General features: G+C 64.7%; 49 protein-coding genes (2 of these 49 only partly in view). 25 read left to right on the forward strand and 24 right to left on the reverse strand.

From position 1 onward, the window contains the following. From F6X62_RS13160 to F6X62_RS13175, 4 genes are all read left to right on the forward strand, one after another. Window positions 1–167: the end of a cytochrome c gene (locus tag F6X62_RS13160; protein ID WP_153773772.1), read on the forward strand. The gene continues 1,177 nt to the left of window position 1, outside the view; 167 of the gene's 1,344 nt are visible here — the last part of the coding sequence; its start codon lies off the left edge, out of view; the stop codon is at window positions 165–167. A 10-nt stretch (window positions 168–177) separates the two neighbouring features. After that, entirely contained in the window at window positions 178–1,200 is a 1,023-nt protein-coding gene (locus F6X62_RS13165; protein WP_153773773.1) for an XdhC family protein, read from the forward strand. A gap of 52 nt (window positions 1,201–1,252) precedes the next feature. Continuing rightward, window positions 1,253–1,849 carry an NTP transferase domain-containing protein gene (locus F6X62_RS13170; protein ID WP_153773774.1) on the forward strand — a complete coding sequence of 199 codons (597 nt, stop codon included), beginning with the start codon at window positions 1,253–1,255 and terminating at the stop codon, window positions 1,847–1,849. 77 nt (window positions 1,850–1,926) lie between these two features. Beyond that, entirely contained in the window at window positions 1,927–2,430 is a 504-nt protein-coding gene (locus F6X62_RS13175) for a GNAT family N-acetyltransferase (RefSeq protein ID WP_141687472.1), read from the forward strand. A 106-nt stretch (window positions 2,431–2,536) separates the two neighbouring features. Here F6X62_RS13175 and F6X62_RS13180 read toward each other — a convergent pair whose 3' ends face one another. From F6X62_RS13180 to F6X62_RS13205, 6 genes are all read right to left on the reverse strand, one after another. Then, the gene (locus tag F6X62_RS13180; protein ID WP_153773775.1) at window positions 2,537–3,727 is read right to left on the reverse strand and encodes a multidrug effflux MFS transporter; all 1,191 of its coding nucleotides are present in this window, start codon (window positions 3,725–3,727) and stop codon (window positions 2,537–2,539) included. A gap of 47 nt (window positions 3,728–3,774) precedes the next feature. Continuing rightward, on the reverse strand, window positions 3,775–4,374 hold the full coding sequence (locus F6X62_RS13185; protein WP_153773776.1) for a thermostable hemolysin: 600 nt from the start codon (window positions 4,372–4,374) through the stop codon (window positions 3,775–3,777). A gap of 15 nt (window positions 4,375–4,389) precedes the next feature. Continuing rightward, window positions 4,390–5,874 carry an AMP-binding protein gene (locus F6X62_RS13190; RefSeq protein WP_153773777.1) on the reverse strand — a complete coding sequence of 495 codons (1,485 nt, stop codon included), beginning with the start codon at window positions 5,872–5,874 and terminating at the stop codon, window positions 4,390–4,392. Further along, window positions 5,871–6,803 carry a TauD/TfdA family dioxygenase gene (locus tag F6X62_RS13195; RefSeq protein ID WP_063545062.1) on the reverse strand — a complete coding sequence of 311 codons (933 nt, stop codon included), beginning with the start codon at window positions 6,801–6,803 and terminating at the stop codon, window positions 5,871–5,873. Before F6X62_RS13195 ends, F6X62_RS13190 begins: the two co-directional genes overlap by 4 nt. 298 nt (window positions 6,804–7,101) lie before the next feature. Next, the gene (locus F6X62_RS13200) at window positions 7,102–8,040 is read right to left on the reverse strand and encodes a LysR family transcriptional regulator (RefSeq protein ID WP_153773778.1); all 939 of its coding nucleotides are present in this window, start codon (window positions 8,038–8,040) and stop codon (window positions 7,102–7,104) included. Between the two features lie 25 nt (window positions 8,041–8,065). Then, window positions 8,066–8,572, reverse strand: coding sequence for a MarR family winged helix-turn-helix transcriptional regulator (locus F6X62_RS13205; RefSeq protein ID WP_063545064.1), 507 nt, complete (start codon window positions 8,570–8,572; stop codon window positions 8,066–8,068). Window positions 8,573–8,695: 123 nt separating this feature from the next. Here F6X62_RS13205 and F6X62_RS13210 point away from each other — a divergent pair, with 123 nt between their 5' ends. The 3 genes from F6X62_RS13210 to F6X62_RS13220 all read left to right on the forward strand — a co-directional run bounded on the left by F6X62_RS13210 (window position 8,696) and on the right by F6X62_RS13220 (window position 12,422). Then, window positions 8,696–9,508, forward strand: coding sequence for an alpha/beta fold hydrolase (locus F6X62_RS13210; RefSeq protein ID WP_054890787.1), 813 nt, complete (start codon window positions 8,696–8,698; stop codon window positions 9,506–9,508). After that, a complete protein-coding gene (locus F6X62_RS13215; protein WP_153773779.1) occupies window positions 9,501–10,667 on the forward strand; it encodes an MFS transporter in 1,167 nt (388 codons plus the stop codon). Before F6X62_RS13210 ends, F6X62_RS13215 begins: the two co-directional genes overlap by 8 nt. A 342-nt stretch (window positions 10,668–11,009) precedes the next feature. Next, on the forward strand, window positions 11,010–12,422 hold the full coding sequence (locus tag F6X62_RS13220) for a cytosine permease (RefSeq protein ID WP_054890789.1): 1,413 nt from the start codon (window positions 11,010–11,012) through the stop codon (window positions 12,420–12,422). Between the two features lie 76 nt (window positions 12,423–12,498). On the opposite strand, the gene F6X62_RS13225 is transcribed toward F6X62_RS13220, so the two are convergent. Then, a complete protein-coding gene (locus tag F6X62_RS13225; protein WP_063545065.1) occupies window positions 12,499–12,792 on the reverse strand; it encodes a DUF1330 domain-containing protein in 294 nt (97 codons plus the stop codon). A 77-nt stretch (window positions 12,793–12,869) separates the two neighbouring features. Between F6X62_RS13225 and ribBA the strand changes: the two genes are divergently transcribed. The 6 genes from ribBA (at window position 12,870) to F6X62_RS13255 (ending at window position 19,914) form a co-directional block, all read left to right on the forward strand. Beyond that, complete coding sequence (gene ribBA / locus F6X62_RS13230; protein ID WP_151924552.1) at window positions 12,870–13,982, forward strand: bifunctional 3,4-dihydroxy-2-butanone-4-phosphate synthase/GTP cyclohydrolase II; 1,113 nt, start codon at window positions 12,870–12,872, stop codon at window positions 13,980–13,982. A 210-nt stretch (window positions 13,983–14,192) separates the two neighbouring features. Further along, a complete protein-coding gene (locus F6X62_RS13235) occupies window positions 14,193–15,218 on the forward strand; it encodes an ABC transporter substrate-binding protein (RefSeq protein ID WP_063545067.1) in 1,026 nt (341 codons plus the stop codon). After that, window positions 15,215–16,132, forward strand: a complete 918-nt coding sequence (locus F6X62_RS13240; RefSeq protein WP_054890793.1) for an ABC transporter permease — start codon at window positions 15,215–15,217, stop codon at window positions 16,130–16,132. The genes F6X62_RS13235 and F6X62_RS13240 overlap by 4 nt, the downstream gene beginning before the upstream one ends. Window positions 16,133–16,138: 6 nt before the next feature. Continuing rightward, window positions 16,139–16,948, forward strand: a complete 810-nt coding sequence (locus tag F6X62_RS13245) for an ABC transporter permease (RefSeq protein ID WP_153773780.1) — start codon at window positions 16,139–16,141, stop codon at window positions 16,946–16,948. 18 nt (window positions 16,949–16,966) lie between these two features. After that, window positions 16,967–18,115, forward strand: a complete 1,149-nt coding sequence (locus F6X62_RS13250) for an ABC transporter ATP-binding protein (protein ID WP_153773781.1) — start codon at window positions 16,967–16,969, stop codon at window positions 18,113–18,115. Between the two features lie 401 nt (window positions 18,116–18,516). Then, a complete protein-coding gene (locus F6X62_RS13255) occupies window positions 18,517–19,914 on the forward strand; it encodes a cytosine permease (protein ID WP_151924795.1) in 1,398 nt (465 codons plus the stop codon). 60 nt (window positions 19,915–19,974) lie between these two features. On the opposite strand, the gene F6X62_RS13260 is transcribed toward F6X62_RS13255, so the two are convergent. Continuing rightward, window positions 19,975–20,742, reverse strand: a complete 768-nt coding sequence (locus tag F6X62_RS13260; RefSeq protein ID WP_081255334.1) for a class II aldolase/adducin family protein — start codon at window positions 20,740–20,742, stop codon at window positions 19,975–19,977. Between the two features lie 141 nt (window positions 20,743–20,883). Between F6X62_RS13260 and F6X62_RS13265 the strand changes: the two genes are divergently transcribed. From F6X62_RS13265 to F6X62_RS13290, 6 genes are all read left to right on the forward strand, one after another. After that, window positions 20,884–22,836, forward strand: a complete 1,953-nt coding sequence (locus F6X62_RS13265) for an FAD-dependent oxidoreductase (protein ID WP_153773782.1) — start codon at window positions 20,884–20,886, stop codon at window positions 22,834–22,836. Between the two features lie 41 nt (window positions 22,837–22,877). Continuing rightward, window positions 22,878–23,480 (forward strand): cupin domain-containing protein, encoded by a 603-nt coding sequence (locus tag F6X62_RS13270; protein ID WP_063545072.1) that lies wholly within the window; start codon window positions 22,878–22,880, stop codon window positions 23,478–23,480. A gap of 84 nt (window positions 23,481–23,564) precedes the next feature. Then, window positions 23,565–24,872 carry a substrate-binding domain-containing protein gene (locus F6X62_RS13275; RefSeq protein ID WP_153773783.1) on the forward strand — a complete coding sequence of 436 codons (1,308 nt, stop codon included), beginning with the start codon at window positions 23,565–23,567 and terminating at the stop codon, window positions 24,870–24,872. A gap of 73 nt (window positions 24,873–24,945) precedes the next feature. Further along, complete coding sequence (locus tag F6X62_RS13280) at window positions 24,946–25,809, forward strand: LysR family transcriptional regulator (RefSeq protein WP_153773784.1); 864 nt, start codon at window positions 24,946–24,948, stop codon at window positions 25,807–25,809. A 117-nt stretch (window positions 25,810–25,926) separates the two neighbouring features. Then, window positions 25,927–26,844 carry an AEC family transporter gene (locus F6X62_RS13285; protein WP_153773785.1) on the forward strand — a complete coding sequence of 306 codons (918 nt, stop codon included), beginning with the start codon at window positions 25,927–25,929 and terminating at the stop codon, window positions 26,842–26,844. Window positions 26,845–26,892: 48 nt separating this feature from the next. Beyond that, window positions 26,893–27,504 (forward strand): cell wall hydrolase, encoded by a 612-nt coding sequence (locus tag F6X62_RS13290; protein ID WP_153773786.1) that lies wholly within the window; start codon window positions 26,893–26,895, stop codon window positions 27,502–27,504. A gap of 15 nt (window positions 27,505–27,519) precedes the next feature. On the opposite strand, the gene F6X62_RS13295 is transcribed toward F6X62_RS13290, so the two are convergent. Then, window positions 27,520–29,688 carry a TonB-dependent siderophore receptor gene (locus tag F6X62_RS13295; RefSeq protein ID WP_153773787.1) on the reverse strand — a complete coding sequence of 723 codons (2,169 nt, stop codon included), beginning with the start codon at window positions 29,686–29,688 and terminating at the stop codon, window positions 27,520–27,522. A 256-nt stretch (window positions 29,689–29,944) separates the two neighbouring features. Here F6X62_RS13295 and F6X62_RS13300 point away from each other — a divergent pair, with 256 nt between their 5' ends. The 3 genes from F6X62_RS13300 to F6X62_RS13310 all read left to right on the forward strand — a co-directional run bounded on the left by F6X62_RS13300 (window position 29,945) and on the right by F6X62_RS13310 (window position 31,978). After that, complete coding sequence (locus tag F6X62_RS13300) at window positions 29,945–30,805, forward strand: CAP domain-containing protein (protein WP_054890805.1); 861 nt, start codon at window positions 29,945–29,947, stop codon at window positions 30,803–30,805. Window positions 30,806–30,914: 109 nt separating this feature from the next. Continuing rightward, complete coding sequence (locus F6X62_RS13305) at window positions 30,915–31,301, forward strand: VOC family protein (RefSeq protein WP_063545077.1); 387 nt, start codon at window positions 30,915–30,917, stop codon at window positions 31,299–31,301. An 89-nt stretch (window positions 31,302–31,390) separates the two neighbouring features. After that, window positions 31,391–31,978 carry a hypothetical protein gene (locus F6X62_RS13310; protein ID WP_054890807.1) on the forward strand — a complete coding sequence of 196 codons (588 nt, stop codon included), beginning with the start codon at window positions 31,391–31,393 and terminating at the stop codon, window positions 31,976–31,978. A 70-nt stretch (window positions 31,979–32,048) separates the two neighbouring features. Here F6X62_RS13310 and xerC read toward each other — a convergent pair whose 3' ends face one another. Next, window positions 32,049–32,963 carry a tyrosine recombinase XerC gene (gene xerC / locus F6X62_RS13315; protein WP_153773788.1) on the reverse strand — a complete coding sequence of 305 codons (915 nt, stop codon included), beginning with the start codon at window positions 32,961–32,963 and terminating at the stop codon, window positions 32,049–32,051. A gap of 167 nt (window positions 32,964–33,130) precedes the next feature. On the opposite strand from xerC, the gene F6X62_RS13320 reads away from it, so the two are divergent. Both F6X62_RS13320 and F6X62_RS13325 read left to right on the forward strand, forming a co-directional pair. Then, window positions 33,131–33,778: a DUF1345 domain-containing protein gene (locus tag F6X62_RS13320; RefSeq protein WP_153773789.1), complete on the forward strand. Its 648-nt coding sequence runs from the start codon at window positions 33,131–33,133 to the stop codon at window positions 33,776–33,778. A gap of 233 nt (window positions 33,779–34,011) precedes the next feature. Beyond that, window positions 34,012–34,272: a DUF1652 domain-containing protein gene (locus tag F6X62_RS13325; protein ID WP_054890810.1), complete on the forward strand. Its 261-nt coding sequence runs from the start codon at window positions 34,012–34,014 to the stop codon at window positions 34,270–34,272. Here F6X62_RS13325 and F6X62_RS13330 read toward each other — a convergent pair. From F6X62_RS13330 to F6X62_RS13390, 13 genes are all read right to left on the reverse strand, one after another. Further along, the gene (locus F6X62_RS13330; RefSeq protein ID WP_153773790.1) at window positions 34,269–36,341 is read right to left on the reverse strand and encodes a bifunctional diguanylate cyclase/phosphodiesterase; all 2,073 of its coding nucleotides are present in this window, start codon (window positions 36,339–36,341) and stop codon (window positions 34,269–34,271) included. The genes F6X62_RS13325 and F6X62_RS13330 overlap by 4 nt on opposite strands. A gap of 175 nt (window positions 36,342–36,516) precedes the next feature. Beyond that, on the reverse strand, window positions 36,517–38,010 hold the full coding sequence (locus F6X62_RS13335) for an efflux transporter outer membrane subunit (protein ID WP_153773791.1): 1,494 nt from the start codon (window positions 38,008–38,010) through the stop codon (window positions 36,517–36,519). After that, window positions 38,007–41,117 (reverse strand): multidrug efflux RND transporter permease subunit, encoded by a 3,111-nt coding sequence (locus F6X62_RS13340; protein WP_054890813.1) that lies wholly within the window; start codon window positions 41,115–41,117, stop codon window positions 38,007–38,009. Before F6X62_RS13340 ends, F6X62_RS13335 begins: the two co-directional genes overlap by 4 nt. Next, on the reverse strand, window positions 41,114–44,212 hold the full coding sequence (locus tag F6X62_RS13345; RefSeq protein WP_153773792.1) for an MdtB/MuxB family multidrug efflux RND transporter permease subunit: 3,099 nt from the start codon (window positions 44,210–44,212) through the stop codon (window positions 41,114–41,116). Before F6X62_RS13345 ends, F6X62_RS13340 begins: the two co-directional genes overlap by 4 nt. Then, window positions 44,209–45,480 carry an MdtA/MuxA family multidrug efflux RND transporter periplasmic adaptor subunit gene (locus tag F6X62_RS13350; RefSeq protein WP_153773793.1) on the reverse strand — a complete coding sequence of 424 codons (1,272 nt, stop codon included), beginning with the start codon at window positions 45,478–45,480 and terminating at the stop codon, window positions 44,209–44,211. Before F6X62_RS13350 ends, F6X62_RS13345 begins: the two co-directional genes overlap by 4 nt. 212 nt (window positions 45,481–45,692) lie before the next feature. Then, window positions 45,693–46,193, reverse strand: a complete 501-nt coding sequence (tpx, locus tag F6X62_RS13355; RefSeq protein WP_054890816.1) for a thiol peroxidase — start codon at window positions 46,191–46,193, stop codon at window positions 45,693–45,695. A gap of 124 nt (window positions 46,194–46,317) precedes the next feature. Further along, complete coding sequence (locus F6X62_RS13360) at window positions 46,318–47,598, reverse strand: serine/threonine transporter (protein WP_054890817.1); 1,281 nt, start codon at window positions 47,596–47,598, stop codon at window positions 46,318–46,320. Window positions 47,599–47,877: 279 nt separating this feature from the next. After that, entirely contained in the window at window positions 47,878–49,077 is a 1,200-nt protein-coding gene (locus tag F6X62_RS13365; RefSeq protein WP_065862743.1) for an amino acid aminotransferase, read from the reverse strand. A gap of 119 nt (window positions 49,078–49,196) precedes the next feature. Continuing rightward, window positions 49,197–50,408, reverse strand: coding sequence for an acyl-CoA dehydrogenase family protein (locus tag F6X62_RS13370; protein WP_153773794.1), 1,212 nt, complete (start codon window positions 50,406–50,408; stop codon window positions 49,197–49,199). 10 nt (window positions 50,409–50,418) lie between these two features. After that, a complete protein-coding gene (locus tag F6X62_RS13375) occupies window positions 50,419–52,128 on the reverse strand; it encodes an ABC transporter ATP-binding protein (RefSeq protein ID WP_153773795.1) in 1,710 nt (569 codons plus the stop codon). Then, window positions 52,125–52,988 carry an ABC transporter permease gene (locus F6X62_RS13380; protein ID WP_112898412.1) on the reverse strand — a complete coding sequence of 288 codons (864 nt, stop codon included), beginning with the start codon at window positions 52,986–52,988 and terminating at the stop codon, window positions 52,125–52,127. The genes F6X62_RS13375 and F6X62_RS13380 overlap by 4 nt, the downstream gene beginning before the upstream one ends. Next, a complete protein-coding gene (locus tag F6X62_RS13385) occupies window positions 52,985–53,968 on the reverse strand; it encodes an ABC transporter permease (RefSeq protein WP_112899571.1) in 984 nt (327 codons plus the stop codon). The genes F6X62_RS13380 and F6X62_RS13385 overlap by 4 nt, the downstream gene beginning before the upstream one ends. Then, window positions 53,965–55,635, reverse strand: coding sequence for an ABC transporter substrate-binding protein (locus F6X62_RS13390; protein ID WP_063545088.1), 1,671 nt, complete (start codon window positions 55,633–55,635; stop codon window positions 53,965–53,967). Before F6X62_RS13390 ends, F6X62_RS13385 begins: the two co-directional genes overlap by 4 nt. 218 nt (window positions 55,636–55,853) lie before the next feature. On the opposite strand from F6X62_RS13390, the gene F6X62_RS13395 reads away from it, so the two are divergent. Further along, window positions 55,854–56,465 carry a LysE family translocator gene (locus F6X62_RS13395; protein WP_054890823.1) on the forward strand — a complete coding sequence of 204 codons (612 nt, stop codon included), beginning with the start codon at window positions 55,854–55,856 and terminating at the stop codon, window positions 56,463–56,465. Between the two features lie 49 nt (window positions 56,466–56,514). Here F6X62_RS13395 and F6X62_RS13400 read toward each other — a convergent pair whose 3' ends face one another. Continuing rightward, window positions 56,515–57,671 carry the 3' portion of a TonB-dependent siderophore receptor gene (locus F6X62_RS13400; RefSeq protein ID WP_153773796.1) on the reverse strand. 1,069 nt of this gene lie beyond the right edge of the window, so only the last 1,157 of its 2,226 coding nucleotides appear in the window; the start codon falls outside the window, past its right edge; it ends in the stop codon at window positions 56,515–56,517.

Genomic DNA, 57,671 nt, shown 5'->3' on the forward strand with positions numbered 1-57,671 from the left:
CCGCGCTGCGTGAGCAGATGTCGGACCAGGAGATCGCCGAAGTGCTGAGCTTCGTCCGTACGACCTGGGGTAATACCGGTGGTGCGGTCGATGCACAGGCGGTGGCCAAGCTGCGTGAACATACCGACCCTGCCAGCAGCAGCCCGATCGTGCTGCATATGCGTTGAAGGAGCGCCCATGGAAAGTATCGACCTGCTGGTCCTGCGTACCGCTCGGGACTGGCTGCAAGCCGGCCACCGCGTGCTACTGGCCACCGTCGCCCGTACCTGGGGCTCATCGCCACGCCCGGTCGGCTCGATGATGGCCTTGCGCAGCGACGGGCGTGTGGTCGGCAGCGTCTCCGGCGGCTGCATCGAAGACGACCTGATCCACCGCTACACCACCGCCTACGGTGGCCCCGGCCTGCCTGACAGCACCCCGCAGCGGGTGCGCTACGGCGTTACCGCCGACGAGGCCCATCGCTTCGGGCTGCCCTGTGGCGGCACGCTTGAGCTGATTCTGGAGTTTTCGCCATCGTGGCAGTCGCTGGCCCAACTGCTTGAGCAGCTCGACAGCGGCCAACTGGTGCGCCGTCAGCTCGACCTGCACAGCGGCGTGGCCACCCTCCTCCCCAGTGCGGCCCCGGAGCAGTTCAGCGTTGATGGCGAGCACATGGCGAGCACCCTGGGTCCAGGTTATCGACTGCTGCTGATCGGCGCGGGTGCCCTGGCCGAATACCTGGCGACCATGGCCCTGTTCAATGGTTTTCGTGTTTCGGTCTGCGACCCTCGGCCCGAGTACATCGACGGCTGGAACGTGGCCGGTGTCGAGTGCCTGGTCGGCATGCCCGACGATGTAGTGCGCGACTTCGCCCCGGACCTGCGCACCTGCATCGTCGCGGTCAGCCACGACCCCAAGCTCGACGACCTGGCCCTGCTCGAAGCGCTGCATGGCCCGGCTTTCTATATCGGTGCCATCGGCTCGCGGCGCAACAGCCAGCAGCGTCGCGCGCGGCTGATCGAACACTTCGGTGAGTCCGATGCCAGCCTTGCGCGTCTGCACGGCCCCATCGGCATCTACATCGGCAGCAAGACCCCAGCCGAAATTGCCGTGAGTGTGATGGCCGAGATCCTCGCCGCCAAGAACGGCGTCGAACTGCCTGGTGCAGTGAACGTCACCAAGGCCAAGCAGGCGCGTGAACAGACACTGCCTGCCACCTGACCCTGCGGTATGCTTACGAGCTTTCCATGCCGCCACACTCGGACAACCCACCATGACCGAACCCCAAGCCAGAGCTCGCTGCGCCGCCTTGGTGCTCGCCGCCGGACGCGGCACGCGCTTTGGCAGCGACAAGCGCAAGGCCGTGCTCGCGGACGGACAGGGCCTACTGGCCAGCACCCTGAAACAGGTACAAGCCTGTTTCGACCCGGTGTATGTGGTGGTGCGCTGCGACGATGATCCGCAAACTCTGGGCATCGATGCGCAAGTCCACATCGTACGCGCCGCACAGGCAGCTGATGGCATGGGAGCGAGCCTCGCGGCCGGCATCACGGCCCTGGCCAGCATCGATGCCCCGGCCGTGGCCGTGCTGCTTGGCGATATGCCGTGGATCGCACCACGCACCTTCGAACACCTGCTCGGTCACCTCGCTGCCGACCGTATCCTCCTGCCGTGCTACCAAGGCCGACGTGGCCATCCGGTCATCTTCGGGCGCCATTTCTGGGCGGCCCTCACCCGCCTGCAAGGTGACCAGGGTGGGCGACCGGTCATCGAAGCCAACCCTCACGCCTGTCTTGTGCTGGATCTCGACGACCCTGGCATCCTGCGCGATATCGATACACCCGCCGATATCCCGCCTGCATCGGCTTGAGTAAAGGCCGACAGGCTTTGATCCTCACGCCCTGGCAGGTACGCTAGCGGGCTTGCCCCCGACCTGGAGCCCCGCCGGTGACCACCACGCTGACCACCTACTACCTAGAAATGACCTCTGCGCACGCCCTGCGCAGCAAGCCTGTTCCCGATGGCCTGACGATCGTCGAGTGCGAAGTCGTCCAACCGCAGCTCAACCGTTTCCTCTACCAACTGGTGGGCAAGGCCTGGGGCTGGAACGACCTGAACAGCTGGAGCGACGAGCAGTGGCTGGCGGTTGTCGGCCAGGACTGCCACCGCACCTGGGTGGCCTACTACCGTGGCGCCATCGCCGGCTACTACGAACTGCACCGCCCCGACGGCGAGAACGCCGAGATCCGCTACTTCGGCCTCGCTCCGCAGTTTCTTGACAAGGGCTTCGGCGGCCCGCTGCTCAGCCAGGCCATCCGCAGCGCCTGGGAGTGGCCCGGCACGCAGCGGGTCTGGGTGCACACCTGCAGCCTCGACCACCCCGCCGCTCTGGCCAACTATCAGGCCCGTGGCCTGCAACTGTACAAGCAAGAGCACGAAGCACTGGGGTGACGGTTGCGCGAGGCCGGCAGCGCTTGCTGCCTATGCCCAGTAGCTGGACCGTCTGCTGGCCCGGCCACTGGATTGATCGGGCGCGCTATACGACTCGTGCAAGCCCCTAGGCCAAGGACGCCTGGCGCGCCACCCGTGCCCCCAGCATCCCGGAAAAAGATATCAGCATCAGTACCGCGAACACCCCGGCGATCGGCAGGTTCGACTCCAACCCGAAGCCGCTGACCGTCGCCGAGGCAATCGAACCGAACACCAGCATCAAGCAGCCCTGCAAGCTCGCAGCCACCCCGGCGCGGTCGGGAAACAGTGCCATCGAGCGGGCCATGGCATTGGAGAAGATAAAGCCCTGGCCGAAGGCGATCAGCATGATGCCAGCAAGAATGTTCACCAGGCTCAAGGTGTCGGCAGCCGCCGCGATGCACAGCACCCCGAGCAGAAACAGCGCCAACCCACTCCACATCAGGGTATCGGGTGAGACGATGCGCACCAGCGCACGGTTGGTCAGCGTGCCGACCAGATAGCAGCACCCCACCCCCAGCGCCGTGGTGCCGAAGTAATGCGCGTCATGGCCGAGCACATCCTGGACGATATGCGGCCCGAACACGTTCCACAGCAAGAATGCGGAAAAGCTCGCGCCGAGTACCACCACCGAAGCACGGAAGCGTCTGTCGGCCAGAATGAACCGATAGCCGACCACTGTCTGCAAGGCGCCGCGGCGGGCACTGGCGGGCAGCGACTCCTTGAGCCCGGCAACGACGAAAGCCAGGACCATGACGGCATAGGCGGCATACAGCACGAAGTTGTAGCGCCAGCCGAAATGCACCTCGATCAGCCCACCGATATAGGGCGCGATGACGGGCCCCAGGCCGAACGCCAGGCTGAGGTAGATAATCGCGACATAGAAGCGCGGGCCTTTGACGACGTCGACCAGCACAGCACGGGCAACGACCTGGCAGGCGCCAATGGCAAAGCCCTGCAGCGCACGCGCCAGCAGGAGCATCTCGATGGACGTCGCGGCGGTGGCCAGCAGGCTGCCGACCACGAACACACCCAGGCCCAGCAGTACGGCAGGTCGCCGCCCGCGCGCGTCGGCCATCACGCCGAAGAACAACTGCCCCAGGGCATAGAACAGCAGCGTGATGGTGATGGTGTTCTGCATCAGCGCAGGCCCCACCCCGAGTTCGCGCCCGATGGACGGCAGGCTCGGCGCATACAGGTCGATGGCGATGCCCCCCAGGCTGTTGACCAGAGGGGCCAGGAAGACGATGAAGTTTTCATAACGCGTGTTGGCGTGCATAGGATCTCCGGCGTGCCGGGCAGCGAAGCGCCCGGCACGCACATGGGTCAGACAGACGCCTGGTGGGCGAACTGCGGTGGCGGGATGGAAGGTGTCGGCGCCTTGAGCCAGGCACTGGGCGAGGACAGGCGCGAAACCAGTACGCGCGGTGCCTGGTCGTAGTAGGTCCCCCAGTTGACACTGGGGTCCTTGACCCGGCGTGAATCGGCCTGGCCCAGGTCGTCGAGGTTGTCGACAATCGCTGCCAGCAGTTGCCGGACCTGCGGCGTCGCGGTCAGCACCACCAGGCCGAAGTTGCGCAGGGCCAGGGTACGGATGACGTTGTCGAGCAGATACTTGCCAGCACCGCTGCCGCTCTGGAACGAGGCGAAAGCGCCGATCTCCGCGATACGCGCACGGTCGATGGCGTAGCGTTCATCCAGCGTTTGGTCCAGGTAGTACTCACTGAACAGTTTGCCGGAGTCGCCGTAGCTGATGCCGGCACAGGCGTAGCCCGGCGCCCCGCCGGTGGAGCCGGTCAGGCAGACGAACAGGTCAGGCTGAGGCACGGGCGTTGCCTCGTAGTGCTTGAGGTAATGACCCCGTACCGCCTCCTGCAGGCAGCGGTAGCCGGGGCGACCCTTGTAGAAATTGCGCACGATGTACATGGGCGACGTCCCGTCCTAGGCGTACAGTTGATCGATGAACCGCGCTTCGATCTCGGCGCGCCGCGGTCGTCCGGTGACCGTGTAGAACTGGTCACGAAACCCTGCGATGTCGCCGACGACCTGGATGCGTCGCACCCGTGCGAAGTCCGCAAGGCGGTGCTCAAGGCGCGCCATCTCGTCCTGCACGCTGGCCGGGCTCGCAGTGCTGAGGATGATGGCGCACGGCTCGTCGCGTCCTTCGCCCATGACGATCATGTCGTCGACCAGCGGGCTCTCCTTGTAGACGTTCTCCACCCACTCAGGCGAAATGTTGCGCGCCGTCGAGAGGATGATCACGTGCTTCTTGCGCCCGGTGATGTACAGGAAACCGTCACGGAACTCGGCGATATCGCCGGTGTGCAGGTAGCCGTCGGACAGGTCGCAGGCCGTGTCGTCGGCGTTGTAGTAACCCGCGCAGAGGGTCGGCGTCTTCACCAGCAACTCGCCGTCGACCAGCTTGGGCTCGATGCCGTCGAGCAGCTTGCCGGCCGAGCCAATGCGCCGCTCTGCAGGCGAGTTCAGCGAGATGATCGAGGAGTTCTCGCTCAGCCCATAGGCCTCGAACACTTGCACACCGCTGGCATCCAGGGCCTGGAGCACCGTTGCCGGGATCTTCGCGCCGCCGGTGATGATGTGCGGATTGGCGGGGCCGAACAGGTCCTCGACACTCGCACCCTGCTCAAGCAGCAGGTTGGCCTCTTCCAGCAGCTTGGGCGGCAGGTAGAGGAAGTTGGGGTGATTGGGTGCGATCAACTCCAGGTAATGACGGGCATTGCCACTGGCCGCGCCGTACTCGGTGACGCCCTCGGGCATCAGGGTCAGGGTGCCACCGGACAGGATCGGAATGAACACACCCAGCACCTGCTCGATCAGCAGGCTCATCGGCACGATCGAGAAGTAGTGCAGCGGCTGCTGCGGCAAGCACTTCATCACGTTGTCGACCAGCAGCCCCACGGCCGCGTCGCGAATCATCACGCCCTTGGGCTTGGAGGTGGTGCCCGAGGTGTGGATCACCGAGACGATACCGGCGGGGATCAGTTCGTCGTCCTGGGCCCAGGGCGTGTCAGTGGACTGGGTCATCAATTGCCGGGGGATGAAGCTCGGCTTGTCCGGCAGGATGCGGTGCAGGCGCCGGGCGGTCGGCTCATCGCTGACGAACACGGCGGCGGCCTTGCCGAGCAGGCTGCCGATCTGATCGTCGGAAAACTCGATGGGCACCGGCAGCAACACACCACCGACCTTCTGGATCGCCAGCAGGGTGTACACCCACTCGTAGCATGAGCGCATCGCGATACCGAACACCTTGCGCTCGCAGTTGCCGACCCGAGCCTGCAGTGCCTGGGCCAGGCGCTCGACGTCATCGCGCAGGCCATGCAGGGTGTAGTCGCGCCCGTGCATTTCGCGGATCACCACGCGGTCAGTGCTGGTGGTCAGGTAGTGCTGCATTTTCTGGCTGATCATTGGCCGTTACCCCCGATGCGGTAGCTCTGGGCACCGAAGATGCGCCGGCTGATATCGTCGAGGCGACGGCGACCGTGCATCACGCGGGTGTTGTCGATGACCACAATGTCGCCCTTCTTCCAGAAGTGGCTGTAGGTATTACGGGCGGTGACTTCCTTGATCTCGTCCCAGATTTCAAGGGCGATCTCCTCGCCGTCGGCCCAGGTGATGCGTGGCGGCTCGTAGTTGACGCTAGGGCCGAGCATCGAATTGCAGAAGGCCTTGCGACCGCTGAAGCAGCTGGTCTCCACCGCGCTGATCACCAACTCGGAGGCAATCAGGTTCTGATCGATGCGGCGGTAGGTCTGGCCGGCCACCTGGTCGTTGACCTGCTGCAAGTGCTCGTCGGTGACGCTGTCGATCGGCAATTGCAGCTCGATGCTCAGGAAGCGCCGCACGTTGTGCCAGGGAATGCGCCGCGCATAACGGATGGCACGGGATTCGAAGCTCTTACGGGTTTTCGGGGAGAGGTCGAACAGCACTCGCTCGCCATCGCACAACGTGGTCTCGGAGCCGACCGACGCCGCTTCCAGGCAGTAGAACCACTGCAGGTCCGGGTTGAACGGCAAATTGCCGTTCTCCCGGTGCAGCCCCATCTCGTGAACGCCTGCTTCGATCTCGGCGGTATTGGCCGTGGCGGCCTTGCGCGCGGGATCGAAGGTGACCCGGGAGGAATGCGCGCTGACGAAATCGTTGAAGTCTTCGAGCGAGTCGCTGAAGTCGCGGTAGATCACCGCGCCGCTATGAGCCAGGTCTTCATAGAGTGCCGCAGTGTCCATCGAGTCGAAGACGCGCAGTCCCGGTTCGACGGCATAGACACATTCGAAGCCGTAGCACGGCGTGGGATGACGATAGAAAGGTAAAGCTTTAGCTTGAGTGTGGGCCAACATCTGACATCTTCCTTGGGAAATGGATTACAGACAGGCAGGCCGTCCGCCGCCTGACGAAAACACGTTAGGGGAAATGTCGTGGGTGCTGGTTTTAAGAAACCTAAAGCCGTGATGAAAAATTAAAAGTGCGGCCGTGCGACGGAACGCACAGGGGGGAGCGTTTGTCGGGGCACGAAACATCGCACCCGAGCAAGCGCTGTCGATAGGCATGGCCTTACGCGAAGAGGCCGCAAAAGGCCCTGTAACCACTGAATGTTCACTCATCCTGAGCGCCTGCAATCCGTGTCAATAACCTGTGTCACCCTGCGCGGAGCAGGTCCCCCGCCACATCCTGGATCAACCTGCGCAAACTGGAGACATCCGTACCCAGCCCTCGATCACGCGACCAGATCATATCCACCGTGAACACCGGAAACCCCATCGGTGGCTGACACACCCTCACCCCCTCGGGGATACGCAGGTGTGGCAGCAAGCGCGCCGGCAAGGCCAAGGTCGAGGGAACGGCGGCCAGGATGTTGACGCAGGCCTGGTAGCCGTTCGCCCGCACCAGCACATTGCGCGTGCGGCCTATTTTCTCCAGCCAGCTATCGACCATGTTCTTCTCCGAGATCCACGGCGTAGGAAAGACATGCGCCGAAGCACAGAACTCATCCAGGCTCATCGCCCCGTCCAGCGCAAGCCCACGCTGGCTGGTCAGGCAGACGAAACCATCGCTGAGCACCGGCTGCCATTGCAGCTCGGGGTGCAGTTGGTGGTAGCTCGGGCCGAAGCCGATGGCCAGGTCGATATCGCCGGAAATCAACCGGTCCACCGGCAAGTCGTGGCTTAGCCGATCGAGGTGCAGGGAGGTATTGGGGTGATTGCTCGACAAGGTCGCCAGTGCCTGGGGCAGAAAGGCCAGCTCGAAGTATTCCGGCGCGCACAGGCGCCAGATCCTCGGGGCAGCGACGCCATCGCCGGAGGGGGCATCCTCGGCGCAGCGGTTGACCGACTCGATCACCACGCGCAGGTAGGGTGCGATCTTTTCCGCCTTGGCGGTTGGCTGCAACAAACCCTGCGAGGAGGCGAACAGGGTGTCGTCGAAACAACCGCGCAGGCGTTTGAGGCAGTAGCTCACCGTGGGCTGGCTGACGTTCATCAGTTCGGCGGTGCGCTTGGCACTGCGATATTCCAGCAAGTTGAGAAACACCACGATGTCTTGCAGGTCCAGCTGCTTCAGATAATTGCTGTGAAGCATGCAGGCCCCTCCTGGGTCATCATGTTCATGGAATGGGATCGACGTCTTCGGGAAGCTTGGCCAGCATCAACTTGAGCATCTGCGCGAGAGCTTCGCGTTCCTCGATCCGCAGCGGAGCGAGGAACTGGTTCTGCAGATCGGTGTGGCTGAAAACTGCTTTCTCGATAGCCGCAAGCCCTGCTGCGGTCAGCGCCACCTTGTAGCTGCGCTTGTCGGCAGGGTCGTGGATCTGCTCGACCATACCCGCCTCCTTGAGGCGGCTCAGACGATTGGTCATCGCACCGGAGGTGATCAACAACGAGTTGTACAACTCGGTCGGGGTCAACTGGTACGGAGCACCGGAGCGGCGCAAGGTCGCCATGACATCGAACTCCCCCTCCTTGAAACCGTACTGCTCGAGCACCGCGCAACGTCGGCGCTCGAGGTGTTTCTGCAGGCGCGCCATGCGCCCGAAGACCTCCATGGACGAAGCATCCACGGAGGGCATCGCCTGCGCCCATTGCGCGACGACGAAATCGACATGATCTTTCATTGGCATAACCGTCCGTTCACCCTGAACTCCCCAAGGGCCACATCCCTGCCGCACCCCGGCACCTTCCAAGTATCTTAACGTTAAGTTATCTTGATATGCACGAGGTATGAATCGGGAGGGAACATGGCGTTCTTCGAACACAACCGAAATCGCTATTACTACTTTGACGCCGGGGCCGGCACCCCCACCCTGCTCCTGCACGGGCTGGGCAACAGTGGCCGCGCCTGGACAGACCAGGTCGGGGCCCTGCTGCGCCTGGGCCATCGCGTCATCGTACCGGACCTGCTCGGCCATGGCGCGTCCAGCAATGCGCCGGAACACATCACGCCTCATCTGCAAGCCCAGGAGCTGATTGCACTGCTGGATCACCTCGGACTGGCCAGCACTCAGCTCATCGGGCTTTCGCTGGGCGGCATGATTGCCCTGGAACTGGCCTGCGCCTACCCCGATGCCGTGGACAAACTGGTGGTGGCCGCGTCCTTCGCCAGCATGAGCAGCACCGCGCGCCATCAACAGCTCGATGAGTGGGCCGAAAACCTTCGCCAGCCGGACGGTTGCCTGAAGCGCTTCAAGACAACATGGCCACAACTGGTCGGCAGTTCCTTCGCCGCCTCCAGCCAGGGGCAGAGCCTTTACCAGGCCTGGCATGCCCAGGCCGCCATGCAGCGGGCGCGCTGCCAGATCCACTGGTGCGAGGGTATGAAAACCTACGACCTGAACGATCGACTGTCACACATCCAGGCGCCCACCCTGGTACTTGGCACCGACGGCGACCGCATCAGTCCACCTGGCGAGGCCGAGGCCATTGCCAGCCGTATTGCTCACGCCCAGCTCATCACTCTTCCAGGCGACGGCCATGTCTTCAACGTTTCCCATGCCCCGGCCTTCAACCGGGCACTCAGTGGTTTCCTGCAGGAGCAACAGCGACATGGGTGATACACCCTCCAAGGCCAGCGTAGTGCTGCTGGCGATTCTGGTCGGCATCAACCTGCGGCCGATCATGGCCTCGGTCGGCCCGCTGCTCGATCTGCTACAGCGCGACCTGGGCCTGAGCAACTTCCAGGGCGGTTTGCTGACCACACTGCCGGTGATGATGATGGGCCTGTTCGCCCTCGCCGGTCCTTGGCTGCTGCGCCTGCTCGGCGAGGTCAAGGGCGTGGCCATCGGCATGACCCTGATTGCTGCGGCCTGCGCGGTACGTACCTATGTCGAGTCGTCCACCGCACTGATCGCCAGCGCTGCCGTAGGGGGCGTCGGCATCGCCGTGATCCAGTCGCTGATGCCTGCATTCATCAAGCGCAACCACCCGCAAAGCGCAGGGATGCTCATGGGGCTGTTCACTACGGGGATCATGGGCGGTGCAGCCATCGCCGCCGCCATTGCTGCTCCCAGCGCGGGCAAGCTGGGCTGGAACCTCACTCTAGGCTATGCCGCCATTCCGGCCATGATCGCGCTGATCGCCTGGCTGCTCGCCGCAGGCAACGTCCATGCCTATCCCACGGCAGCCGGCCTGCCCTGGCGCAGCGGCCGGGCCTGGTTGCTGCTGGTGTTCTTCGGGATTGGAACCGGGGCATACACCTTGGTGCTCGCCTGGCTACCCCCGTTCTACATCGAGCTGGGCTGGACAGCGAAAAGTGCCGGCTACCTGCTCGGTGCGCTGACCATTACCGAGGTCATCGCCGGTTTGCTGGTGTCGGCGCTGATTCACCGTTTCCCGGATCGCCGCCAACCCTTGGCGCTGGTGATCCTGCTGCTGATCGGCGGGCTGGCCTGCCTGATGACGGCGCCGCTGCAACTGACCGCCCTGGCCATCCTGTGCCTGGGTTTGGGCATCGGTGCCTTGTTCCCGCTGTCGCTGATCGTCACCCTCGATCATGCACGCTCACCGGCCGAAGCCGGGTCGCTGCTGGCCTTCGTGCAAGGGGGTGGCTACCTGATTGCAGCCTCGATGCCGGTAGTGGCCGGGCTGGTGCGCGATGAGTTCAGCTCGTTGCACTGGGCCTGGGCAGTCATGAGTGGCGGTGCTGTGTTGTTGCTTGCCTTGAGCGCCCTGCTCCGGCCGCTCAGCCAGCGAACGGTGGTCGCCCAGGCTTGACTCTCCTCCCCTCCGGGGCGCGTTCCAGCGCCCCGAACGTCCTCGCCGATTTTTCCTGACCCGCCCCACCTGCGCGCGCAAGGCACTCTTTTAGTGCAAAGGCGCCGCAACCGCCTCCCACCTACCCCGTCCCATGCGCGCTGCAGCCTGGTGGCACAGCCTTTGCGACGGTCTACCGTGCCCCATTCGCGAACTTAGTTTTTTTAACGTTCATGAGCACATATTTACTAATTTATCCATCTGCGCCCACGCCCCATGATCGCTTCCAACAAGAAAGCGTCGCCTTTTGCCGACGCGCATCCGGGCACCTGTGAAGTGCCCATCCTTGCCTTGGAGTCCGTCATGACCAGCGCAGCCACATCGGCACCTCTCATAGAAAAACACACGATCGGATACGTGCCCCCCGAAGACCGCCATGGAAAGGTAAAGGACTTGTTCACCCTGTGGTTCGGCGGCAACATCGCGCCGCTGCCCATCGTCACCGGCGCCCTGGGCGTGCAGCTGTTCCACCTCAACCTGATCTGGGGCATCGTCGCCATCCTGGTCGGCCATCTGGTCGGCGGTGTGCTGATGGCCCTGCACTCGGCCCAGGGCCCGCAGATGGGCATCCCGCAGATGATCCAGAGCCGCGCCCAGTTCGGCACCCTCGGCGCGCTGCTGGTGGTGGTGATCGCGGGGGTGATGTACATCGGCTTCTTCGCCTCCAATATCGTGCTGGCTGGCAAATCGCTGCACGGCGTGGTCGAAAGCGTGCCGGTGCCGGTAGGCATCGTCATCGGCGCCCTGGGCTCGGGGATCATCGGTATCATCGGCTACCGCTTCATCCACGTGCTCAACCGCATCGGCACCTGGGTGCTGGGCATCGGCATCGTGGTCGGCTTCGGCTACATCTTCACCCATGTGCAGAGCGATGACTTCCTGACCCGCGGCAGCTTCAACATCTCCGGCTGGCTGGCCACCGTGTCGCTGGCGGCGCTGTGGCAGATCGCCTTTGCCCCATACGTGTCGGACTACTCGCGCTACCTGCCAGCCGACGTGAAAGTGTCGTCGACCTTCTGGACCACCTACCTGGGCTCAGCCCTGGGTTCGAGCCTGTCGTTCATCTTCGGCGCAGTCGCCGTGCTGGCGATCCCCGCCGGGATGGACACCATGGACGCCGTGAAGCTGGCCACCGGCGCCATCGGCCCGCTGATGCTGGTGCTGTTCCTGCTCAGCGTGATCAGTCACAACGCGCTCAACCTGTATGGTGCGGTGCTGTCGATCATCACCCTGGTGCAGACCTTCGCCTATCGCTGGATCCCGACCGCCAAGACCCGCGCCGTGCTCTCGCTGATCGTGCTGGCCGCGTGCAGTGTGGTGGCCGTCTTCGCCTCGTCCGACTTCATTGGGCACTTCGTCGACATGGTCTTGGTGCTGCTGGTCGTGCTGGTGCCGTGGACCGCGATCAACCTGATCGACTTCTATGCCATCCACAAGGGCGAGTACGACATCCAGTCGATCTTCAAGGTCGACGGCGGAATCTACGGTCGTTACAACCCGCAGGCGCTGATCGCCTACGCCGTCGGGATCGTGGTGCAGATTCCGTTCATGAACACGCCGCTGTACGTAGGGCCGGTATCGGAACACATCAATGGTGCCGACCTGTCGTGGCTGGTCGGGTTGGCGGTGACCACGCCGCTGTACTGGTGGCTGGCCAGCCGTGACAGCGCCTACCGTCGTCGCCAGGTGGGTGCCAAGCTCGCTGCCGGACATTGATGCATAGCGCTAGCCCTGCATTTGTGCAGGGCTAGCTGGTTTTTGTGCTGCCCTTTCTAGGCTGAATCGGGCGACTCTACGGCTCGAAACCTTCGACGATGATCACCTCGGCTTTGGCCACTCCCTGCCGATGTCGGCACGCCTCCTGATACAGATCAGACCGGTAGCAGGCCAGCGCCTGCTCGTACGAGTCGAATTCGATCACCACGCTGCGCTGCGGTGTCACCCTCCCCTCCATCGCCTCGCTCTTGCCACCCCGGGCCAGAAAGCGCCCGCCAAATGCCACGAACGCCGCCGGCGCACGCTGGGTGTACTGCTGGTACTGCTCCGGGTCGGTAACGTCCACATGGGCGATCCAGTAAGCCTTCATCCGTCGCTCTCCTGTACAGGGTTATTTGTGTATTATGGTATACCATAAAAATCACCTGACCACAGTGAGCGTGCAGCATGGCTTTCAACAGCATCGAAGACCTTCTCGAAGACTACCGCCAGGGCAAGATGGTGCTGCTGGTGGACGACGAAGACCGGGAGAATGAAGGCGACCTGCTGATCGCCGCCGAGCGCTGTGACGCGCAAGCAATCAATTTCATGGCCCGCGAAGCACGCGGCCTGATCTGCCTGACGCTGACCGACGAACACTGCCAACGCCTGGGCCTTGAGCAGATGGTACCGACCAACGGCAGCGTATTCAGCACGGCGTTCACGGTATCGATCGAGGCCGCCAGCGGTGTCACCACAGGTATCTCTGCCGCCGACCGCGCGCGGACCGTGGCCGCCGCCATGGCCGCGGACGCCCGCCCCGAGCACCTGGTCCAGCCTGGCCACATCTTCCCCCTGCGCGCCCGTGAAGGTGGCGTGCTGACCCGTGCCGGACACACCGAAGCCGGTTGCGACCTGGCGCGCCTTGCAGGCTTCGCACCGGCCTCGGTGATCGTCGAAGTGCTCAACGACGACGGCACCATGGCCCGCCGCCCGGACCTGGAGCTGTTCGCCGAGCGCCACGGCATCAAGATCGGCACCATCGCCGACCTCATCCACTATCGCCTGAGCACCGAACAAACGGTCAAGCGCATCGGCGAGCGCGAGCTGCCAACGGTCCACGGCACGTTTCGCCTGGTGACCTTCGAGGACCGTATCGAAGGTGGCGTGCACATGGCCATGGTGATGGGCGACATTCGCCGCGAGCAGCCGACGCTGGTACGCGTGCATGTCATCGATCCGCTGCGCGACCTGGTCGGCGCTGAATATGCAGGCCCTGCCAACTGGACGCTGTGGGCGGCGCTGGAGCGGGTCGCAGCAGAGGGTGCCGGCGTGGTAGTGATCCTCGCCAACCATGAATCCTCCCAGGCCCTGCTCGAACGCGTGCCGCAACTCACCCAGCCACAGCGCCCCTACCAGCGCGGGCAGTCGAAGGTGTACTCGGAGGTGGGTACCGGCGCGCAGATCCTGCAGGACCTGGGCGTGGGCAAACTGCGCCACCTGGGCCCACCGCTCAAGTACGCAGGGCTGGCGGGGTATGAGCTGGAAGTGGTGCAGAGCATTCCATTCGAAGCTCACTGAATCTTGCGTCACCGACAGGATGATTGGTAACACCGAACGCTTGCCAAAAGTTTGGAATACCATAATATGATATCCCGTAGACCTTGAATCTGCCGGCCGCACCTACAATCACACAACGGCCACGAATTACCTGAGATAGCTGCTCCCGAACACAGTTGGCGGGCGCGACAAAAGCCCGCCTCGAATAACAAAAGCAACGAGGGCGTAACCATGCTGTTGAGCAAACGAGTCACCGCTGTGCTGTCCGCAAGCCTGCTGGCACTGGCCTGCCAGGCCACCCAGGCCGCCGACAGCCTCAACTTCGTCAGTTGGGGCGGCACCACCCAGGACGCCCAGAAACAGGCATGGGCCGACCCTTTCAGCAAGGGCAGCAACATCAAGGTCGTACAGGACGGCCCGACCGACTACGGCAAGCTCAAGGCCATGGTCGAAAGCGGCAACGTGCAATGGGATGTGGTCGACGTCGAAGCCGACTTCGCCCTGCGTGCCGCCAGCGAAGGCCTGCTCGAACCCCTCGACTTCTCCACCATCCAGCGTGATCGCATCGACCCGCGCTTCGTCTCCGACCATGGCGTCGGCTCGTTCTTCTTCTCCTTCGTGCTCGGCTACAACGAGGGCAAGCTTGGGGCCAACAAGCCGGTCGACTGGAGCGCGCTGTTCGACACCAAGACCTACCCCGGCAAGCGTGCGCTGTACAAGTGGCCGAGCCCCGGCGTGCTGGAGCTGGCCCTGCTCGCCGACGGCGTACCTGCCGACAAGCTCTACCCGCTGGACCTGGACCGCGCCTTCAAGAAACTCGACACCATCAAGAAAGACATCGTCTGGTGGGGCGGCGGTGCCCAGTCCCAGCAATTGCTGGCCTCCGGTGAAGCCGCGCTCGGGCAGTTCTGGAACGGGCGCGTCTACGCCCTGCAGCAGGATGGTGCCCCGGTGGGCGTGAGCTGGAAGCAGAACCTGGTCATGGCCGACTTCCTGGTCATTCCCAAGGGTGCCAAGAACAAGGACGCGGCCATGAAGTTCCTGGCCAATGCCAGCAGCGCCAAGGGCCAGGCCGACTTCGCCAACCTTACCGCCTACGCCCCGGTGAACCTCGACAGCGTGGCCGAACTCGACAAGAAACTCGCGCCCAACCTGCCAACCGCCTATGCCCAGGACCAGGTCACCCTCGACTTCGCCTACTGGGCCAAGAACGGCCAGGCAATCGCTGCGCGCTGGAATGAGTGGCTGGTCAAATGAAAGTCGCCATCAACGCCCTGCACAATGCCCAAGGTGCCGACCCCGGCACCGGCGCCCCGCGAGCGGCCGTGCGCCGCCCGCCACTGAGCCAGCGCTGGCGTGGCAGTCGCAACCTGCTGCCGGCCCTGTTGTTCCTCGGCCTGTTTTTCTTCGCGCCACTGATCGGCCTGCTGCTGCGTGGGGTGCTGGAGCCGGTGCCTGGGCTGGGCAACTACGAGCAGCTGTTCGCCAACTCAGCCTACGCGCGGGTGCTGTTCAACACCTTCTCGGTGGCGGGTCTGGTGACGGTGATCAGCGTATTGCTGGGCTTTCCGCTGGCCTGGGCGATCACCTTGGTGCCTCGTGGCTGGGGGCGTTGGCTGCTGAACATCGTGCTGCTGTCCATGTGGACCAGCCTGCTGGCCCGCACCTATTCCTGGCTGGTGCTGCTGCAAGGCTCGGGAGTGATCAACAAGCTGCTGATGGCGCTGGGCATCATCGATGCGCCGCTGGAAATGGTGCACAACCTCACCGGTGTAGTGATCGGCATGAGCTACATCATGATCCCGTTCATCGTGCTGCCACTGCAGGCGACCATGCAGGCCATCGACCCGATGGTGCTGCAGGCAGGCTCGATCTGCGGTGCAAGCCCCTGGACCAATTTCTGGAAAGTGTTTATCCCGTTGTGCCGTTCAGGCTTGTTCTCGGGTGCGCTGATGGTGTTCGTGATGTCGCTCGGTTACTACGTCACCCCGGCATTGCTGGGCGGTGCGCAGAACATGATGCTGCCCGAGTTCATCATCCAGCAGGTGCAGTCGTTCCTGAACTGGGGGCTGGCCAGCGCCGCCGCGGCACTGCTGGTGGTGATCACCCTGGTGCTCTTCTACCTGTACCTGAAGCTGCAGCCGGAATCCCCGGTCGGCAATGCGAGGTAATCCTTCATGCTCCTGTCCCCCAACGCCATGGGTCGCCCGCTGCGCACCGGCCTGTACCTGACCACCGGGATCATCGCTGCCTTCCTGCTGCTGCCGGTGGTGTTCATCGTCCTGCTGTCGTTCGGCTCCTCCCAGTGGCTGGTGTTCCCGCCCCCCGGCTGGACCTTCAAATGGTACGACCAGTTCTTCTCCAACCCCGAGTGGATGGACGCCGCGCTGGCCAGCCTCAAGGTGGCTGTGCTGACCACCTTCGCCGCCGTGGCCCTGGGCCTGCCGACCGCCTTCGCTCTGGTGCGCGGGCGCTTTCCTGGGCGCGAACTGCTCTACGGCCTGTTCACCATGCCGATGATCGTGCCGCTGGTGATCATCGCGGTCGCGGTCTACGCGCTGTTCCTGAAGCTGGGCTATACCGGCACGCTGTTCGCCTTCGTGGTCAGCCACGTGATCGTCGCCCTGCCCTTCACCATCATCTCGATCATCAACTCGCTGAAGCTGTTCGACCAGTCGATCGAGGATGCCGCGGTGATCTGCGGCGCCTCGCGGCTGCAGGCGATCGTCAAGGTCACCTTCCCGGCCATCCGCCCGGGCATGATCGCCGGCGGCCTGTTCGCCTTCCTGGTGTCGTGGGATGAGGTCGTGCTCAGCGTGATGATGGCCAGCCCCGACCTGCAGACCTTGCCAGTGAAGATGTGGACCACCCTGCGCCAGGACCTGAGCCCGGTGATCGCCGTCGCCTCGACACTGCTGATCGGCCTGTCGCTGCTGGTCATGTTCATCGCCAGCGCCCTGCGCCGCCGCAACGAAAACAACGCCTGAGTGCCGGAGACAACAATAATGAGTGCAGTCATCAAAGAAGCCGCGCACGGCAAGACCCTGGTCTCCCTGCGCAACCTGAACAAGCACTACGGCGACTTCGCCGCGGTCGACAACATCAGCCTGGATATCCAGGACGGCGAATTCCTCACCTTCCTCGGCTCCAGCGGCTCGGGCAAGTCCACCACCCTGTCGATGCTGGCCGGCTTCGAGACCCCCAGCAGCGGCGAGATCCTGGTCGAAGGCCGCTCGCTGGTGAACGTGCCGCCGCACAAGCGTGACATCGGCATGGTGTTCCAACGCTACTCGCTGTTCCCGCACCTGAGCGTGCGCGACAACATCGCCTTCCCACTGGCCATCCGCAAGCTGGGCAGCGCCGAGATCGCCAAGCGCGTCGACGCCATGCTCAAGCTGGTGCAGTTGGAAACCTTCGCACACCGGCGCCCGGCCCAGCTCTCCGGCGGCCAGCAACAGCGCGTGGCGATCGCCCGAGCGCTGGTGTACGAGCCACGCATCCTGCTGATGGACGAGCCCCTCGGTGCCCTGGACAAGAAACTGCGCGAAGACCTGCAGGACGAGTTGCGTCAGCTGCATCGGCGCCTGGGTATCACCATCGTCTACGTCACCCACGACCAGGAAGAAGCGATGCGCCTGTCCCAGCGCATCGCCATCTTCAGCCACGGCAAGATCGTCGGTCTGGGCAGCGGTTACGACCTCTATCAGAACCCGCCAAACGCGTTCGTCGCCTCGTTCCTGGGCAACTCCAACTTCCTCCGGATCACCGCCAGCAGCCATGGCGCGGCGGCGTTCGAGGGCCAGTCGCTGGCCATTCGCCTGACCTCGGGGTTGGCCGCAGGTCAGGATGCGCTGATCATGGTCCGCCCGGAAAAGGCCCTGGCGCTGAGCGCCGAGCAGGCGACCCGTGAACCGCTGCCGGCAGGCTGGAATGAAGTGAGCGCCAAGGTCGGCGAGGTCTTGTTCCTCGGCGAAAGCCAGACCTGTCACGTGGTGACGGCGGGCGGTACCGAAATGACGGTCAAGGCGCTATCGGCGGCAGGCATGCCGATGCAGCCAGGCGATACGGTCAAGGTACGCTGGGCGGTGGCCGATGCCTGCGTGTACACCGAGTGGGCCGAGAGCGACCTGAGCAAGGCTGCCGGCGCACACTGAGGGGCCTCTTCGCAGCACGCCGCTGTTGGAAATTCTGTCTTGCTCAAAATCTAAAGGTCTAACCCAATCCCTGTGAGAGCGGCGGTTCGCCGCCGCGACTTGTCCCGCGCACACGGGCGTAGCCCGTGCCAGGCAGCGCGGTGTCTTTTTCGCGGGTTAATGACCCGCTTCACTCGTTTCGGCCTCTTCGCCACCTGTTCTACCTTCCATTGCGCTACTGACGCTCGATGCAGATTCAGCATGTCGGGGGCTGCTGCACGGCCCTTTCGCGACACGAGGCCACTCCTACAGAAGTCGATTTCTATGCATTGACCGTCTTGTATATACATGATGATATAAGAGAGAAGTCATTCCTCTGGTTGCCCTTGCCGCCCTACAACAACAAACAAGCGGAGCCCCACATGTCCAGCAAGCCCGTGATCGAGCGGCGCTCGATCGACTACATTCCCGAAGCTGAACGCCATGGACGCGTGTACAGCCAGTTCACCCTGTGGCTGGGAGCCAATCTGCAGATCACCGCCATCGTGACCGGCGCCCTCGCCGTCGTGCTTGGCGGTGATGTGTTCTGGTCATTGATCGGCCTGCTGCTGGGCCAGGTGATCGGCGGAGCGGTCATGGCCTTGCACGCAGCCCAAGGGCCGCGGTTGGGGCTGCCGCAGATGATCTCCAGCCGCGTGCAGTTCGGCGTCTATGGCGCGGCCATCCCGATGGTGCTGGTGTGCCTGATGTACCTGGGGTTCACCGCCACCGGCACGGTACTGTCGGGCCAGGCCATCGGCCAGTTGCTCAGCGTCAGCGACAGCGCCGGCATCCTGATCTTCGCCGGCGTGATCGTGCTGGCCACCCTCGCCGGCTACCGCGTGATCCACTGGATCGGCCGCGTGGCCAGCGTGCTGGGGATCATTGCGTTCGTCTATCTGTTCAGCCGTATCCTGCTGCTCGCCGATATCGGCCAACTGCTGGACAACCGCCACTTCAGCTGGGCCTCGTTCCTGCTGGCGGTATCGCTGGCCGCCTCCTGGCAGATCGCTTTCGGCCCCTACGTCGCCGACTATTCACGCTACCTGCCCAGCAACACCTCCGCGCTGAAGACCTTTCTCGCCGCCGGCCTGGGCTCGGTGATCGGCGCCCAGGCATCGATGATCCTCGGCGTGTTCGCCGCCGCCATTGCCGGCGGCCAGTTCTCGGGGCGTGAAGTGGCCTATATCGTCGGCCTGGGCGGCGCCGGTACCACCGCAGCGCTGCTGTACTTCGCCATCGCCTTCGGCAAGGTGACCATCTCCACCCTCAACAGCTACGGCAGTTTCATGTGCATCGCCACGATCATCAGCGGTTTTCGCGGCAGCCTGCAGATCAGCCGCCTGCAGCGCTTGCTGTTCGTGCTGGGCATCGTGGGTGCAGCGACGCTGGTGGCCCTGCTCGGCCAGCATTCGTTCCTGAGTGCATTCAAGTCGTTCATCCTGTTCCTGCTGACCTTCTTCGTGCCCTGGAGCGCGGTCAACCTGGTGGATTACTACTTCATCACCCGCGAGCGCTACGACATCCCTGCCCTGGCCGATCCCGACGGGCGCTATGGCCGCTGGAACTGGCCCGGCATCATCGTCTACAGCATCGGAGTGCTGATCCAGATGCCCTTCATCGACACCAAGCTGTACACCGGGCCCATGGTTGCGCACCTGGGCGGTGTCGATGTGTCGTGGCTGATCGGGTTGGTGGTGCCTAGCGTGCTGTATTACTGGGTTGCCCGGGGCAAGGCCAAGCACGCACCGGCGCAGCTGATCGAACCCCAGGCACGTTGACCGACGCCAGCGCGGACTTTTGCAGGAGCGGCCTTTCGCGACACAAGGCCGCTCCTGCTGTCAGTCCCGATAATCCGGCGCCACTTTCTCCAGCAACCGCAACAGCGCCCCCCAGGCCAGCCCCATGGCATCCGGGTCCGCCAGCTCACCGGGCTTGAGCGGCCGTGCCGGAGCATTGAACTGCTGCTCGGTATGCGCGCAGACCTCGGGCGATGGCAGCACCACCTTCCCGGCGCTCTGCGCCGCCAACTGAATCTCGCAGGCCTTCTCCAGATAGAACATGCGCAGAAACGCCTCGCCCGCCGTGCGCCCCACCGTCAGCAACCCATGATTGCGCAGGATCATCACCGGCTTGTCGCCGAGGTCGGCGACCAGGCGCTGCTGCTCGTCCATGTCCAGGGCAACGCCTTCATAGTCGTGGTAAGCGACCTTGCCGTAGAACTCCATGGAGATCTGGTTGACCGGTAGCAGCCCGCATTCGAGCGCCGCCACCGCGCACCCGGCGCGGGTGTGGGTGTGCAACACGCACTGGGCATCCTCGCGTGCGCCGTGGATGGCGCTGTGGATGACAAAGCCCGCCGGGTTGACCGGGTACGGCGACGCCTCCACGGCGCGCCCTTGCAAGTCGATCTTCACCAGATTGGACGCGGTGATTTCCTCGAACAGCAGGCCGTAGGGATTGATCAGAAAATGATGCTCGGGGCCGGGTATGCGCACCGAGATGTGCGTGAAGATCAGGTCCGTCATGCGGAAATGGGCAATCAGCCGATAGCAGGCGGCCAGTTCCTCACGCAGGGTACGTTCGCTGGGGTGCATGGTGTCATCCAGGGTTGTTCTTGTGGGACGAGCTTACCCCGGTACGAGGGGATGAGCCGAAGCTAGTCCTGCCAAAGTAAAAAAACAAGTTGATTTTTTACTGAAGGTACACTTCCATGAAAAAAACAAGAACGCACGTTGGAGCCCGTACGCATGTCGACTGCCTTCGCTCACCTGTTCGAACCCTTGCAGATCCGTGGCAAACGCCTGAAGAACCGCATCATGTCCAGTGGCCATGACACCTGTCTGCCCACCGACAACCTGGTCAACGACAAGCTCGTCGCCTATCAACGCGCCCGCGCCGAGGGCGGCGCCGGCCTGATCGTGCTGCAGGTCGCCGGGGTGCACGACAGTGCGCGCTACACCTCCCACGTGCTGATGGCCACCGACGATGCCTGCATCGACGGCTACCGGCGCATCGCCCAGGCCTGTCATGCACACGGCACCGTGGTGTTGTCGCAGTTGTTCCATCCCGGCCGGGAGATCATGGAATCGGCCGATGGCTTGCTGGCGGTGGCCTACTCGGCCTCGGCGGTGCCGAACGAGCGCTTTCGCGTGATGCCGCGCGCCCTGGAGCAGCCGATGATCGACGAAATCGTCCAGGGCTACGCCAGTGCAGCCCGGCGCCTGCACCAGGCCGGGCTGGATGGCGTCGAGGTGGTGGCCAGCCATGGTTACCTGCCCGCGCAGTTTCTCAACCCACGCGTCAACCGCCGCACCGATGGCTACAACGGCAACCTCGAAGCCCGCCTGCGTTTTCTGCGCGAAGTGCTGGCGGCAGTGCGTGCAGCCACTGACGAACAGTTCATCGTCGGCCTGCGCATCAGCGCCGACGAACGCGACAGCGAAGGGCTGAGCGAAGACGAATCACTGGCGGCCGCCATCGCGGTGCAGAACCAGGTCGATTACCTGCACATCGTCGCCGGCACCTCGGCCACCCTGGGTGGCGCGGTGCATATCGTCCCGCCGATGGCCATCGAGCCGGCCTACCTGGCCCGCGAAGCCGGCAGTTTCAAGGCGCGCCTGGACATCCCGCTGTTCGTCACTGGCCGTATCAACCAGCCACAGGAAGCCGAACAGATTCTCGCCCGCGGCCTGGCCGATGTGTGCGGCATGACCCGCGCGCTGATCTGCGACCCGCAGATGCCGGCCAAGACCGAACAAGGCCGTGTCGAGGACGTGCGCGCCTGCATCGCCTGCAACCAGGCCTGCATCGGCCACTTCCACCGTGGCCTGCCGATCTCCTGCATCCAGCACCCGGAAACCGGTCGCGAACTGCAGTACGGCAGCGTCACACCCGCGCCCCTGCGCAAGCGCATCCTGGTGGCCGGCGGTGGTCCGGCGGGCATGAAGGCGGCCATCGTCGCCGCCGCCCGAGGCCATGAGGTGACGCTGTATGAAGCGGGCCCGCAGCTCGGCGGCCAGGTGCTGCTGGCGCAACTGCTGCCACGGCGCAGCGAGTTCGGCGGCGCCAGCACCAACCTGCAGCGCGAACTGGCACTGGCCGGCGTGCAGGTGGTGCGCAATACCCGCGTAGACCGCGCGCTGGTCGAGCGCGAACGGCCAGACCTGGTGATTGCTGCCACCGGCGCCGAGCCCTACTGGCCTGCATTCGAGCGCAGCGGCGAGTTGCAGGTGGTGGATGCCTGGCAGGTGCTGCGCAACGAGCACGCCCTGGGGCGCTCGGTGCTGGTGCTGGACTGGCGCTGCGACTGGATCGCCCCGGGCATCGCCGAACGCCTGGTGCGTGAAGGCCATCACGTGCAACTGGCGGTCAACGGCACTCACTGCGGCGAGAGCCTGCCACTCTACGTACGTGACCAGATGGCCGGGGAACTGCACCGCCTCGGGATCCCCATCACCCCCTACGCCCGCCTCTACGGCACCGACGACAACACCGTGTACCTGCAACACACCGCCAGTGGCGAGCCCATGATCTTCGAACAGATCGACACCCTGGTGCTGTGCCTGGGTCACCAGCCTGTCGACACCCTGGCCCGGGAGCTGGCCGGGTTGGTCGAGGTACGGCGCATCGGCGACTGCCTGGCCCCGCGAACCGCTGAAGAGGCGATCCATGACGGCCTGGCGGTTGCCTGGTCGCTCTGAGGCTGGTCATACTCCCGGTTTTGCCGATGGACCGACCCTCGATGAGCCAGCGCCCCCTCGTCCCGCAACTCGCCGAAGGCGGCACTGCCGCCCCGCAGTTCCTCGGTTCCCGCATCCGCGGCCTGCGCAAGCGCCGCGGCATGACCCTGGCGGAGCTGGCCCGTCTGAGCGAGCTGACCGCCGGCTACATCAGCCAGCTGGAACGCAACCTTTCATACCCGTCGATCCCGGCGCTGTTCAACATCGCCCGCAGCCTGGGCGTGACCATCCAGTGGTTCTTCGCCAGCGAAGCCAGCACCGCGCCCGAGGACCAAGGCTTCGTGGTGCGCAGGCAAAGCCGCCTGAGCGTGCATTACGAAGATGGCGTGGTCGACCAGTTGCTCACCCCGCAACCCAACCGCCAGCTGGAGATGCTGCATTCGCGCTTCCCGCCGGGCGCCTACAGCCAGGAAAGCTACAGCCACGAAGGCGAAGAAGCCGGCTATGTGTTGTCAGGGCGTTTCGAGCTGTGGGTAGGCGAACGCCACTTCCTGCTCGAAGAAGGCGACAGCTTCAGTTTCCCTAGCCAGGAGCCACACCGCTATGGCAACCCTGGCGAGGTGGACACGGTGGTCATCTGGGTGATCACGCCACCAACCTTCTGAACGATCGCCTGCGCCTGATCGTCATTTTTCATTCACACCCCTGTCGTAATCTGCCGGACATACCTGTGCCTCAAGGATCCCGGCATGCCCCGCCCTCTCGCTGTTCTGCTCTGCCTGCTACCCCTGCTGGCTCAGGCGGAGCCCGCCACACTGCGTATCCAGGGCTCCAACACCATTGGCGCAGCACTGGGCCCTGCGCTGGTGCGCGGGCTGCTGCAAAGCCAAGGTGCACAAGACATCCGCAGCGAGCGTGGGAAACGGCCCAACGAGACTGACATCCGTGCCCGCGCCCCCCAGGGCCAGCCATTGCTGATCAATATCGCCGCGCATGGTTCCAGCACCGGCTTCAGTGCCCTGGACAGCGGCGAAGCCGACCTTGCCGCCGCCTCGCGCCCTATCTCCGACCAGGAAGCCCAGCAACTGCAACGTCTGGGCGACCTGCGCAGCGCGGCCAGCGAGCAGGTGATCGGCCTGGACGGCGTTGCGGTCATGGTGCACCCCGACAACCGCCTGCAGCAGTTGAGTACCGCACAATTGGCACAGGTCTTCTCTGGCCAGATCCAACGCTGGGAGCAACTCGGCGTAGCGGGCGGTCCCATTCACCTGTACGCCCGTGACGACCGCTCCGGCACCTTCGAAACCTTTCGCGCCCTGGTTCTGCAACCGCAGGCACTGGAGCTCTCGCCACGGGCCGAACGCTTCGAATCCGGCGACGCCTTGGCCGAACGGGTCAAGGCCGATCCCGCTGCCATCGGCTTCAGCAGCCTGACCACCGTGCATGGCGCCAAGCTGCTGGCCATCGCCGAAGGTGATGCTCCAGCCCTGTTGCCAACCCGTGCAGCCGTGGCCAGCGAAGACTATCCGCTGTCGCGGCGGCTGTTCTTCTATCTGCCGACTCACCCGAGTGCTCAGGCCAAGGCCTTGGCCGAATTCACCCAGAGCGCAGCCGGCCAGGCCATTGTCGCCGCCCAGGGTTTCGTCTCGCAGCAGGTCAAGGCAGTGCCGGTCGCGGTACAGGCCCAGATGCCCGCGCAATACCGAGCCCTGGCTGCAGAGGCCCAGCGCCTGAGCGTCAACTTCCGTTTCCAGGAAGGCAGCGCCAGCCTCGACAACAAGGCCCTGCGCGATGTACAGCGGGTCAGCGACTACCTGCGTCAGGTCGGCAAGCTGCATGACAAAACGGTACTGGTGGGGTTTGGCGACCCCAAGGAAACACCCGGCCGCGCCGCCCTGCTCTCGCGCCTGCGCGCCATGGCCGTGCGCCGCGAACTGGCGCGCAATGGCGTGGAGATCCGGGATGTCACCGGCATGGGTGATGAACTGCCGGTGGCCGACAACGACCTGGAACAGGGACGCCTGCGCAATCGCCGGGTCGAGGTCTGGGTCTACTGACCCGCCTGGCGCTTGCCCCCAGAGGCGCGATGCGCGTACCGTGCCGGGCATTCCCGTGCAGGAGAACCGTCGCGTGTCCCTCAAAGCCCTGCGTACTCTGGTCACCATCGCCCGTCACGGCACCTTCGCCCGCGCCGCCGACCTGCTGAGCCTGACCCCTTCGGCGGTCAGCCTGCACATCAAGACGCTCGAGGACGAACTGCAAGTGCCGCTGTTCGACCGCAGCCGCCGCCAGGTGACACTCACCGAAGCCGGGCAATTGGCCGTGGCGCGGGCCGAAAGCATTCTCACTGCCTACGACGAGCTGGCCGACACCCTGGCCAGCGGCCCGAGCCTGCGTGGTCGGCTGCGTATCGGTGCGATCCACACCGTGCTCGCCCGACGCCTGCCAAAGGCGCTGGTGTGGATCAAGGCGCACCATCCGCAACTGCACATCAGCGTGGTCTCGGGCATGTCCGCCGAGCTGGCCCGGCGGATCGAAGACGGAGAACTGGACGCCGCCATCACCACCGAACCGGTCAGCCCCTACCCGCAGAGCCTGCAGTTCAGCCCGCTGTTCTCGGACCGTTTCTGGGCCGTGGCCAGCCCCGATCTGGCCGGGCAAAGCCTGGCGCAACTGCTCGCCAGCCAACCGTTCCTGCGCTTCGACAAACGCGCCTGGGCGGGCCGGCAGATCGAACAGGAACTGCGCCGCCAGCATTTGCAGGTCAGCGAGCAGATGGAGCTGGACAGCCAGGAAGCCCTGGCACGCATGGCGGCAATGGGCCTCGGGGTGGCGATCATCCCGATGAGCGACGATGACCTGCAACGGCTGCCGCCCGCCACCGTGCTGCCCTTTGGCGAGCCGCAACTGAGTCGCCACGTGGTGTTGCTGGAACATGAAAAGAGTCAGCGCCGACACCTGAGCGCGGTGCTCAAGACCGCCTTGGGCAGCTGATCACGCAGCCACCTGCAACCATGCAGTTTTCCTCAACAGTGAATGCAGAAAACAACGGTTTTTTCTGCTGACTCACCCCGCTAACCTGTGCCGGTACCCGACCACGGAACCGCGACCATGCTGCCCCTGCTCCTCACCACCCTGGTGCCCATCATCCTGCTGATCGCCCTCGGCACCCTGTTGCGGGTGCGCGGTTTTCTCGCGGAGGGTTTCTGGCCCGGCGCCGAGCGCCTGAGCTACTACGTGCTGCTGCCCTCGCTGTTCCTGCATGGCCTGGCCACCGCCAACCTGGAGGGTGTACCGGTGTTCGGCATGGTCGGCGTGCTGATGCTCTCGACCCTGGCCGGCGCGCTCCTGCTGGTGCTCTACCAGGGCGCAGCAGGCCACGATGGCGCTGATTTCACCTCGGTGTTCCAGGGCGGCATACGCTTCAACAACTACATCGGCGCGACCCTGGCGGCAGGCATCTACGGCAGCGCCGGCATCGCCCTGGCGGCCGTGGCCAACGCGGCAATCGTGCCGCTGGTCAATCTGCTTTGCGTACTGGTGTTCGCCCGATTCAGCGCTCGCCACAGCTCGCCCCTGACCGTGCTGCGGGCGATCTTCGCCAACCCGTTGATCGTGGGCTGTGCGGGTGGCCTGCTGCTGCGGGTCAGCGGGTTAGGCCTGCCGGCGGGCCTGGAACCCACGGTCAAGGCCCTTGGCCAGGCCGCCCTGCCCCTTGGGTTGCTGTGCGTCGGAGCGGCATTGGGCGGCGCGCGAATGGGCCAGCAGGTCAAGCCCCTGGTGGCCGCCTCGGCGTTCAAGTTCCTGGTCATGCCACTGACCACCTTCGGCCTGTGTCGCGTGCTGGGTCTCAGCGGCCAGGCCGCCGTGGTGGCCGTGCTGTTCCAGGCACTGCCCACCGCGTCGTCGTCCTACGTCATGGCCCGGCAGATGGGGGGCAACGCGCCGCTGATGGCGACCATCATCGCGTTGCAGACCGTCGCTGCAGCAGCCACCCTGCCATTGATGCTCAGCCTCACGCTAAGTTGAAGCCGCTTGGCTAGAATGGAGTCAGCTCACTGACGCGGAAGCCCGATCATGCGCCACTCGTGGATGGTCATCAGCCTGTTCCTGGCCCTGCCCGCAGGCCCGTTGCATGCCGCCGACAGCGCCAAGGCTGCAGTCGCCGAAGACAAGGCCCAGGCGCTCGAACAGAAAGTGGTAAACGACGCCCCGCCACCCAAGGCGCCGGAGAAGATCACCCCCACCGAGGTGCAGGCCGTGGACCCGGCCGGGCAGGCGCCGCTGGACGACAGCATTACCTGCCTTGCCCGCACCCTTTACTGGGAAGCCAAAGGCGCCGACGAGACAGACATGAAGGCGGTCGCCAGCGTCGTGCTCAACCGCCTGGGCAAGGACGGCTTCCCCGACACCATCTGCGGGGTGGTCAAGCAAGGCGTCGAGAGCAAGAGCTGCCAGTTCTCCTGGTGGTGCGACGGGCGCCCTGACCAGGTCGAGGAAAAGGAGCGCTACGGGGTCGCCAAGGAAATCGCGCGCAAGGCGTTGAACCAGCAGTTGCGAGACAGCACCGCCGGAGCGCTGTACTTCCATGATCGCACTGTGCGGCCAGACTGGGCCAAGGCCTATCGGCGCACAGCGCAGACCACGCACTTCATCTTCTACAAGCCCAACCAGGCACTGGCGCGATAGCGCGACGACGGGCCATCAGAAATCGATGGTCCCGGAGAACTTCACCAACCGCGGGTCGCCCTGGGTCAGGTAACCGCCGTTGGCCGAGGCCCAATAGTTCTTGTCGGTCAGGTTTTCGACGTTCATGCGCAAGGTGATGTCTTTTTCCTGCACCTTGAAGCGATAGCGCGCACCCACGTCGAAACGGTTCCAGGTCGGCAGGCTCAGGGTGTTGGCCGGGTTGGCGTACTGCCCGCCGGTGCGCAGCATGCGTGCGTTGAGCGCCACGCCGTCAAGCCCTGGCACGTCCCAGTCGACGCTGGCATTGAGCTGGAAGGTCGGGACACCCACCGCGTGATTGCCATCGTTGGTGCCGTTCTGGGTGTTCTTCAGTTCCGTGTCCATGCGCGTACCACCGGCCATCAAGCGCAGGCCCGGCACCGGCTCGCCAAACACGCTGAGTTCGACGCCCTTGTTGACCTGCTCGCCGTCCTGCACATAAAGATTGCCCTGCACGTAGCCATCGGTGGGTCGCTCGATACGGAACACCGCCAGGTTGGCACCGTAGGTCTGGCGGTCGAACTTGATGCCCGCCTCGATCTGCTTGGTCTTGGCCGGCGGGAACACCTCACCGAGGTTGACCACCTGCCCCGACGCCGTGGCGCCCTGGGCCAGGCCCTGGATGCTGTTGGCGTACAACGAGACCGACGGGTTGAGCTTGTAGACGATGCCATACACCGGCGTGGTGACCGCTTCGTCGTAGAACGCAGTGCGTCCGGCGTCCACGCCCGTGCCGCGGTAGGCATAGCCTTCGACGCGCAGTTGCTGGCGACGCACGCCAGCGGTGAGCAGCAGCGTGTCGTCGAACAGCCCCACGGTATCGGACAACGCCAGGCTGCGGTTGCGGGTCTTCCCGGTCACGCCCGGGTCATCGAGCATGCCGCCGACCAGCGTAGGCGTGGTCGGCTTGGGCAGTGGGCTGGTGTTGAAGATGTTGGTGTTCTGCGAGCTGTAGAACACATAGGCGTTTTCCTGCTGGGTCCAGATGCTCGCCGCACCGAGATTCAGCTGGTGGCTCACCGGGCCGGTCTGGAAGCGGCCGTTGATACCGGCCATCAGGCTGGTGTTGTCTTCGTTGTGCGGGATCTGCGAACCGCCGATGGTCGCGGCGCCCGTGGCAGCGTTGGTGAGGACCGGCGTGCCGTAGAAGCCGTTCTCACGGGTGTGCTTGACGCCACCGCTGATGTACCCGCTCCAGTTCTCGTTGAAATCGTAGTCGCCGCGCAGCATGCCGAAGGTGTCTTCGGTTTCGGTCCACGACCAGTCCTGGCCGTAGTTGTGATCGGCGCTCGGCGCGCGCGGGATGCTGGTCACCGCCGAACCCAGGCGCACCGAGTTGCGCAGATGGTTGACGCGCTGCTTCTGGTAACCGATGTCGGCCGACAGGCGGAGTTGGTCGCCACGGTAGTCCAGCCCGGCGACGAACAGCTTGCTGCGTTGATCCTGGTCGTCCACGGCGGTGTCGCCTTCACGCTGGGACAGGTTCAGGCGCGCACCGAAACGGTTGTCCTCACCGAAACGCTGACCGATGTCCAGGTGCTCACCCACCCGGCCATCGCTGCTGATGTCCTGGGTGTAGCGCCGGATCGGCGTGTCGCCGGCGCGCTTGGGTTGCAGGTTGACGTTGCCGCCAAGGCCGGTGCCGGTAGGGCTGGCACCGTTGAGGAACGCGTTGGGGCCCTTGAACAGCTCGACCCGCTCTACCGCGTCGGTGGAGATCATCTGCCTCGGCAGCACGCCATACAAGCCATTGAACGACACATCGTCGCCGCTCAACGGCAGGCCGCGGATCACGAAGACCTGGGACTGGTTGCCAAAGCCGAACGACTGGCGCACCGATGGGTCATTGAGCAGCACATCGCCGATATCCTCGGCCTGCTGATCCTCGATCAACTGCGAGGTGTAGCTGGTCATGGTGAACGGCACGTCCATCATGTCCTGGTTGCCCAGCACGCCCATCTGCCCACCACGGGCCACCTGCCCACCTGCGAAGGCCTCCGGCAACTGGGTGCGAGGCGCCTTGACGGCATCGGCGTTGATGGCGGTGGCGTCGAGCTCCAGCGGCGCGTCAGCAGCATGGGCGGCAACGCCAAGGGAACAGCAGAGGGCGAGCAGGGTCGGACGAAAAGGACAGGAACGTGCCATGAAAGGCTCCCGATGAGGTGAATGGAGCGCCTTCCTGGCATGCATGATTGCGAGTGAGTCGTGTTTATAATGGATATTGCGAATTATTTCCAACCAATCGCACTTTTTCGCCCTTCGCCGGTCTACTGCCTCTTTTGCCGCAACAATCGGTTGCCGGTGGTTTACTGCAACTCACAAGACGAGACCAAAAGCCTACGGCTTGTGTAGGATGGGCAGCGCCAACACGAGGTCGCTGCCAGTCATAGGGAGATTCTTGATGCGCGTCCTGTCATCTGTTGCCTGCCTTGGCGCCCTGTCACTCGGCCTGGTCATTTCCACCAGTGCCCAGGCGATCAGCGGCGACGAAGCGCAACTGATCGAGTCGATCAATGCCTACCGCAGCCAGGCCCAGCGCTGCGGCGCCGCAGGCTCGCTGGAGCTGCCGCCGCTCAACAGCGACACCCGCCTGGCGCTGTCGCCGGAAGGCACCCGCGACCTGCAGCAGGCCATGACCCGTGCCGCCTACCCCATGGTCAATGTCCAGGCCATCAGCCTGTCCGGGCCACGGGATGCCAAGGCGGCGATGCACGCCATCGAAGAAAGCTTCTGCCAGGTGGTGCTCGACCCGCAGTTCGTGGATATCGGTGTCAGCCAGGAAGGCCGCGACTGGCGCATCGTACTGGCGCGCCCGCTGCTCAGCGGGCGTCTGGGTGACTGGCAGGCCGAGGGTCAGAAACTGCTGCAAGAGGTCAATGCCGCGCGCAAGATCCCGCGCCAATGCGGCGGGCAGCCCTTCGCCGCAGCACCGGCCCTGAGCTGGAATGCCACGCTGGCCGGTGCCGCCGCCAACCACACGCGGGCGATGGCCAACCAGAACTTCTTCGATCATATCGACCGAGAGGGTCGCACGCCGGGTGACCGGGCCGAGCTTGCCGGGTATCTCTACCAGCAGATCGGCGAAAACATCGCTGCCGGCCGCGACACGCCACGCAAGGTGGTCGATGGCTGGCTGGCCAGCCCTGGCCACTGCGCAACGCTGATGAACCCCGATTACCGCGAACTGGGCGCCGCCTATGCCGTGGACCCCAAGAGCGATGCGGGGATCTACTGGACAGCAATGTTCGGGTCGCCGCAGTGAGGCGGATACAAGGGGTGCGCAGCGGCGTCGGCGCCTGACGCCATCAGACTGGTCAAATGCCGTACAGCGTCTTTACTTCAAGGTACGTCCCTCAGGAACGGTGTAGCCTATGAAGATCGTAGTCACCAGCATCCTCGTCGACGACCAGGCCAAGGCCCTGGCTTTCTATCATCACGTTCTGGGCTTCCAGCCCAAAGAAGACATCGCCATGGGCCGGTACCGCTGGCTCACCCTCACCTCCCCCAACGACCCCAATGGTGTCGAGCTGCTGCTCGAGCCCGACGCCCATCCGGCCGCCAAAACCTACAAGGCCGCACTCAAGGCCGACGGCATCCCGGCCACCTCCTTCGCAGTGCGTGACATCCAGGCCGAATACACGCGCCTGCACGCGGGCGGCGTCCTGTTCACCCAGCCGCCTACACCAATGGGGCCCGTCACCGTGGCGGTGTTCGACGATACCTGCGGCAACCTGATCCAGATCGCCCAACGCCATTGATCACAGCGCAATGCGGTAGAGGCGACAGCCCCCACGGCATCCGCTACATTCTGTTTACCCGCCAGCGCACATAGAACAAGGAAAAGCCGATGCGCTACGAATTCAGCGAAGTCCTGAACGACCTGGTCGACTATTTCCTCGTCGGCGACATCCAGCGCCTGGCGCGCTTCAAGGATGAAAACGCGCTACCCGACGACCTTGCCCGCGAATTCACCAGCACCGACAGCGGAGACCGTGCCGTACTCGAAGGTGTAGTACTGCCTCTGGCGGGCATCGATAACCTGCCCTACCGCATCATCTTCAGCCTCGACGAACGAACCCCGGCCTTGCTTGAAGCCGGCAATCGCGTGGCACACCGCCGCGCAGGCTACGTGCTGCACGTGGAGAACCGTGCGTTGATGCTGTTCACCTGGCGCATGCTGCAGCACTTCACCAACAAGACCCTTGGCGACTTCATGGCCCGCTATCAGGTGCCAGGCCGGCCGATGATCGAACTCGACAACGGCTGGTACCAGGTCGAGGTCCTTGCCGGCGCAGTGGTGCGTGACGGGCTGTACGAGCCGGCGTTCGAATTCCTGCTCAGCCGCACACACTGCCAGCGGCCCGCCCCCGAGATCGACACCGGGTATCGCTTTTCGCTGGGTGGCGACGAAGTGCCCTCCGTCATCCCGCACTGACCCTTGCCCCCTCGGGGAGCTCCTGCTGGCACTGGTACTCACAGACGCGGGCCGGGGCGAAACGCTGACCTCAATAGTCGAACCGGTCCACCGCCCGCCGCCGCTCGTTGTCGTCACGCCGGTCATAACCTGCCGTGGTCTGGATATTCACGTGGTGGGCAAGTTTCTGGGCAATCGACAGATCGTGCTCTTCGATCACCCGGGTAATGAACGCCCGGCGAAAATCGTGGGGCATGATCCTCGCCCCTACCTGCGCGCCGCGCTGGCGGGCAATGTAGTAGATCGCATGCTTGGTGATGCGCGCACGGGTGATATGGCTGCCCCGGCGGATCCGGTTGAAGAGGAAGGGATCGTCCCCCGTGCCCTCCGGCAGTTGCGCGCGGCGCAGGTCGAGCCAGGCCTGCAGCTTGTCGAAGGCCCAGGCCGGGGCGTACTTGACCAGTTGCCGATTGCCCTTGCCCAGCACCTGCAGGCTGCGCTCGTGGAAATCGACATCGCACAAGTCGATGTCCACCGACTCGGACTTGCGCATGCCGGTACCGTACAGCAAGGCGATGATCGCCGCATCGCGCACACCTTGCGGCCGCGGATCGGCAGCGCACACCTCCATCAGCTCACGGATCAGGCTGCGGCGCAGGTTGCGCCCCGGCGGCAGGCGCGTGCCACTCGCAGGCTTGACCTCGCGAATCCTGAGCAGATGCTCGTGGTCGATCAGGCCCTGGCGCCAGGCCTCGTTCATCACCCCGCGCACCGCATTGACGTACAGCGAGGAGGTGTTGGGTGCAAAACCATCGGCACGCAAGGCCGCCACCAGGGCAATGACGTGGCCAGGTTCGATCAGGTGCCAGGGCACCGCGGCGATGTCACAGTCGGCGAACCCCAGCCGGTCGGCGGCATCCTGGAGGATGTAGCGCATGGTCAACTGGCTGGAGGGCGCCAGGCGTGCCAGGTACTGCAGCAAGGGATTGTGCAGGGAATCGGTCAAAACGTGGATCCTGTTGCGTGAAGCGAATCATCACCTTGATACGCAAGGCTTTTATTGATGGCGAACGCGGATGCTACCTGATGATCGAGTTCGGATCGAACACGTGGCGATACAACATCACCTGGTGCAGGCTAAAGTGGAAGGCAACTCACCACCGCCGAGCGCCCATGGCTTTCTACCGCCTGACCCACACCCACCCACGCCTGTCCCTTGCCACGCTCGTCGGCCTGCTCGGCGGCTGGCTGATCCCAGCAGACGACTGGACCCAACGTTTTCTCGCCGGCTGGAACCTCGGCGTCTGGCTGTACCTGGCGCTGGTGCTGTGGCTGACCTGGCGCGCCACATCGCAGACCGTGCGCAAGGTGGCCAACATCGAGGACGAGAACGCAGGCCTGGTGCTGTTTACCGTGTGCATCGCTGCCATTGCCAGCCTGGTCGCCGTGACCCTGCAACTGGCCTCCAGCCGCGGCCTGCACGGTAGCGCGCAGGCCCTGCACTACCTGTATACCGGCCTGACCGTGGCCGGATCCTGGTTGTTGATCGGTTGTATCTTCAGCCTGCACTATGCGCGGCTGTTCTACACCGACAGCCGCAAGGAACCCCCTCTGCGCTTCGCCGATGGCGAGCGCAACCCCGACTATTGGGACTTCCACTATTTCGCGTTCACCCTCAGTGTCGCGGTCCAGACCTCCGACATCGGCGTGGCCAGCCGCGGCATGCGCCGGGTGGTACTGGCCCACTCCCTGGTCGGATTCGTGTTCAACACCGCGATCCTGGGCTTCACCATCAATATCGCTGCCGGGCTGCTCAGTTGACCGCTGGTCTGAAAGCGCAAGTCGCTCAAGCTCCCAGCCGTTCCTCGCCAAGCCACGAGGTAAACGTTTGCACGCATGGCCGCCGCGGATTTGCCAGAGCCGCATGGATGTGACCTGGGTCAAGCATTCGCCAATTTGTCATCTTCGCTGCGCGACACTGGCGCCGTAGCTGCTATGTTTAAGTTTCGCCGTACAACGACCAGGCGCCCGAATACCCGGAAATGGAGGCTGGCATGAACAAGATGACGTTCCCCAACGCCTGCCAGGTAATGCGCTGGCATTTCCACCCCTTGGGCTTCGAGGCCAGCATGGATGCGCCCCGCAGCATGGTCGCGCGGTTGTTCGACCGGGCCACCGGCGAAACCGTACTGGCCATCGCTGGTATTCCCTGCGCCGCGATCATGGCCGCGGCAGATGTGGAGCGCATCATCGAGGCAGTCGAAGCCGAGATGGACGCCTTCATGCCTTTCCCTACCCTGCGCGACGCCGGTTAACCTTCCTCGCCCTGCTTCAGCCCTTGCATGAACTGCTCGGCCGGTACCGGCTGCCCCAGCAAGTAACCCTGCAACGAGTCGCAGCCCAAGCGGGTCAGGAAGTCCTGCTGACGATCGGTTTCAACGCCCTCGGCCACGATCCGCAAGCCCAACGCCTGCCCCAGTGCAACGATCGCCGAGACGATCGCGGCATCGTCGCTATCATGCTCCAGGTCGCGGACAAAACCGCGGTCGATCTTCAGTTCGTTCGCCGGCAGACGCTTGAGGTACATCAGGCTGGAATAGCCCGTGCCGAAGTCGTCGATGGACAAATCGACGCCCATGTCGGACAGGCGCTGCAACACCGTCAGGCTGGCGTCGGCATCGCGCATGGCGGTGGTCTCGGTGATCTCCAGGGTCAGGCGGTTGGCCGGCAGGCCGTTATCGGCCAGGGCCCGGGCGACACTGTCGACCAACCCTGAATGGCAGAACTGGATGGCCGACAAGTTCACCGCGATGCGCCAATGTTCATGGCCCTGATCCAGCCACAGGCGCATCTGCCGACAGGCCTCGCCCAGCACCCATTCACCGATGGGGATGATCAGGCCAGTCTTCTCCGCCAGGCCGATGAAACGGTCGGGCAGCAACAGCCCTTGCTGGGGGTGCTCCCAACGCAACAAGGCCTCGGCGCCGATCGGCGTGCATCGGTGCGCGTCGAACTTGGGTTGGTAATACAGGCGGAACTGGCCATGCTCGAGCGCCGCGCGCAGGTCCTGCAGCAATTGCAGTTGCTGACGGGCATTGCTGTTCATCGAGGTGTCGAAAAAACTGTAGCCGTTCTTCCCGGCACTCTTGGCGTGATACATGGCTGCATCGGCGTTGCGCAACAGTTCGTGCTGGTCCTGGCCATTACCCGGATAGAGCACGATACCCACGCTTGCCGACAGTTGCAGGTCGTGGTCTGCCACGCGGAACGGCCTGGCCACCAGATTGACCTGCTTGTCCGCCACGCCCACGGCATCGTCCGGCTCCTGCAACTCGACCAGCAGGACAAACTCGTCACCGCCAATCCGCGCCAGGGTGTCCTGGCTATGCAGATGCCCACGCAACCGCGCAGCCACGGCCTTGAGCAACTGATCGCCAACATGATGGCCAAAGGCATCGTTGACCGGCTTGAAGCCGTCCAGGTCGATGAACATCAGCGCAAAGCAACCGCCTTGCTCTGTCACCTTGGCCATGGCCTGCTCGATACGGTCGGCCAGCAAGGTGCGGTTCGGCAGCCCGGTCAGGGTGTCATGCAGGGCCAGTTGCGTCAGCTCCTGGTTGGCCCGGGTCAATGAGCGCGCAAGTTCCGCAGTGCGGGCTTCGAGGCGAGCGTCCAGCACCGACGTCAGCAAGGCCACCGCCAGCACCGCCAGGGTGGTGATCAGCACCACATAGTCCAGCCAGTCACCAGACAACCCGCCGACCAGCGCACCGCAGTAGCTGCCCACGGGGAAGTTGGCCGCCGCCATGCCGGTGTAGTGCATGCCGACGATGGCAACCCCCATCAGCACCGCTGCAGCACCGCGGATCTGCCGAACGTACGGCGTCTGCCTGCGCAGGCGGAAGGCAATCCACAGGGCTGCCGCCGAGGCGCCCACGGCGATGGCCAGCGAAGCACCGAACAGCGCCGGGTCGTAGTCGATACCGGGCAGCATCTGCAAGGCAGCCATGCCGGTGTAGTGCATGCAGGCGATCCCGGTACCCATGAACAGCGCACCCAAGCCCACCTGCGGGCAACTCAATCGCGGCTGGCTGACCAACCACAAGGCAAAGCCTGCAGACAACACGGCGATCAGCAGTGACAGCGCGGTCAAGCCCAGGTCGTAGCCCAGCTCGATGGGCAACTCGAAGGCCAGCATGCCGATGAAGTGCATCGACCAGATGCCGATTCCCATCGCCAGCGCCCCGCCGCCCATCCACAGATATACCGCGCGACCCTTGGCGGTGGCGATGCGGCCTGCGAGGTCGAGTGCGGTGTAGGACGCCAGGATGGCCACGCACAGCGAGATCAACACCAGCGAAGAGGAGTAGCTACCTGTCAGCATTTCAAGTTCCGGCAGAGGGCGAGGAAGGGCCCGGAAAAGGCGGAGGATTTTACGCGAACAGGGAGGAAAGGCACGGGATTTTGCGGGAACTACAGGGTGGAAGATCCAGCGGTCGGTTACGCACGGTGCCGACGCTATCGCGGGCTTGCCCCGCGATCACGCCGACACTGCAACCTTACTGTTTGTCAGCCTCTGCGAACGCCGGCCCCGCTTCCCAGCCGCCGCCCAATGCCGCGATCAACTGCACGCTGGCCACCAGGCGCCCCTGCAGCAGATTCAGCACACTGCGCTCGTTACTCAGCGCCGTGGTCTGCACGTTCACCACGTCCAGGTAGCCGATCAGCCCGGCGCGGTACTGGTTCTCGGTCAGGCGCAACGACTCGCGGGCAGCATCCAGCGCCTCCTGTCGGACCACGGCTTCGTCGGCATACACCTTCAGTTGCACCATGTAGTTCTCGACCTCCTTGAAGCCATCGAGCACGGTTTGGCGATACTGCGCCACGGTCTGGTCGTAGACCGCCACGGTGCGGTCCACCTCGGCGCTGCGCTTGCCGGCATCGAACAGGGTCAGCGCCAGTTGTGGCCCGACCGACCAGTAGCGGTTCGGCAGCTCGATCCAGTTGTTGAAGCTGCTGCTCGAATAGCCGCCGTTCATGCTCAACGACAGGTCGGGGAAATAGGCTGCGCGCGACACACCAATGTTCGAGTTGGCCGCCATCACCTTGCGCTCCGCCGAGGCGATGTCCGGGCGGCGCTCCAGCAACTGCGACGGCACGCTTACCGGGATTGGCGGCAGCGCCGGAATATCATTGCTGGCAGCCAGCGAGAACTCGGCAGGCGCCTTGCCCATGAGTACGGCGATGGCGTTTTCATACTGAGCACGCTGCCAGGCCAGGTCGATCAGGTCGGCCTGGGTGCTCTTGAGCTGGGTACGCGCCTGAGCGACGGCATCGGGACCGGCGACGCCTGCACGGTACTGGTTCTGGTTCATTCGCAACGAGCGCTCGTAGGCGGCCACGGTGGCTTCGAGCAAGCGCTTCTGCTCGTCGATGACGCGCAGTTGCAGGTAGTTCTGCACCAGCTCCGACTGTTGGCTCAGACGGATCGCCGCCATGTCGGCCAGGCTGGCCTCGGCGCTGGATTCATTGGCGTTCATGGTCTCGCGCAACTTGCCCCAGAGGTCGATCTCCCAGCTCACACCCAACTGCGCGTTGTAGGTGTCGCGAATGCCGCTGCTGTTGTTCGACAGGCTGGAGCTGGAGCTGCCGGTGCCCTGGGCTGAACGGTTCTTGCTGGTGGTGAGGTTCAGCGACGGGAACAGCGAGGCGCGGCTGCTGCGTACCAGGGTCTGGGCCTGACGGTACTGCGCTTCGTACTGGGCAACCGTCTGGTTGCTGCGGTTGAGCTCCTCGACCAAAGCGTTCAAATCCTTGTCGCCGTACAGCTCCCACCAGGCCCCGCGGGCGATGGCATCCGACGGGTTGGCCTGGGTCCAGCCCTCGGCCTGCTTGAACTGCGCCGGGCTGCTGACCTCCGGGCGATGATAATCCGGGCTCAGGGTACAGGCGCTGAGCATCGCCACGCACAGGCCGGCACCGAGCAGGCGCGAGCCACGGCCACGGGTCAGCAGTTGCAGGGCACGGTGCAGCGGGGTCTGGGCAAAGTTCATAGCGGGGTTTCCAGGGCGGCGTCGGTGCGCACGCCGCGCCAACGGTTGAAACGGTGGCGCGCGCGGTCCAGGTACAGGTAGACCACCGGCGTGGTGTAGAGGGTGAGGATCTGGCTGAAGACCAGGCCACCGATGATGGTCAGGCCCAGCGGCTGACGCATTTCCGCGCCTTCGGCCTGGCTGAGCAGCAGCGGCAGCGCACCGAGGATGGCAGCGATGGTGGTCATCAGGATCGGCCGCAGGCGCAGCAGGCAGGCGCGGCGGATCGACTCTTCCGGCGACAGGCCTTCGTTGCGTTCCAGTTGCAGGGCCAGGTCGATCATCAGGATGGCGTTCTTCTTCACCACCCCGATCAGCAGGAACAGGCCCAGCAACGAAATCAGGCTGAACTCCCCGCCGGTCAGGTACAGCGTGAGCAGCGCACCGACGCCGGCCGAAGGCAGGGTCGAGAGGATCGTCAGCGGGTGGATGTAGCTTTCGTAGAGAATGCCCAGCACCAGGTACACCAGCACCAGGGCACCGAGAATCATGAACGGCTGGCCTTCGGCGTTCTTGGTGAAGGCATCGGCGTCGCCACCGAGCTTGGCGATCACCGACTCCGGCAGGCCCAGCTTGGCCACCTCGCGCTCCAGCGCGGCCAAGGCCTGGTCGACGCTGTAGCCCTCGGCGACATCGAAGGAAATATCCTCGGACGCGAACTGCCCTTCGTGGCTGACACGGTCGTTGGCCAGGCTGTTCTCGTAGCGGGCGATGGTCGACAGCGGCACGCGCGCGCCATCGGTGGTAATCACCTGAACCTGCTCGAGCGTACTAGGGTCCCAGGCGTACTTGGGGTTGATCTCCATCACCACCTGGTACTGGTTGAGGCTGTCGTAGATGGTCGAGATCTGCCGCTGACTGTAGGCGTTGTTCAGTACTGCGGTGACCATGTCCATGTCGATGCCCAGGCGCTTGGCCTGGTCGCGATCGACCACCAGCGTCACCTGCTGGGTGCCGGCACCGTCACGGGCATCGATGGCGGTCAGCTCGGGCAGCTTGCGCAAGGCCGCAGCCACTTTCGGGAACCACTCGCGCAAGGCCGCCAGATCGCCGCTCTGCAGGGTGTAGAGGTATTGCGAGGTGCTCTGGTCACGGCCACCGCCACCGAGCTGCAGGTCCTGGTCGGCCATCAGGTAAAGGCGCCCGCCCGGCACCTTGGGCAGCTCCTTGCGCAGCCGCTCGATGACCTTCTGGGCGTTTTCCTTGCGCTCGCCAATAGGCTTGAGGCGCACCAGCACGAAGGCATTGTTGGTGCCGCTGTTGCCACCGATGAAGCCGGCAACGCTCTGTACCGCAGGGTCCTTGAGCAGCGCACGGCGGTAAGTTTCCATTTTCGGCTGCATCACGGTGAACGACAGGCCGTCATCACCGCGCACGAAGCCTTGCAGCTGGCCGGTGTCCTGCTGTGGCATCAGGGTCTTGGGCACGATCACGTACAGGGCAACGTTGAGCACGATGGTCGCCAGCAGGCTGATCAGCGTCAGGCGCCGGTGGCGCAAGGCCCAGCCCAGACTCTTGTCGTACCCCTCGACCATGCGCTGGTGCACCCGGTCGCTCCACCGCTGCAGGCGCGTCTGGCCCTGTGGCGCATGGGGCTTGAGCCAGCGCGAGCAGAGCATCGGCGTGAGGGTCAGGGACACCAGCAGCGACACCAGGATCGCCGCCGCCAGGGTGATCGAGAACTCCTGGAACAACCCGCGCACGATGCCACCCATGAACAGGATGGAAACGAACACGGCCACCAGCGAGACGTTCATCGACAGCAGGGTGAAACCCACTTCCTTGGCGCCCAGGAACGCCGCGCGCATGGGCTTGGCGCCGTTCTCGATATGCCGGGAGATGTTCTCGAGCACCACGATGGCATCGTCCACCACCAGGCCCGTGGCCAGGATCAGCGCCATCAGCGACAGGTTGTTCAGCGAGAAGCCGCACAGGTACATCACCGCAAAGGTGCCCACCAGCGACACCGGCACAGCGAGGCTGGGGATCAGCGAGGCGCGCAGGTTGCCGAGGAACAGGTAGACCACCAGGATCACCAGCACCACGGCAATCAGCAGGGTGTGCTCGGCTTCCTTGAGCGTGGCCTTGATCACTGGCGAGCGGTCCATGGCGATGTTGAGCTTGACGCTGGCCGGCAGCAGCGATTGCAGGGCCGGAAGCTGGTCCTTGATCTGTTGCACGGTCTGGATGATGTTGGCGTTGGTCTGGCGGTTGACCACCAGCAGCACCGCCGCATCGTCGTTGAAGAAGCCGCTGTTGTAGCGGTTCTCGACGCCGTCGCTGACCTTGGCCACATCGGCCAGGCGCAGGATCGCACCGTTCTGCTGGCGGATCACCAGCGGCTTGTAGTCATCGGCCTTTTCCAGCTGGTCGTTGGCGCGTACCTGCCAGTTGCGTTCGGCGTCCTCGACGAAGCCCATGGGCCGACGCTGGTTGGCGTTGGCCACTGCGGTGCGTACATCGTCCAGGGCCAGGCCGTACTGGTTGAGCAGTTGCGGCTCGAGTTCGATGCGCACGGCCGGCAGCGAACTGCCGCCGATCTGCACCTCCCCTACCCCGGCGACCTGCGACAGGCTCTGCGAGAGGATGGTGTCGGCCAGGTCGTACAGCTGCCCTTTGGACAATACGTCCGAGGTCAGCGACAACACCATGATCGGCGCCTGCGACGGGTTGACCTTCTTGTAGGTCGGCATGCTGCGCATACCACTGGGCAACAGGTTGCGGGTAGCGTTGATCGCAGCCTGCACCTCGCGCGCGGCACCGTCGATGTCGCGCCCCAGGTCGAAGCCGATGATCACCCGCGTCGAGCCCTGGCTGGAGCTACTGGTCAGGGTGCTGACCCCAGCGATGCTGCCCAGCTTGCGCTCCAGCGGCGTTGCCACGGTCGAGGCCATCACCTCGGGGCTCGCACCCGGCAGGCTGGCCTGCACCACGATCACCGGGAAGTCCATCTGTGGCAGCGGCGACACCGGCAGCAACCCGAAGCTGACACCGCCCAGCAGCATGATCGCCAGGCTCAGCAGCATGGTCGCCACTGGCCTGCGAATGAACGGACCGGAAAGGTTCATGCCTCGGCCTGCGCAGTGTCGTCAGCCGGGCGCCAGCGGCGCGCCAGGCGGTCGAAATACAGGTAGATGACCGGCGTGGTGAACAGTGTCAGCACCTGGCTGACCAGCAGCCCGCCCACCATCACCAGGCCCAGCGGCTGGCGCAGTTCGGCACCGGAGCCCGTGGCGAGCATCAGCGGCAAGGCACCGAACAGGGCCGCCAGGGTGGTCATCAGGATCGGCCGGAAACGCAGCAGCGCCGCCTGGTAGATCGCCTCATGCGGGGTCATGCCCTGGTGACGCTCGGCCTCGAGGGCGAAGTCGATCATCATGATCGCGTTCTTCTTGACGATACCGATCAGCAGGATGATACCGATGATGGCGATCATCCCCAGATCGTTGCCGCTGAGCAGCAACGCCAGCAAGGCGCCCACTGCGGCTGACGGCAGGGTCGACAGGATGGTCACCGGGTGGATGTAGCTCTCGTAGAGCACGCCGAGCACGATGTACATGGTCACCACGGCGGCGAGGATCAGCAGCAAGGTGCTCGACAACGAGGCCTGGAAGGCTTCGGCGGCGCCCTGGAAGCGGGTCTGCACGCCCAGCGGCATGCCAATGTCCTGCTGCACCTGCTCGATCACCTGCACCGCTTCGCCCAACGACACGCCCTGGCCGAGGTTGAAGGACATCATCACGGCGGGGAACTGGCCGATGTGCGAAATGGCCAACTGTGCCTGGCGCTGCTCGATGCGCGCCAGCGCCGAGAGGCGAACCTGGCCGCCATCGGTGGCCTTGACGTGGATGGACTCCAGCGCCTGCGGACCAATGCTGGCCGCTGCCTGCGACTGCAGCACCACGCGGTACTGGCTGGCCTGGGTGTAGATGGTCGAGATCTGCCGCTGGCCGAAGGCGTCGTACAGGGCGTTGGTGATCTGTGCGACGGTGATGCCCAGGCGGCTGGCCATGTCGCGGTCGATCACCAGGTACACCTGCAGGCCTTTGTCCTGCAGGTCGCTGGCAACGTCGGTGAGCTCAGGGCGCTGTTGCAGGGCATGGACCAGCTTGCCGCTCCACTCGGCGAGCATGTCCGGGTCAGGCGAGGACAGGCTGAACTGGTACTGGGTGCGGCTGACCCGGTCCTCGATGCTCAGGTCCTGTACCGGCTGCATGAACAGGCGAATACCCACCAGCCGGTCGAGCTGCGGCTGCAGGCGGCTGATCACCTGGCTGGCCGTGACATCACGTTCGGCATGGGGCTTGAGGTTGATCAGCAAACGTCCACTGTTGAGCGTGGCGTTGTCACCGTCCACACCAATGTACGAAGACAGGCTCTGTACCGCCGGGTCCTGCAGGATCACCTTGCTCAGCGCCTGCTGGCGCTCGCTCATGGCGCTGAACGAAATGGACTGCGGGGCTTCGGAAATGCCCTGGATCACCCCGGTGTCCTGCACCGGGAAGAAGCCCTTGGGCACGATGATGTAGAGGAACACCGTCAGCGCCAGCGAGGCCACCGCCACCAGCAGGGTCAGCGGCTGGTGCTTGAGCACCCAGGTCAGGGCGTGGCTGTAGCGTTCGATCAGCCAGTCGATCCAGGCACCGCTGGCGCGGTAGAAGCGGCTCTGCTCTTCTTCCTTGGGTTCACGCTTGAGCAAGCGCGCGCACATCATCGGCGTGAGCGTGAGCGACACCACCAGCGAAATCAGGATAGCCACCGCCAGGGTGATGGCAAACTCGCGGAACAGCCGACCGACCACATCGGCCATGAACAGCAGCGGGATCAGCACCGCGATCAGCGAGAAGGTCAGCGAAATCAGGGTGAAGCCGATCTGCCGGGCGCCTTTGAGTGCTGCCTGCATCGGCGTTTCGCCTTCTTCGATGTGCCGGGAAATGTTCTCCAGCATGACGATGGCGTCGTCCACCACGAAACCCGTGGCAATGGTCAGGGCCATCAAGGTCAGGTTGTTGATCGAAAAGCCGGCCAGGTACATCACACCAAAGGTGCCGATCAGCGACAGCGGTACGGCGATCGACGGAATGATGGTGGCGCTGACCCGACGCAGGAAGACGAAGGTCACCATCACCACCAGCGCGATGGCGAACAGCAGCTCGTGCTGCACATCGCGCACCGCAGCGCGGATGGTCTGGGTACGGTCGGTGAGCACGCTGACGTCGAGGCCGGCCGGCAGGTTATCGGTGATCGACGGCAGCATCTGCTTGATGCGGTCGACCACTTCGATGACGTTGGCGCCGGGCTGGCGCTGGATGTTCAGCAGCACCGCGTGATTTTCGTTGGCCCAGGCGGCCAGGCGCTCGTTCTCGGCACCATCGACGATCTCGGCGACGTCCTTCAGGCGCAGCGGTGCGCCGTTGTTGTACTTGAGGATCAGGTTGGCGTATTCGTCGGGCGAACGCAGCTGGTCGTTGGCATCGAGCATCGATACCCGGGTCGGGCCATCGAAGTTGCCCTTGGGCTGGTTGACGTTGGAAGCGCCGATCAAGGTGCGCACGTCGTCCAGGTTCAGACCGTTGGCGGCCAGGGCATCGACATTGACCTTGATCCGCACCGCCTGGCGCTGGCCACCGGCGATGCTGACCATGCCGACACCGCTGATCTGGGCGATCTTCTGCGCCACGCGGGTGTCGACCAGGTCATTGAGCTTGGGCAGCGGCAGGGTGCCGGAGCTGATGGCCAGGGTCAGCACCGGGGTATCGGCGGGGTTGACCTTGTTGTACACCGGCGGCGCCGGCAGGTCGCTGGGCAGCAGGTTGCTGGCAGCGTTGATCGCAGCCTGGACCTGCTGTTCGGCAACGTCCATGTTCATGTCCAGGTTGAAGCGCAGGGTCAGCACCGAAGCACCGCCCGAACTGGTCGAGGCCATCTGGCTAAGGCCCGGCATCTGGCCGAACTGGCGCTCCAGCGGCGCAGTGACCGCGCTGGTCATCACCTGCGGGCTGGCGCCCGGGTAGAGGGTCATGACACGGATGGTCGGGTAATCGACCTGGGGCAAAGCCGCCACCGGCAGCATCTTGTAGGCGATCAGGCCGGCCAGGACGATGGCCAGCATGCTCAGCGTGGTGGCGACCGGGCGCAGGATGAACAGCCGCGAGATGTTCATGCGCCCGCCTTGCTCGACTCACCGGTCTGGGCCGAACCTTTGGCTTCCTGGCCTTGCAGATGCTGGCCAGGGGTGGTCGGGACTTGCGAGCTGTCTTCGACCACCTCGACCTGGGTGCCCTCGCGCAGGCGGTCGGTGCCTTCGAGCACCAGACGCTCGCCAGCCTTCAGGCCCTCCAGGATCACACTGTTCTCGCCGTCGCTGGCGCCGACCTTGAGCTTGCGCACATTGACCTTGTTCTCGGCGTTGACCACATAGGCGAAGGTGCCGTCGTTGCCGAACTGGATCGCCGCCGCCGGGGCCAGCACCACCTGCTTGAGGGTGTCGGCCAACAGGCGCACGTTGACGAACTGGTTGGGGAACAAGGCAAGGTCCTTGTTCTCGAAGAAACCCTTGAACTTCAGGGTGCCGGTGGTGGTGTCGATCTGGTTGTCGAGGCTGCCGAGCACACCGGTGGCCTGCAGTTTGCTGTCGCCACGGTCCCAGGCTTCGACCGGCAGGCGCGCGCCGCTGCGGTAGCGCTCGAGCACCGTGGACAACTCGGTTTCAGGGAGGGTGAAGGCGACGTTGATCGGCTCGGTCTGGGTGATCACCACCAGCGCCGTGGTGTCGTTGGCTGCCACCAGGTTACCCAGGTCGAGCTGGCGCAGCCCCAGGCGACCGCTGATCGGTGCACGGATCTGGGTGAATTCGAGGTTCAGGCGCGCGTCATTGACTGCCGCCTGGTTGGTCTTGACCAGCCCCTGGAACTGCCCCACCTGGGCCTCGGCGGTGTCCAGGGTCTGCTTGGCGATGCTGTCTTCGGCATACAGGCCTTTATAGCGGGCCAGGTCGACCTGAGCGTTCTTCAACTGCGCCTGGTTCTGCGCCAGGGTGCCCTCTGCCTGCTGCAGGGCGATACGGTACGAGCGCGGGTCGATTTCCGCCAGCAGGTCGCCAGCCTTGACCTGCTGCCCTTCCTTGAAGTGGATCTTGACCAGCTCACCCGCCACCCGGCTGCGAACATTGACCGTGTTGGTCGCCGTCACCGTACCCAGCGCCTTGTAGTAGAGCGGGAAGTCGCCGACCCGCACCGGCTCGACGCGCACCGGCACCGGGTCGCTGGAGGCACCAAAGCCTGGGCGCCCGCCTTTGCCCATGCGCACGCCCTGCTCCTTGTGCGTCGGGGCAGCGGCAGGCCACAGCCACCAGGCCAGCAACGCCACCAGCAGCAGGATCAGCAGGCCGAACAGCCAGCGACGGGGAGAACGGGAGGCAGAAGCTTGCATGGGTTGAACGAACCTTGTTCAGAGAGTGGCGACTGGGGAGGTTGAACGATAAGCACTGGCATCGTTTTAGCAAAGGGCCTTTACCAGGCATTTACCATTGGCTGACGTTGCTAAAACGATGAACTTTAAATGAAAACGGCCCGGAATGGCTTCCGGGCCGGCGTAACAGTGTGTAAACCGCCAGGGCCGCGCGGGGACCCTCTGGCCAGCGTTTACTTCAGAACAGCCAGAGCCGCCTCGTAGTTCGGCTCGTCGGCGATTTCCCCGACCAGCTCGGCGTGCAGCACCTTGTCGTTTTCGTCCAGCACCACGACGGCGCGGGCGGTCAGGCCGGCCAGCGGGCCGTCGGCGATGGCAACGCCGTAGTTCTCGATGAACTCACGACCACGCAGGGTCGACAGGTTCTTTACATTCTCCAGGCCTTCGGCGCCGCAGAAGCGTGCCTGGGCGAACGGCAGGTCGGCCGAGATGCACAGCACCACGGTGTTGGCCAGGTCATTGGCCTGGGCATTGAACTTGCGTACCGAGGTGGCGCAGGTCGGGGTGTCGACGCTCGGGAAGATGTTCAGCACCTTGCGCTTGCCGGCATAGTCCTTCAGCGACTTGTCGGCCAGGCCTTCGCCGACCAGGGAAAAGGCAGGCGCCTGGGCACCGACCTTGGGCAGCTCGCCCTTGACCTGAACCGGGTTGCCTTTGAGAGTCACTTGAGCCATGGCAGAAATCCTTATACGGGGTTTGAAAAGGATTCCGAGTTAATCGCTTTTAGCGCCAGGCTGCAAGCTTCGAGCAACAGGCAGGCGCGGATTGCCGCGCGCCCGCCTGCGCTGTGCAACGGCCTCAGTTCAGCAGGCCGTAGACCACCGAGCTCAAGGCCACCAGGCCGATCGCCACGACGAAGAGGTTGGACATCGCACCGCTGTACTTGCGCATCGACGGCACACGGCGGATGGCGTACATCGGCATCAGGAACAGCAGCACCGCGAGGATCGGCCCGCCCAGCGACTCGATCATGCCCAGAATGCTCGGATTGAGCGTGGCGACGATCCAGCACACCACCAGCATCAGTGCCGCGACCACGCGGTCCAGGGTCTTGGCGCCCGGGCGCAGGCCGGTCTTGACGATGATGCCCTTGAGGCCTTCGCTGGCACCGATGTAGTGGCCCAGGAACGACTTGGCGATCGCGACGAAAGCGATCAGCGGCGCAGCAAAGGCGATGGCCGGATTGCTGAAGTGGTTGGCCAGGTACGACAGGATCGACAGGTTCTGCGCCTTGGCCTCGGCCAGTTGCGCGCTGCTCAGGGTCAGTACGCAGCTGAACACGAAGAACAGCACCATCACCACCATCAGCAGGTGGGCACGGGCCAGGATCTGCCCGCTGCGCTCATCGGCGTGGTCGCCATAGCGACGCTTCTGGTCGACCGCGAAGGCCGAGATGATCGGCGAGTGGTTGAACGAGAACACCATTACCGGGATCGCCAGCCACAGGGTGTGCACGAACGCCGAGCCAGACGGCAACTGGCCAGCAGTATCGAGAATGCCACCATTCCAGTGCGGCACCAGGTACAGGGCCAGCAGCGCCAGGGCGACGATGAAGGGATACACCAGCAGGCTCATGACCTTGACCGTGGCCTGTTCACCGCAACGCACGATGGCCAGCAGGCCGAGGATCAGCACGAACGAGAGGATCGCCCGGGGCGGTGGCGTCATGTGCAATTGATGCTCCATGAAGCTTGCGACCGTGTTGGTCAGCGCCACGCTGTAGATCAGCAGGATCGGGAAGATGGCAAAGAAATACAGCACGGTGATCAGTGCACCGGCAGTGATGCCGAAATGCTCCTCGACCACCTCGGTGATATCGCCGCCCTTGCTGCCGGACAGCACGAAGCGGGTCAGCGCACGGTGTGCGTAGTAGGTCATGGGGAAGGCCAGCACGGCCAGGATCAGCAGCGGCCAGAAACCGCCGAGGCCGGCGTTGATCGGCAGGAACAGCGTACCTGCGCCGATGGCCGTGCCGAACAGGCCCAGCATCCAGGTGGTGTCTTGACGCGACCAGCTACCGAGGGTGGCTTGTTGGGTCGATTCGAAGCGTTGTTCAACGCTTTGGGCCTGCTCATTCATTCCGGGTGCAACTCCACTCGCAAGACTGCAACAGGCTGAGAGTGGCGAAATAGAAGCCTCACGCCACCTCAACCGAAAAAGAGGGGCGCGATTGTGCACTGAATAGGTGCTGTTGCGAAGCCCCGTCCGAGGGACGGCACCTGTTTTGGGAAAAGGAAGCGGATGATGGTGGGAGCGGCGGTTCGCCGCTGCGACTTGCCCGCGAAGGCGTCGGTAATCTCACGTCTTCATTCGCAGGCAAGCCCGCTCCCACAGCCCAGGCATGCCTGGCCCGGCGGATCAGCCCTGTTGCACCGCCGCGAATGCCTCGGCGACACGCTGCAGGTTGTCCGGACGCAGGCCCGCCATGCACACCCGGCCGCTGTCGATGATGTACACACCGAACTCGTCACGCAGGCGACGTGCCTGCTCGGCACTGAAGCCTGTGTAGCTGAACATGCCGCGCTGGCGCAGGAAGAACTGGAAGTCCTGGCCTGGCAACTGCTTGGCCAGTGCATCGACCAGGCCCTGGCGCATGTCGAGGATACGCTTGCGCATGGTCTCGACTTCCGCCTGCCACTGGGCGTTCAGGCCGGCATCGCCCAGCACCCCGGCGACCAGCAGTGCACCATGGCTGGGTGGGCTGGAGTAGTTGCGGCGCACGGTAGCCTTGAGCTGACCCAGTACGCTCTGGGCGGTTTGCGCGTCATCGCTGACCACCGACAGCCCCCCTACCCGCTCGCCGTACAGCGAGAAGATCTTGGAGAACGAGTTGCTGACCAGGCACGGCACACCGGCACGGGCCATTTCCCGGATGGCATAGGCGTCTTCGGCCAGGCCTTCGCCGAAGCCTTGGTAGGCGATGTCGAGGAACGGGATCAGCTCACGCGCCTTGACCACCTCGACCACTTGCTGCCACTGGCTCTGGCTCAGGTCGACGCCGGTGGGGTTGTGGCAGCACGGGTGCAGCAGGACGATGCTGTGCTTGGCCAAGGTTTGCAGGCTTGCCAGCATGCCATCGAAGTCCAGGCCGCGGGTGGCCTGGTCGAAGTACGGGTAGGTGTGCACCTTGAAGCCCGCGCCTTCGAAGATCGCGCGATGGTTGTCCCAGGTCGGATTGCTGACCCACACCTCGGACTGCGGGAAGTAGCGCTTGAGGAAGTCGGCACCGACTTTCAACGCTCCCGAGCCACCCACGGTCTGCACAGTGGCGACACGCCCGCCGGTCACGGCCGGGTGGTCGGCACCGAACAGCAGTGCCTGGATCGCCTGGCGGTAGCTGGCCAGGCCTTCCATGGGCAGGTAGAGCGAGGCTTCATGCGGCTGGCCGGCCAGGCGTTCCTCGACCTGGCCTACCGATGGCAACTGCGGCACCACACCGGCTTCGTCGTAGTACAGGCCGATACTCAGGTTGACCTTGTCGGCACGGGGATCGACCTTGAAGGCTTCCATCAACGAGAGAATCGGGTCGCCGGCATAGGCATCGACATGTTTGAACACAGCGTGCAGCTCCTTGGATCAGGACAGTTCGGAAAGGCTTCCCCGAGCATACCTGCAGTGGCGCGCAAGGAACATCATTGAATGTGCAAGCTGTGAGTGCAGGTTTGCATAGCGCCTCCTCAGAACAACCCCGACACCGGTGGGCGGGTGCCCTTGAGCTGCCAGGCCCCGACCACCGCCGCCTTCCACTGCCGTGGATTGTGGTTGGCCACGGTACGGGCATTGCGCCAATGGCGGTCGAGATTGTGCGCGCGCCCGGTGGTCGAGGCGCCGCCGACGTCGAACAGCGTCTCGGCCGCTTTGAGCGCAAGTTCTGCGACCAGGTACTGGGCCTGCGCCACCTCGAGGGCAGCCTGCTCCACCAATGCCTCGTCCAACTGCGCCGCCCAGGCCCGGTCGATCGTGGCGGCCGCCTTCAGCACCAGCGCCTCGGCGCCGTAGGCGCGCGCTGCGATATCGCCCACGCTCAGTTCCACATAGGGGTCGTCCACCGAACGACTGGCCGTGCTGTGCTTGATCGGCCGGGCATGCTCGCGAGCGAAGCGGGTGGCATCGTCCAGCGCATTGCGGGCGATCCCGGCCAGCACGGTGCCCAGGAACAGTTGCAGGAACGGCGTCACCAGCGTACGCCGGCCCTCCTCCACGGTACGCGTGCGCAGTTCGCTCTCCTCCACCCGCACATTGCGCAGGTGCGTGGTGCCGCTGGCGGTCAGGCGCTGGCCCATGGCATCGAAATCATCGACCAGCTCCAGGCCGTCGCGATCACGCGGGAGGATGAACGACACCGGTTGCTCGTCCTCATCCAGCGCCACCGCGCTGACATAGTCGGCGAACAACGCTCCGGTGCTATAGAACTTGCTGCCATTGGCGCGATAGTGGTCACCCTCGCGGACCAGCCTTGCAGCGATGGCACCATTGGCGCCGCCGAGTTCCCAGCCGGCATTGCCGATCACCGCGCCTTGCAGGTAGCGCGCGAACCAGCGCTCGCGCTCCTGTTCGGCATCCTCTGCGCTCGACACCAGCAGGCCCTCGACAAAGGCGAAACCCGGGCGCAGGGCCTGGGCAACGTTGGAATCGGCCGAGGCGATCTTCAGCAGCAGCTCGATGACATCGCTCACCGTGCCACCGGGCCCACCATAACGGGTCGGAATACGCACGGTGTAGAGCCCGGCGGCAGCCAGTTGGGCGATGGCCTCGAACGGCAGTTGGCGCTCGCGCTCGCGTTCGGCGGCACCGGCGGCGATGTGTGGCAGCAGCGCATCGATGCGCGTCTTCAAGGCCTCGACGCTGGCGGCGGGAGCCTGGGAGGGGAAACGTTGGAAGGTGGTCATGGGGCAATCCTTAAATGGCGATTTTCCAGAGGCGTGACTCATCGAACAGGTCGAAGGCTTCGTGTTCCAGCTCCAGCGGCGGCACCACCAGCTCGGCGCCGCTGCCCGGCAGGCGCGGCACCGAGCCGAGCAGACGGCGGGTGTATTCGTGGGCAGGCTGCTCGAACAACTGCTCGACCGGCGCGTGCTCGACCACCTGGCCATGGCGCATCACCAGCACGTCATCGCTGACATGGCGTATCACGCCCAGGTCGTGGGAGATGAACAGATAGGCCAGGCCCAAGGTGTCCTGCAGGTCGGCCAGCAGGTCGAGTACCTGGGCCTGTACCGACACGTCCAGCGCCGACACCGGCTCGTCGCAGATGATCAGCTTCGGCTCGCTGGCGATGGCGCGGGCGATCGCCACACGCTGGCGCTGGCCGCCGGAGAGCTGCAACGGGCGGCGGCTGGCCAGGCTGGCCGGCAGGCGCACCTGTTCGAGCAGCACATGAATGCGCGCCGGGCGCGCCGCAGCCTCGAAGCCCGCCACCTGCAAGGCGTCATCGAGGATCTGCGCCACGGTCCAGCGCGGGTCGAACGAGCCCAGCGGATCCTGGTAGATCACACTGATCTGCTGGCGCAGCGGGCGGCGGCTGGCTTCGCTGACGGTATTGCCCGGGCGGTTCCATGGCTGGCCGCGATACAGCACCTCGCCCTGGTCCGGTTGCAGCAGTCCGAGGGCGATGCGCGCAACCGTGGTCTTGCCCGAGCCGGACTCACCGACGATGCCCAGGGTCTGCCCGGCGCGCAGGGTGAAGTCCACGCCCTGGACCACCTGACGCACCACGCCATCAGGGCCGGTGTAGCGCTTGCCCAGGCCGTGGGCCTGCAGCAGCACCTCGCCAGGCACGACGCTACGCGCTACTCGCTCGCCCGAACGCTCCGGCGACAGGCGGCTGCCACGCGGATGCTCCGCCGGCACCGCGGCCAACAGCGCCTGGGTATAAGGATGCCGTGGCTGGCGCAGCACCTGCTGCATCGGCCCCTGCTCGACCACCTCGCCATGGCGCAGCACCACCACCTCGTCGGCCAGTTGCGCAACCACCGCCAGGTCATGACTGATAATCAGCAACGATGCACCCCGCGCCTTGATCTGCTGGAACACTTCAAGAATCTGCGCCTGGACCGTGGCATCGAGCGCAGTGGTGGGTTCATCGGCGATCACCAGCGCCGGATCCAGTGCCAGCGCACTGGCGATCAGCGCCCGTTGGCGCAGCCCTCCAGAAAGCTGGCCCGGCCGCTGCCGCGCACGCAACGCCACGTCCGGCACCCCGACCCGTTCGAGCAGCGTCAGCACGCGCGCAGCGCGCTGCGCCCGATCTCCATAGCCATGGGTCTGCAACACCTCGAGGATTTCCTTGCCCACAGGCCGCAGCGGGTCGAGCGACACCAGCGCATCCTGCAGCACGAAGCCGATATCCTTGCCACGCACCGCACGCCACTGACGCTCGCTCAGGGCCAGCAGGTCGCGACCGGCAAAGCCCAAGGTGCGCGCGGTCACCTCGCCACGCGCACCCACTAACCCCACCAGGCTGCGGGCGCTGACGCTCTTGCCCGAGCCAGACTCCCCCACCAGGGCCACACAGCGACCCGGCGCCAGGGTGAAAGACAGTTCACGCACCACGCTGCGGCCTTCGAACGTCACGTTCAGGCCCTCGACGATCAAGGTCTTGTCGCTCATGGCAGGCGGCCCTCCAGGCGGTGTTGAAGGTAGCGTCCGGCCGCGGTGGTCGCCAACGTGGTGAGCACGATGAACAGGCCGGGGAAAAAGGTCAGCCACCAGGCGCTGGCGATGAAATCGCGCCCCATCGACAGCATGGTGCCCCACTCAGGCGCAGGTGGTCGGGCACCAAGGCCCAGGAAACTCAGGGCAGATGCCCAGACGATGGCTTGACCGACGCCCATGGTCAGGGTCACCACCAGCGGGCGCATGGCATTGGGCAACAACTGGCGCAGGACAATGCGTGCGGTCGGGTGCCCCAGCGCGCGTGCCGCTTCGATATAGCCCGAATTGCGTACCGCCAGCACCTGGCCGCGGACCATCCGCGCGTAGCCAGGTGCCCCACCCAGACCGGTAGCGATGATCAGTGGGCCGACACCGCTGCCGAACACCGCCACGAACAGCAGCGCCAGCACCAGGCTGGGAAAGGCGAACAGCACCTCCAACAGCCAGCCCACGCCACGATCCACCCGCGCCCCGCCCAATCCGCCGAGCAGCCCGAGGCTGACGGCGATGGCCATCGACAGCAAGGTGGCCGCCACGCCGATCAGCAGGCTCTGACGCGCGCCGTGGACGATACGCGCGAAGATGTCGCGCCCCGACTGGTCGGTGCCCAGCCAGTGCGTCCAGCTCGGTGCCTGGAACGCTTCACGAGGCACGATCGCCAAGGGGTCGATGCGAGTGAACAGCCCCGGCGCCAGCGCCGCCAGCAACAGCGCCAGCAGGAACAGGATCGCCAGGCTCGCCCCCAGCGGCGGCCAGGACAAACGCACTTGTCGACGCACTGGCGTCTGGCTGTGTTCAAGAATCAGGTCGCTCATGCGCTCGTCTCCTGTTGGCGTGGGTCGATCCATTGATAGAGCAGGTCCACGAGAATGTTGGCCAGCACGTAGGCAGCAGCCACCACCAGGGTGATGCCGATCACCAGCGGCAAATCCTGCAGTTGCACCGCCTGGTACAACTGACGGCCCACGCCCTTGCGCGAGAAGATCACCTCGCACACCACCGCCCCGCTGATCAGCGCACCGATGGCCCAGCCCGACAGCGACACGCCCGGCAGCAGGGCGTGGCGCAGGGCATGCCGGAAGCGCACCGCCAGGTCGCTCAGGCCACGGCTGCGGGCGCTGAGAATGAAGGGCTGATCGAGGGTCAGCTCGAGTGATTCCCGGGTCACCTGGGCGATGAACCCTGCCAACGGAATGGCGAGGGAGAATGCCGGCAGCACGAGGCTTGCGAGGCTGTCGCTGCCCGCCGGCGGGAACCAGCGCAAGCCGAAGGCGAATACCGCCAGCAGCACCACCCCCAGCCAGAAGTGCGGCAAGGCGGCGCTGAGGGTTTCGGCCAGCGAGGCGAGTCCGCCGATGAGCCGGCCCCGGCCAGCCGTGACCACCGTCAACAGCAGCACCAGCAACCAGGCCAGCACCAGTGCGGCGAACGTCAGCTCGAGGGTTGCCCCGGCCTGTTCCGCCAGCACGCGGGTCACAGGCTGGTGCTGGGAATAGGACTGGCCCAGGTCGCCCTGCACCAGACGCCCGAGATACAGCGCGTATTGCACCGGCAACGGTTTATCCAGGCCGTACTCGCGCCGGGTTGCCTCGATGGCCTCCGGCGTCGGGTTGCCGGTGGTGCCACCGAGAATCGCCAGCACCGGGTCACCCGGCATCAGCCGCAGGGCGAAGAACGTCAGGGTCGCCACCGCCCACAGCACCAGCAGGCCGCCGCCCAGGCGAATGGCGGCGCGGCGTCCGAGCGCACGCAGGCGCTCGCGACGGGGATCGGTCAGGGTCGTCGCTTCACTCATTTGCTCACCCATGCGTCATAGAGGTAGGTCACCGCCAGCGAGGGCTCCAGGCGCACGCCGTGGGCCGTCTTGTAGAGGCCCAGCCGGGTGCTCTGCGGGTAAGTGGTCAATTGCAGGTACTGGCTGGCGGCCTGTTGCTGAGCCTTGAAGTACAGCGCCCGACGACGCTCCGGGTCCTGCGTGGCCAGGGCATCGTCGAGCAGCGCGTCGAAGCCCGGATCGGCGAAGCCCGAGGAGTTCTGGTGATAGCCGCCGACCCCTGCCGGCTGGACGAACGCCGAGCCAAAGATGATGCGCAGCACATCCGGGGTGTTGGTATTCCAGTAGCCGGTGCGGATGTCGTAGTCCCAGGCGGCCTGACGCGCGGTGACCTGGGCGTCGCTCATCTGGTCGATCACCAGCTCCAGGCCGGCCTGACGGGTGGTGGCCTGCACCTGCTCCCAGAGGGTCAGCTCCGAAGGCGGTGTACGCGCGCCGATCAGCACCACCGCGCTCAGGCGCTTGCCATTGCGTGTGCGGTAACCCTGCGCATCACGCCCGGTCCAGCCTGCGTCATCGAGCAATCGGGCGGCGCGCTGCGGATCGTAGTCCTGGCTGCGCTCGAACTCGCCGCTGTAGAACGGCGTGGCCACGCTGAGCGGGCCGCCAGCTCGCGGAAACTCGCCGAAGTACACACTCTTGAGCGCACCTTCGATATCGGCGCTGCGCACGAAAGCTTCGCGCACACGGATATCATCGAAGGGCGCCCGGCGCAGGTTGAAGGTGCCGTTGGTGGGGTTGCCGGGGCGCTGGGCGATGATCAGCTCGACATCCGGGTTGCGCCGCGCCGCCTCGTGCGACTCGGGCGGTACGCTCTCGATGACGTCCACCTCACCGGCCTGCAGCGAGGCGAAACGCACCGAAGGTTCCTGGATGAACTTCCACACGATGCGCTCAAGATAGGCCGGGCCCTGGTGCCTGGCGGTCGGCGGCGCCCAGTTGTAATCGGCATTGCGCACCAGCTCGACCTGGTTCTGCCGGTCCCAGCGCAGCACCTTGAACGGCCCGCTGCCCACCGGGCTTTCGCAGTTCTCGTCACGGCTGCGCTTGAGCGCGGTGGGTGACTGGATACCGAGAAAGCCTTGGGCGAGCACTTCGAGGAAGGCGGCGTAAGGCGTGGCCAGGTGCACCACGGCGGTGTATTCGTCGACGATGTCGGTGCCGCGATACTGGCGGATATAGCCGCCTGCGGTGCTGGACTGGGTCTTGGGGTCGGCCATGTGGTCGAGATTGGCCTTGACCGCCTGGGCATTGAACGGCGTGCCGTCGGTGAAATGCACGTCGTGGCGCAGGTGGAAGGTGTAGCTCAGGCCATCGGCGGACGCCTCCCAGCGCTCGGCCAGCCAAGGGCCGATACGGCCGTCGCTGTCCATCGACACCAGCGAATCCAGGTACTGCTGAGCCACGAACACTTGCGGCATGTCACCCGCCACATGCGGGTCCAGGCAGGTGGGCTCGCGGTCGGTGGCATAGACCAGGGTTCCGCCGCGCACCGGCTGGTCGCTATGGGTCGTGACCTGCTCGGCACGCTCGCAGCCGACCAGCGCCAGCACGGCACAGAGCGGGATCAAGGGGAAGTTGAGTCGGTTCAAGGGCGCTCCTGCGGATGACTGGGCATGCAGGGGCATTTGCAGGAGTTGTGCCGGGTTTCAACCCCCTGATTTTGCTGGGATTTGCCAAATACGCGGTGATCGATGGCGGGCAAAGTGTGCGCAGGGTGTTGGCAAGCCAACAGTTGAACTGTCAGATCATACCCATGCATAAAGACAAGCGGCCCTATACTCCGCACTCACAGGGCCGCTTCCGCGCAGCGGGCCCGCCGCCCCTTCTCCTACAAGGCGTTCTCATGGCACTCGACACCTGGTTCATCTACCTGCTGGCAAGCATCGGCCTGTCACTGACCCCGGGGCCGAACAGTTTGCTGGCCCTCACTCATGGCGCCCGCTACGGCGCGCGGCGAACGCTGTTCACCATCCTCGGCGGCATGTGTGGTTTCAGCGCCCTGATCGCCCTGGCGATGTTCGGGCTGAGCGCACTGCTGCAAACGTCGGGTTCCGTGCTGCAAGTGCTCAAGTGGGTCGGCGGCGCCTATCTGCTGTGGCTCGGCATCCAGCTCTGGCGTGCCCCACCCTTGCACCTGGACCTGGCCCAGGGCCAGACCCGGCTGGGAAATGCCGGCTTGTTCCGCCAGGGTTTGCTGTCGGCGCTGTCCAACCCGAAAGTGCTGCTGTTCTATGGCGCCTTTTTGCCACAGTTCATCGACCCGCAACGCGGCCTGGCCTTGCAGTTCATCGTGATGGCGGCGACGTTCGCCTGCGTGGAATGCCTGGTCGAATACCTGCTGGCACGCCTGGCCGGTCGCATCAGGCCGTGGTTGGCCAAGGGCGGCAAGGGTTTCAACCGCTGCTGCGGCGCGCTGTTCGCGATGATCGCGGTGGCGTTGCCGCTGGGGCGCTGAGCCTGGTCTGCGAGCGCGTGCGTGCGCATCGCAGGCCAGGCGCAAGACGCTACAACGACCAGTCCAGGCTGACCATCAGGGTGCGCGGTTCGCCGTTATAGACGCCGTTGTAGAACCCCAGGTTGTTGTAGTAGTGCTCGTCGAAGAGGTTCTTCACGTTCACCGAGGCCGACAGGTGTTCGTCGACCTGGTAGCGGGCCATCAGCCCGACCACCGAGAACGCCCGCTGGCTCATGCGGTCCCTGACGGTGATGATGCCACCCGATGCATTGCGCCCCACCGGGCGGTTGCCGACACCGAAGGTGTGGCTCTGCCAGTCGAGGGTGCCGCCCACGGTCAGTTTTGGCAGCACCTTGTAGGTGCTGGAGAAACGCACCAGATTCATCGGTCGGGCCGTGTCCTTGCGCGTCTTGTCGCCACGCAGCGCGTGGGTGTAGCTGTAGCCCAGGCTCATCTGCCAGTCCGCCATCACCTCGCCTGCCAACTCGGCCTCGAAGCCCTCGACCACCGCCCCCTTGCCACCGGACTTGTAGTACTGCTCACCGTTGGGGCCTGGCGGCACCGAGTCGTCGACCTCCGCAACGTTGTCCTGCTTGCTGCGGTACACCGCGGCGCTGAGGTTGGCCCGATCCTCGAACAGGCTGCCCTTCAACCCCAACTCGTAGACCTTGCCCACGACCGGGTCCAGGTACTTGTCGCTGATGTCCTTGTTGGTCTGCGGGTTGAAGATATCGGTGTAGCTGACATAGACCGTGAACTGCTCGTTGAGGTCGTAAAGCACACCGGCATAGGGCGTCCACTGGTCGTTCTGGGTCTGCTCGCTGCGGGAGATGTCGGTGACCGCCAGGTTGTCATCGTATGTCCAGGACTTGCTGGTGGTCTTCCAACTACCGTAGCGGCTGCCGAGGACCAGGTGCAGGCGATCGGTGGGATTGAGCCGGGTAGCGATGTAGCCGGCCTTCTGCTCGATGCGCGAGCGCGATTCATCCAGGCCAGTCTTGCGATCGTAGAACTTGGGAATCCCGCCCATGTATTTCCAGTCGGGGATGATCGCGTAGCCCTGCGGATCGTTGCGGCCGGTGTAGTACGGCGAGCTGTCGCGTCGCTCGGAGACCCCGTAGCCGATCATGAAGTCATGGGTACGGCCCAGCAGCTGGTAGGGGCCTGCAAGGTTGAAGTCCACGGCATCCATCTGCTCCTCTCCGG

Source organism: Pseudomonas sp. MNR3A (assembly GCF_009650575.1).
GTDB lineage: Bacteria > Pseudomonadota > Gammaproteobacteria > Pseudomonadales > Pseudomonadaceae > Aquipseudomonas > Aquipseudomonas machongensis.

Excerpts from the sequence above, each read along its gene's own strand:
- F6X62_RS13165 (WP_153773773.1), top strand. The coding sequence starts at position 178 with ATGGAAAGTATCGACCTGCTGGTCCTGCGTACCGCTCGGGACTGGCTG.
- F6X62_RS13170 (WP_153773774.1), top strand. The coding sequence starts at position 1,253 with ATGACCGAACCCCAAGCCAGAGCTCGCTGCGCCGCCTTGGTGCTCGCC.
- F6X62_RS13180 (WP_153773775.1), bottom strand. The coding sequence starts at position 3,727 with ATGCACGCCAACACGCGTTATGAAAACTTCATCGTCTTCCTGGCCCCT.
- F6X62_RS13185 (WP_153773776.1), bottom strand. The coding sequence starts at position 4,374 with ATGTACATCGTGCGCAATTTCTACAAGGGTCGCCCCGGCTACCGCTGC.
- F6X62_RS13190 (WP_153773777.1), bottom strand. The coding sequence starts at position 5,874 with ATGATCAGCCAGAAAATGCAGCACTACCTGACCACCAGCACTGACCGC.
- F6X62_RS13195 (WP_063545062.1), bottom strand. The coding sequence starts at position 6,803 with ATGTTGGCCCACACTCAAGCTAAAGCTTTACCTTTCTATCGTCATCCC.
- F6X62_RS13200 (WP_153773778.1), bottom strand. The coding sequence starts at position 8,040 with ATGCTTCACAGCAATTATCTGAAGCAGCTGGACCTGCAAGACATCGTG.
- F6X62_RS13205 (WP_063545064.1), bottom strand. The coding sequence starts at position 8,572 with ATGAAAGATCATGTCGATTTCGTCGTCGCGCAATGGGCGCAGGCGATG.
- F6X62_RS13210 (WP_054890787.1), top strand. The coding sequence starts at position 8,696 with ATGGCGTTCTTCGAACACAACCGAAATCGCTATTACTACTTTGACGCC.
- F6X62_RS13215 (WP_153773779.1), top strand. The coding sequence starts at position 9,501 with ATGGGTGATACACCCTCCAAGGCCAGCGTAGTGCTGCTGGCGATTCTG.
- F6X62_RS13220 (WP_054890789.1), top strand. The coding sequence starts at position 11,010 with ATGACCAGCGCAGCCACATCGGCACCTCTCATAGAAAAACACACGATC.
- F6X62_RS13225 (WP_063545065.1), bottom strand. The coding sequence starts at position 12,792 with ATGAAGGCTTACTGGATCGCCCATGTGGACGTTACCGACCCGGAGCAG.
- ribBA (WP_151924552.1), top strand. The coding sequence starts at position 12,870 with ATGGCTTTCAACAGCATCGAAGACCTTCTCGAAGACTACCGCCAGGGC.
- F6X62_RS13235 (WP_063545067.1), top strand. The coding sequence starts at position 14,193 with ATGCTGTTGAGCAAACGAGTCACCGCTGTGCTGTCCGCAAGCCTGCTG.
- F6X62_RS13240 (WP_054890793.1), top strand. The coding sequence starts at position 15,215 with ATGAAAGTCGCCATCAACGCCCTGCACAATGCCCAAGGTGCCGACCCC.
- F6X62_RS13245 (WP_153773780.1), top strand. The coding sequence starts at position 16,139 with ATGCTCCTGTCCCCCAACGCCATGGGTCGCCCGCTGCGCACCGGCCTG.
- F6X62_RS13250 (WP_153773781.1), top strand. The coding sequence starts at position 16,967 with ATGAGTGCAGTCATCAAAGAAGCCGCGCACGGCAAGACCCTGGTCTCC.
- F6X62_RS13255 (WP_151924795.1), top strand. The coding sequence starts at position 18,517 with ATGTCCAGCAAGCCCGTGATCGAGCGGCGCTCGATCGACTACATTCCC.
- F6X62_RS13265 (WP_153773782.1), top strand. The coding sequence starts at position 20,884 with ATGTCGACTGCCTTCGCTCACCTGTTCGAACCCTTGCAGATCCGTGGC.
- F6X62_RS13270 (WP_063545072.1), top strand. The coding sequence starts at position 22,878 with ATGAGCCAGCGCCCCCTCGTCCCGCAACTCGCCGAAGGCGGCACTGCC.
- F6X62_RS13275 (WP_153773783.1), top strand. The coding sequence starts at position 23,565 with ATGCCCCGCCCTCTCGCTGTTCTGCTCTGCCTGCTACCCCTGCTGGCT.
- F6X62_RS13285 (WP_153773785.1), top strand. The coding sequence starts at position 25,927 with ATGCTGCCCCTGCTCCTCACCACCCTGGTGCCCATCATCCTGCTGATC.
- F6X62_RS13290 (WP_153773786.1), top strand. The coding sequence starts at position 26,893 with ATGCGCCACTCGTGGATGGTCATCAGCCTGTTCCTGGCCCTGCCCGCA.
- F6X62_RS13295 (WP_153773787.1), bottom strand. The coding sequence starts at position 29,688 with ATGGCACGTTCCTGTCCTTTTCGTCCGACCCTGCTCGCCCTCTGCTGT.
- F6X62_RS13300 (WP_054890805.1), top strand. The coding sequence starts at position 29,945 with ATGCGCGTCCTGTCATCTGTTGCCTGCCTTGGCGCCCTGTCACTCGGC.
- F6X62_RS13305 (WP_063545077.1), top strand. The coding sequence starts at position 30,915 with ATGAAGATCGTAGTCACCAGCATCCTCGTCGACGACCAGGCCAAGGCC.
- F6X62_RS13310 (WP_054890807.1), top strand. The coding sequence starts at position 31,391 with ATGCGCTACGAATTCAGCGAAGTCCTGAACGACCTGGTCGACTATTTC.
- F6X62_RS13320 (WP_153773789.1), top strand. The coding sequence starts at position 33,131 with ATGGCTTTCTACCGCCTGACCCACACCCACCCACGCCTGTCCCTTGCC.
- F6X62_RS13325 (WP_054890810.1), top strand. The coding sequence starts at position 34,012 with ATGAACAAGATGACGTTCCCCAACGCCTGCCAGGTAATGCGCTGGCAT.
- F6X62_RS13330 (WP_153773790.1), bottom strand. The coding sequence starts at position 36,341 with ATGCTGACAGGTAGCTACTCCTCTTCGCTGGTGTTGATCTCGCTGTGC.
- F6X62_RS13335 (WP_153773791.1), bottom strand. The coding sequence starts at position 38,010 with ATGAACTTTGCCCAGACCCCGCTGCACCGTGCCCTGCAACTGCTGACC.
- F6X62_RS13340 (WP_054890813.1), bottom strand. The coding sequence starts at position 41,117 with ATGAACCTTTCCGGTCCGTTCATTCGCAGGCCAGTGGCGACCATGCTG.
- F6X62_RS13345 (WP_153773792.1), bottom strand. The coding sequence starts at position 44,212 with ATGAACATCTCGCGGCTGTTCATCCTGCGCCCGGTCGCCACCACGCTG.
- F6X62_RS13350 (WP_153773793.1), bottom strand. The coding sequence starts at position 45,480 with ATGCAAGCTTCTGCCTCCCGTTCTCCCCGTCGCTGGCTGTTCGGCCTG.
- tpx (WP_054890816.1), bottom strand. The coding sequence starts at position 46,193 with ATGGCTCAAGTGACTCTCAAAGGCAACCCGGTTCAGGTCAAGGGCGAG.
- F6X62_RS13360 (WP_054890817.1), bottom strand. The coding sequence starts at position 47,598 with ATGAATGAGCAGGCCCAAAGCGTTGAACAACGCTTCGAATCGACCCAA.
- F6X62_RS13370 (WP_153773794.1), bottom strand. The coding sequence starts at position 50,408 with ATGACCACCTTCCAACGTTTCCCCTCCCAGGCTCCCGCCGCCAGCGTC.
- F6X62_RS13375 (WP_153773795.1), bottom strand. The coding sequence starts at position 52,128 with ATGAGCGACAAGACCTTGATCGTCGAGGGCCTGAACGTGACGTTCGAA.
- F6X62_RS13380 (WP_112898412.1), bottom strand. The coding sequence starts at position 52,988 with ATGAGCGACCTGATTCTTGAACACAGCCAGACGCCAGTGCGTCGACAA.
- F6X62_RS13385 (WP_112899571.1), bottom strand. The coding sequence starts at position 53,968 with ATGAGTGAAGCGACGACCCTGACCGATCCCCGTCGCGAGCGCCTGCGT.
- F6X62_RS13390 (WP_063545088.1), bottom strand. The coding sequence starts at position 55,635 with ATGCCCCTGCATGCCCAGTCATCCGCAGGAGCGCCCTTGAACCGACTC.
- F6X62_RS13395 (WP_054890823.1), top strand. The coding sequence starts at position 55,854 with ATGGCACTCGACACCTGGTTCATCTACCTGCTGGCAAGCATCGGCCTG.